64 protein-coding genes (2 of these 64 running past the window's edge) are annotated in these 54,437 nt (G+C 60.0%); 37 read left to right on the plus strand and 27 right to left on the minus strand.

Annotation, left to right across the window (positions count from 1 at the left end; genetic code table 11):
• Together ACR0AP_RS14500 and ACR0AP_RS14505 are read left to right on the plus strand one after the other, a co-directional pair.
• On the plus strand, positions 1–302 hold the 3' portion of the coding sequence (locus tag ACR0AP_RS14500; RefSeq protein WP_480507355.1) for a F0F1 ATP synthase subunit B. The gene continues 259 nt to the left of window position 1, outside the view; 302 of the gene's 561 nt are visible here — the last part of the coding sequence; its start codon lies off the left edge, out of view; the stop codon is at positions 300–302.
• Positions 303–503: 201 nt separating this feature from the next.
• The gene (locus ACR0AP_RS14505) at positions 504–1,337 is read left to right on the plus strand and encodes a hypothetical protein (RefSeq protein ID WP_480507357.1); all 834 of its coding nucleotides are present in this window, start codon (positions 504–506) and stop codon (positions 1,335–1,337) included.
• 23 nt (positions 1,338–1,360) lie between these two features.
• Here the strand turns inward: ACR0AP_RS14505 and ACR0AP_RS14510 are convergent, their stop codons facing one another.
• Positions 1,361–2,131, minus strand: a complete 771-nt coding sequence (locus ACR0AP_RS14510) for an FCD domain-containing protein (RefSeq protein ID WP_480487174.1) — start codon at positions 2,129–2,131, stop codon at positions 1,361–1,363.
• Between the two features lie 150 nt (positions 2,132–2,281).
• On the opposite strand from ACR0AP_RS14510, the gene ACR0AP_RS14515 reads away from it, so the two are divergent.
• The 5 genes from ACR0AP_RS14515 (at position 2,282) to ACR0AP_RS14535 (ending at position 8,999) form a co-directional block, all read left to right on the plus strand.
• Positions 2,282–3,475, plus strand: a complete 1,194-nt coding sequence (locus ACR0AP_RS14515; RefSeq protein WP_480507359.1) for an aminotransferase-like domain-containing protein — start codon at positions 2,282–2,284, stop codon at positions 3,473–3,475.
• Positions 3,476–3,519: 44 nt separating this feature from the next.
• A complete protein-coding gene (locus ACR0AP_RS14520) occupies positions 3,520–3,927 on the plus strand; it encodes a hypothetical protein (RefSeq protein WP_209598790.1) in 408 nt (135 codons plus the stop codon).
• A gap of 140 nt (positions 3,928–4,067) precedes the next feature.
• Positions 4,068–7,523, plus strand: a complete 3,456-nt coding sequence (locus ACR0AP_RS14525) for a chromosome segregation SMC family protein (protein WP_480507361.1) — start codon at positions 4,068–4,070, stop codon at positions 7,521–7,523.
• A gap of 53 nt (positions 7,524–7,576) precedes the next feature.
• Positions 7,577–7,927 carry a hypothetical protein gene (locus tag ACR0AP_RS14530; RefSeq protein ID WP_480507363.1) on the plus strand — a complete coding sequence of 117 codons (351 nt, stop codon included), beginning with the start codon at positions 7,577–7,579 and terminating at the stop codon, positions 7,925–7,927.
• A gap of 271 nt (positions 7,928–8,198) precedes the next feature.
• Positions 8,199–8,999, plus strand: a complete 801-nt coding sequence (locus tag ACR0AP_RS14535; protein WP_480507365.1) for a hypothetical protein — start codon at positions 8,199–8,201, stop codon at positions 8,997–8,999.
• A 75-nt stretch (positions 9,000–9,074) separates the two neighbouring features.
• Here ACR0AP_RS14535 and ACR0AP_RS14540 read toward each other — a convergent pair whose 3' ends face one another.
• Genes ACR0AP_RS14540 through cobD form a run of 3 tightly spaced genes read right to left on the minus strand, consistent with a single transcriptional unit; the run spans position 9,075 to position 12,132 of the window.
• Entirely contained in the window at positions 9,075–10,238 is a 1,164-nt protein-coding gene (locus ACR0AP_RS14540) for a lytic murein transglycosylase (protein ID WP_480507367.1), read from the minus strand.
• 11 nt (positions 10,239–10,249) lie between these two features.
• Entirely contained in the window at positions 10,250–11,170 is a 921-nt protein-coding gene (gene cbiB, locus ACR0AP_RS14545) for an adenosylcobinamide-phosphate synthase CbiB (protein WP_480507369.1), read from the minus strand.
• The gene (gene cobD / locus ACR0AP_RS14550; RefSeq protein WP_480507371.1) at positions 11,167–12,132 is read right to left on the minus strand and encodes a threonine-phosphate decarboxylase CobD; all 966 of its coding nucleotides are present in this window, start codon (positions 12,130–12,132) and stop codon (positions 11,167–11,169) included. The genes cbiB and cobD overlap by 4 nt, the downstream gene beginning before the upstream one ends.
• Positions 12,133–12,317: 185 nt before the next feature.
• Between cobD and ACR0AP_RS14555 the strand changes: the two genes are divergently transcribed.
• Positions 12,318–12,680 carry a response regulator transcription factor gene (locus ACR0AP_RS14555; protein ID WP_209506176.1) on the plus strand — a complete coding sequence of 121 codons (363 nt, stop codon included), beginning with the start codon at positions 12,318–12,320 and terminating at the stop codon, positions 12,678–12,680.
• Here ACR0AP_RS14555 and ACR0AP_RS14560 read toward each other — a convergent pair.
• Positions 12,662–13,651, minus strand: a complete 990-nt coding sequence (locus ACR0AP_RS14560) for a glutathione S-transferase family protein (RefSeq protein ID WP_480507373.1) — start codon at positions 13,649–13,651, stop codon at positions 12,662–12,664. The two genes, ACR0AP_RS14555 and ACR0AP_RS14560, sit on opposite strands and share 19 nt — an antisense overlap.
• Before the next feature lie 212 nt (positions 13,652–13,863).
• Between ACR0AP_RS14560 and ACR0AP_RS14565 the strand changes: the two genes are divergently transcribed.
• Positions 13,864–14,217, plus strand: coding sequence for a hypothetical protein (locus ACR0AP_RS14565; RefSeq protein WP_209506181.1), 354 nt, complete (start codon positions 13,864–13,866; stop codon positions 14,215–14,217).
• A gap of 151 nt (positions 14,218–14,368) precedes the next feature.
• Here the strand turns inward: ACR0AP_RS14565 and ACR0AP_RS14570 are convergent, their stop codons facing one another.
• On the minus strand, positions 14,369–15,541 hold the full coding sequence (locus tag ACR0AP_RS14570; RefSeq protein WP_480507375.1) for a MalY/PatB family protein: 1,173 nt from the start codon (positions 15,539–15,541) through the stop codon (positions 14,369–14,371).
• Positions 15,542–15,635: 94 nt separating this feature from the next.
• On the opposite strand from ACR0AP_RS14570, the gene def (ACR0AP_RS14575) reads away from it, so the two are divergent.
• From def (ACR0AP_RS14575) to ACR0AP_RS14595, 5 genes are read left to right on the plus strand one after another with little or no spacing between them, the layout of a single operon-like run.
• A complete protein-coding gene (gene def / locus ACR0AP_RS14575; RefSeq protein WP_480507377.1) occupies positions 15,636–16,154 on the plus strand; it encodes a peptide deformylase in 519 nt (172 codons plus the stop codon).
• Positions 16,151–16,645: a peptide deformylase gene (gene def / locus ACR0AP_RS14580; protein WP_480507379.1), complete on the plus strand. Its 495-nt coding sequence runs from the start codon at positions 16,151–16,153 to the stop codon at positions 16,643–16,645. The genes def (ACR0AP_RS14575) and def (ACR0AP_RS14580) overlap by 4 nt, the downstream gene beginning before the upstream one ends.
• 53 nt (positions 16,646–16,698) lie before the next feature.
• On the plus strand, positions 16,699–17,607 hold the full coding sequence (fmt, locus tag ACR0AP_RS14585) for a methionyl-tRNA formyltransferase (protein WP_480507381.1): 909 nt from the start codon (positions 16,699–16,701) through the stop codon (positions 17,605–17,607).
• 10 nt (positions 17,608–17,617) lie between these two features.
• Complete coding sequence (locus ACR0AP_RS14590; protein WP_209506192.1) at positions 17,618–17,854, plus strand: hypothetical protein; 237 nt, start codon at positions 17,618–17,620, stop codon at positions 17,852–17,854.
• Position 17,855: 1 nt separating this feature from the next.
• Positions 17,856–18,092, plus strand: coding sequence for a GlsB/YeaQ/YmgE family stress response membrane protein (locus tag ACR0AP_RS14595; protein ID WP_267364067.1), 237 nt, complete (start codon positions 17,856–17,858; stop codon positions 18,090–18,092).
• Between the two features lie 60 nt (positions 18,093–18,152).
• Here the strand turns inward: ACR0AP_RS14595 and ACR0AP_RS14600 are convergent, their stop codons facing one another.
• The 7 genes from ACR0AP_RS14600 to ACR0AP_RS14630 form a co-directional block, all read right to left on the minus strand.
• Entirely contained in the window at positions 18,153–18,755 is a 603-nt protein-coding gene (locus ACR0AP_RS14600; protein ID WP_480507383.1) for a COG3904 family protein, read from the minus strand.
• A gap of 64 nt (positions 18,756–18,819) precedes the next feature.
• The gene (locus tag ACR0AP_RS14605) at positions 18,820–19,443 is read right to left on the minus strand and encodes a trimeric intracellular cation channel family protein (RefSeq protein ID WP_209506199.1); all 624 of its coding nucleotides are present in this window, start codon (positions 19,441–19,443) and stop codon (positions 18,820–18,822) included.
• Positions 19,440–19,907, minus strand: a complete 468-nt coding sequence (rnhA, locus tag ACR0AP_RS14610) for a ribonuclease HI (protein ID WP_480507385.1) — start codon at positions 19,905–19,907, stop codon at positions 19,440–19,442. Before rnhA ends, ACR0AP_RS14605 begins: the two co-directional genes overlap by 4 nt.
• Entirely contained in the window at positions 19,900–20,487 is a 588-nt protein-coding gene (locus ACR0AP_RS14615; protein ID WP_480507387.1) for a class I SAM-dependent methyltransferase, read from the minus strand. Before ACR0AP_RS14615 ends, rnhA begins: the two co-directional genes overlap by 8 nt.
• A complete protein-coding gene (locus ACR0AP_RS14620) occupies positions 20,484–20,936 on the minus strand; it encodes a DUF3429 domain-containing protein (protein WP_480507389.1) in 453 nt (150 codons plus the stop codon). Before ACR0AP_RS14620 ends, ACR0AP_RS14615 begins: the two co-directional genes overlap by 4 nt.
• A complete protein-coding gene (gene ispH, locus ACR0AP_RS14625; RefSeq protein WP_209598781.1) occupies positions 20,933–21,883 on the minus strand; it encodes a 4-hydroxy-3-methylbut-2-enyl diphosphate reductase in 951 nt (316 codons plus the stop codon). The genes ACR0AP_RS14620 and ispH overlap by 4 nt, the downstream gene beginning before the upstream one ends.
• A gap of 188 nt (positions 21,884–22,071) precedes the next feature.
• The gene (locus tag ACR0AP_RS14630; protein ID WP_267364074.1) at positions 22,072–22,647 is read right to left on the minus strand and encodes a LabA-like NYN domain-containing protein; all 576 of its coding nucleotides are present in this window, start codon (positions 22,645–22,647) and stop codon (positions 22,072–22,074) included.
• 145 nt (positions 22,648–22,792) lie between these two features.
• Here ACR0AP_RS14630 and folK point away from each other — a divergent pair, with 145 nt between their 5' ends.
• From folK to ACR0AP_RS14685, 11 genes are all read left to right on the plus strand, one after another.
• Positions 22,793–23,362, plus strand: coding sequence for a 2-amino-4-hydroxy-6-hydroxymethyldihydropteridine diphosphokinase (gene folK, locus ACR0AP_RS14635; RefSeq protein ID WP_480507391.1), 570 nt, complete (start codon positions 22,793–22,795; stop codon positions 23,360–23,362).
• Positions 23,363–23,456: 94 nt separating this feature from the next.
• The gene (rpoZ, locus tag ACR0AP_RS14640) at positions 23,457–23,810 is read left to right on the plus strand and encodes a DNA-directed RNA polymerase subunit omega (RefSeq protein ID WP_480507393.1); all 354 of its coding nucleotides are present in this window, start codon (positions 23,457–23,459) and stop codon (positions 23,808–23,810) included.
• A 26-nt stretch (positions 23,811–23,836) separates the two neighbouring features.
• Positions 23,837–25,969: a RelA/SpoT family protein gene (locus tag ACR0AP_RS14645; protein ID WP_480507395.1), complete on the plus strand. Its 2,133-nt coding sequence runs from the start codon at positions 23,837–23,839 to the stop codon at positions 25,967–25,969.
• Between the two features lie 16 nt (positions 25,970–25,985).
• On the plus strand, positions 25,986–26,678 hold the full coding sequence (locus ACR0AP_RS14650) for a DUF2062 domain-containing protein (protein ID WP_267364078.1): 693 nt from the start codon (positions 25,986–25,988) through the stop codon (positions 26,676–26,678).
• Positions 26,678–27,424, plus strand: a complete 747-nt coding sequence (locus tag ACR0AP_RS14655) for a pyridoxine 5'-phosphate synthase (protein ID WP_480507398.1) — start codon at positions 26,678–26,680, stop codon at positions 27,422–27,424. Before ACR0AP_RS14650 ends, ACR0AP_RS14655 begins: the two co-directional genes overlap by 1 nt.
• On the plus strand, positions 27,421–28,047 hold the full coding sequence (locus tag ACR0AP_RS14660) for a LysE family translocator (RefSeq protein ID WP_480507400.1): 627 nt from the start codon (positions 27,421–27,423) through the stop codon (positions 28,045–28,047). The genes ACR0AP_RS14655 and ACR0AP_RS14660 overlap by 4 nt, the downstream gene beginning before the upstream one ends.
• A 93-nt stretch (positions 28,048–28,140) precedes the next feature.
• The gene (locus ACR0AP_RS14665; protein WP_480507402.1) at positions 28,141–28,533 is read left to right on the plus strand and encodes a hypothetical protein; all 393 of its coding nucleotides are present in this window, start codon (positions 28,141–28,143) and stop codon (positions 28,531–28,533) included.
• On the plus strand, positions 28,530–28,949 hold the full coding sequence (acpS, locus tag ACR0AP_RS14670) for a holo-ACP synthase (RefSeq protein ID WP_209506227.1): 420 nt from the start codon (positions 28,530–28,532) through the stop codon (positions 28,947–28,949). The genes ACR0AP_RS14665 and acpS overlap by 4 nt, the downstream gene beginning before the upstream one ends.
• Before the next feature lie 62 nt (positions 28,950–29,011).
• Positions 29,012–29,851 carry a signal peptidase I gene (lepB, locus tag ACR0AP_RS14675; RefSeq protein ID WP_480487137.1) on the plus strand — a complete coding sequence of 280 codons (840 nt, stop codon included), beginning with the start codon at positions 29,012–29,014 and terminating at the stop codon, positions 29,849–29,851.
• On the plus strand, positions 29,848–30,525 hold the full coding sequence (rnc, locus tag ACR0AP_RS14680; RefSeq protein ID WP_480483758.1) for a ribonuclease III: 678 nt from the start codon (positions 29,848–29,850) through the stop codon (positions 30,523–30,525). The genes lepB and rnc overlap by 4 nt, the downstream gene beginning before the upstream one ends.
• A 154-nt stretch (positions 30,526–30,679) precedes the next feature.
• Positions 30,680–31,156, plus strand: coding sequence for a hypothetical protein (locus ACR0AP_RS14685; RefSeq protein WP_480483757.1), 477 nt, complete (start codon positions 30,680–30,682; stop codon positions 31,154–31,156).
• 51 nt (positions 31,157–31,207) lie between these two features.
• Here the strand turns inward: ACR0AP_RS14685 and ACR0AP_RS14690 are convergent, their stop codons facing one another.
• Entirely contained in the window at positions 31,208–32,590 is a 1,383-nt protein-coding gene (locus ACR0AP_RS14690; protein WP_480507404.1) for a multicopper oxidase family protein, read from the minus strand.
• 160 nt (positions 32,591–32,750) lie between these two features.
• Here ACR0AP_RS14690 and era point away from each other — a divergent pair, with 160 nt between their 5' ends.
• From era to recO, 3 genes are all read left to right on the plus strand, one after another.
• The gene (gene era, locus ACR0AP_RS14695) at positions 32,751–33,659 is read left to right on the plus strand and encodes a GTPase Era (protein ID WP_480473866.1); all 909 of its coding nucleotides are present in this window, start codon (positions 32,751–32,753) and stop codon (positions 33,657–33,659) included.
• Entirely contained in the window at positions 33,656–33,985 is a 330-nt protein-coding gene (locus tag ACR0AP_RS14700) for a DUF1491 family protein (RefSeq protein ID WP_209598772.1), read from the plus strand. The genes era and ACR0AP_RS14700 overlap by 4 nt, the downstream gene beginning before the upstream one ends.
• 1,234 nt (positions 33,986–35,219) lie before the next feature.
• A complete protein-coding gene (gene recO / locus ACR0AP_RS14705; protein WP_480507406.1) occupies positions 35,220–35,945 on the plus strand; it encodes a DNA repair protein RecO in 726 nt (241 codons plus the stop codon).
• Here the strand turns inward: recO and ACR0AP_RS14710 are convergent.
• The 3 genes from ACR0AP_RS14710 to ACR0AP_RS14720 form a co-directional block, all read right to left on the minus strand.
• The gene (locus ACR0AP_RS14710) at positions 35,929–36,321 is read right to left on the minus strand and encodes an META domain-containing protein (RefSeq protein WP_480507408.1); all 393 of its coding nucleotides are present in this window, start codon (positions 36,319–36,321) and stop codon (positions 35,929–35,931) included. The genes recO and ACR0AP_RS14710 overlap by 17 nt on opposite strands.
• 40 nt (positions 36,322–36,361) lie before the next feature.
• Entirely contained in the window at positions 36,362–36,916 is a 555-nt protein-coding gene (locus tag ACR0AP_RS14715) for a hypothetical protein (protein ID WP_480494620.1), read from the minus strand.
• A 252-nt stretch (positions 36,917–37,168) separates the two neighbouring features.
• Positions 37,169–38,860: an acyl-CoA dehydrogenase family protein gene (locus ACR0AP_RS14720; protein ID WP_480507410.1), complete on the minus strand. Its 1,692-nt coding sequence runs from the start codon at positions 38,858–38,860 to the stop codon at positions 37,169–37,171.
• Between the two features lie 144 nt (positions 38,861–39,004).
• On the opposite strand from ACR0AP_RS14720, the gene ACR0AP_RS14725 reads away from it, so the two are divergent.
• Complete coding sequence (locus ACR0AP_RS14725) at positions 39,005–39,769, plus strand: sulfite exporter TauE/SafE family protein (protein ID WP_480507412.1); 765 nt, start codon at positions 39,005–39,007, stop codon at positions 39,767–39,769.
• 4 nt (positions 39,770–39,773) lie between these two features.
• Here the strand turns inward: ACR0AP_RS14725 and ACR0AP_RS14730 are convergent, their stop codons facing one another.
• From ACR0AP_RS14730 to ACR0AP_RS14740, 3 genes are all read right to left on the minus strand, one after another.
• Entirely contained in the window at positions 39,774–40,319 is a 546-nt protein-coding gene (locus ACR0AP_RS14730) for a hypothetical protein (RefSeq protein WP_480507414.1), read from the minus strand.
• Between the two features lie 33 nt (positions 40,320–40,352).
• The gene (locus ACR0AP_RS14735; RefSeq protein ID WP_348540404.1) at positions 40,353–40,739 is read right to left on the minus strand and encodes a hypothetical protein; all 387 of its coding nucleotides are present in this window, start codon (positions 40,737–40,739) and stop codon (positions 40,353–40,355) included.
• A gap of 282 nt (positions 40,740–41,021) precedes the next feature.
• A complete protein-coding gene (locus ACR0AP_RS14740; RefSeq protein WP_480507416.1) occupies positions 41,022–42,620 on the minus strand; it encodes a phosphoenolpyruvate carboxykinase in 1,599 nt (532 codons plus the stop codon).
• A 343-nt stretch (positions 42,621–42,963) separates the two neighbouring features.
• On the opposite strand from ACR0AP_RS14740, the gene ACR0AP_RS14745 reads away from it, so the two are divergent.
• From ACR0AP_RS14745 to ACR0AP_RS14775, 7 genes are read left to right on the plus strand one after another with little or no spacing between them, the layout of a single operon-like run.
• Positions 42,964–43,668 (plus strand): response regulator transcription factor, encoded by a 705-nt coding sequence (locus ACR0AP_RS14745; protein WP_209506312.1) that lies wholly within the window; start codon positions 42,964–42,966, stop codon positions 43,666–43,668.
• A gap of 31 nt (positions 43,669–43,699) precedes the next feature.
• A complete protein-coding gene (locus tag ACR0AP_RS14750; RefSeq protein ID WP_480507418.1) occupies positions 43,700–45,418 on the plus strand; it encodes an ATP-binding protein in 1,719 nt (572 codons plus the stop codon).
• Positions 45,419–45,421: 3 nt separating this feature from the next.
• Positions 45,422–45,892 (plus strand): HPr kinase/phosphorylase, encoded by a 471-nt coding sequence (locus tag ACR0AP_RS14755; RefSeq protein WP_480507420.1) that lies wholly within the window; start codon positions 45,422–45,424, stop codon positions 45,890–45,892.
• Complete coding sequence (gene rapZ / locus ACR0AP_RS14760; RefSeq protein WP_480507422.1) at positions 45,889–46,770, plus strand: RNase adapter RapZ; 882 nt, start codon at positions 45,889–45,891, stop codon at positions 46,768–46,770. The genes ACR0AP_RS14755 and rapZ overlap by 4 nt, the downstream gene beginning before the upstream one ends.
• Positions 46,767–47,159: a PTS sugar transporter subunit IIA gene (locus ACR0AP_RS14765; RefSeq protein WP_267364203.1), complete on the plus strand. Its 393-nt coding sequence runs from the start codon at positions 46,767–46,769 to the stop codon at positions 47,157–47,159. The genes rapZ and ACR0AP_RS14765 overlap by 4 nt, the downstream gene beginning before the upstream one ends.
• 16 nt (positions 47,160–47,175) lie before the next feature.
• Positions 47,176–47,445, plus strand: coding sequence for an HPr family phosphocarrier protein (locus ACR0AP_RS14770; RefSeq protein ID WP_209506323.1), 270 nt, complete (start codon positions 47,176–47,178; stop codon positions 47,443–47,445).
• Between the two features lie 40 nt (positions 47,446–47,485).
• Positions 47,486–48,385 (plus strand): lysophospholipid acyltransferase family protein, encoded by a 900-nt coding sequence (locus ACR0AP_RS14775; protein ID WP_480507424.1) that lies wholly within the window; start codon positions 47,486–47,488, stop codon positions 48,383–48,385.
• Between the two features lie 47 nt (positions 48,386–48,432).
• On the opposite strand, the gene ACR0AP_RS14780 is transcribed toward ACR0AP_RS14775, so the two are convergent.
• The gene (locus ACR0AP_RS14780) at positions 48,433–49,308 is read right to left on the minus strand and encodes a 3-hydroxybutyryl-CoA dehydrogenase (RefSeq protein WP_209506328.1); all 876 of its coding nucleotides are present in this window, start codon (positions 49,306–49,308) and stop codon (positions 48,433–48,435) included.
• 165 nt (positions 49,309–49,473) lie between these two features.
• Between ACR0AP_RS14780 and ACR0AP_RS14785 the strand changes: the two genes are divergently transcribed.
• The gene (locus tag ACR0AP_RS14785; protein ID WP_480494609.1) at positions 49,474–50,277 is read left to right on the plus strand and encodes a DUF6473 family protein; all 804 of its coding nucleotides are present in this window, start codon (positions 49,474–49,476) and stop codon (positions 50,275–50,277) included.
• A 59-nt stretch (positions 50,278–50,336) separates the two neighbouring features.
• Here the strand turns inward: ACR0AP_RS14785 and ACR0AP_RS14790 are convergent, their stop codons facing one another.
• The 6 genes from ACR0AP_RS14790 to ACR0AP_RS14815 form a co-directional block, all read right to left on the minus strand.
• Positions 50,337–51,266, minus strand: a complete 930-nt coding sequence (locus ACR0AP_RS14790) for an electron transfer flavoprotein subunit alpha/FixB family protein (RefSeq protein WP_480494607.1) — start codon at positions 51,264–51,266, stop codon at positions 50,337–50,339.
• A complete protein-coding gene (locus ACR0AP_RS14795; RefSeq protein ID WP_209506332.1) occupies positions 51,266–52,024 on the minus strand; it encodes an electron transfer flavoprotein subunit beta/FixA family protein in 759 nt (252 codons plus the stop codon). Before ACR0AP_RS14795 ends, ACR0AP_RS14790 begins: the two co-directional genes overlap by 1 nt.
• 200 nt (positions 52,025–52,224) lie before the next feature.
• The gene (locus ACR0AP_RS14800) at positions 52,225–52,797 is read right to left on the minus strand and encodes a cob(I)yrinic acid a,c-diamide adenosyltransferase (RefSeq protein WP_267364209.1); all 573 of its coding nucleotides are present in this window, start codon (positions 52,795–52,797) and stop codon (positions 52,225–52,227) included.
• Positions 52,797–53,000, minus strand: coding sequence for a twin transmembrane helix small protein (locus ACR0AP_RS14805; RefSeq protein WP_209506337.1), 204 nt, complete (start codon positions 52,998–53,000; stop codon positions 52,797–52,799). The genes ACR0AP_RS14800 and ACR0AP_RS14805 overlap by 1 nt, the downstream gene beginning before the upstream one ends.
• Positions 53,001–53,076: 76 nt before the next feature.
• Positions 53,077–53,904, minus strand: coding sequence for an SDR family NAD(P)-dependent oxidoreductase (locus tag ACR0AP_RS14810; protein ID WP_480507426.1), 828 nt, complete (start codon positions 53,902–53,904; stop codon positions 53,077–53,079).
• A 69-nt stretch (positions 53,905–53,973) separates the two neighbouring features.
• Positions 53,974–54,437, minus strand: partial view of an SH3 domain-containing protein gene (locus tag ACR0AP_RS14815; protein ID WP_480483740.1) — the 3' portion only. 166 nt of this gene lie beyond the right edge of the window; the window shows 464 of its 630 coding nt (coding positions 167–630); its start codon lies off the right edge, out of view; the stop codon is at positions 53,974–53,976.

Consider the following 54,437-nt stretch of genomic DNA (forward strand, 5'->3'; position numbering starts at 1 on the left):
AGCGCAAGCAGCGTGAAGTGCAGGCACAGGCCGACGCGATAGTCGAGGCGGCCAAACAGGACGCGGCTCTGGCTGCGGACCAGGCGAAGGTCGATCTCGAAAAGTCGATTGAACGCCGTCTGGCTGCTGCGCAGGATCAGATTGCCTCGGCCGAAGCCTCTGCCGTTAAAGACGTGCGCGATCAGGCCGTTTCGGTTGCGATTGCCGCTGCCAGCTCGGTTCTGGCCAAGCAGATGACAGCCGCGCAGGCGAACAAGCTGATCGAGGCCTCGATCGCAGATGTGGGCGCCAAGCTGCACTGACGGGGACACCGACAGGTAAAAAACGCAGATGACCCGAGAGCATTGCGCTGTCGGGTCTTTTGTTTTGGTGACGGGGCTGATTGTATTGACCACAACATCACCCGGATTCTGTACCCTTCTGAGGGTCTGAAGGTCCCCTTCGGGATCCACGGGTGCAAAAAGAACAGGGAAAGACGGGCCGTGGCAGGCGAAGACGTTTCGATGAATATTGTTGGGGTGGTCAGGAACGGCGGGGCCGCGCTGATCGAAAGCATCAACAGGATCGAAGACCTGACCACCCGCTTGCACCGCTATTCCGTGACCATCGCGACAAACGACAATACTGATCGCACAGATCGGGTTCTGTCCGAATTCGCGCGCCGCGACCCGAAAGTGGACCTTGTCCGCATGGATGGTCTGGCGTCCAGACTGCCAGACCGGGTCGAGCGGATCACGGCGGCCAGAAACGCTGTCCTCAACAGGCTGGAAGAACGCGACAGCGGTCACGACCTGACACTGGTGCTGGATCTGAACGGGCCGAATGTCTGTCTGGACGCTCAGACGGTTCTGACGGCTGCACAACGGTCCGTACCACGCTGGGAAGGTGTCTTTGCCAATTCCAAACCGGCCTATTACGATATCTACGCCCTGCGTTGCGCGGGCTGGTGTGACGAAGACGTCTGGCAAAGAATTCAGACAACGCGCAAACCGCTGTTCGGGCGCCGAAAGTGGCGGAAAGTTCTTCTGAAATCAGCGGTTTTCGACCGGCAGTACCACATCCCGTCCGATATGCCCCTGATACCGGTCGACAGCGCCTTCGGCGGTGCAGGAATGTACAAGACCCGCGCCCTGCGTGGCCTGCGCTATTCCTGCCGGGACGAAAAGGGCGACCTCGTGTGCGAGCATGTGATGCTGCATAAACACCTCAGGGACCGGGGCGCGCGGCTGTTCATCGACCCGGCCCTGACAACCATCGCCCCGAATGACGATCTGGGCGAAGGCAGTGGCGCAGCTTTCCCGTCCCATCTGATCCAACCCGAGACCGGCGCCGCCTGATCCCTGAGGGCGCTTGGAAAGCGCTAGGCCTGACGGGTTTCGTGCTGCAACCTTTGCTGCGCAACAGCCTCGTTCCGCTCGGCCTTCTGCTGATCGATCATGCAGCGTTCGACAAAACTCAGATGCGTTTCGACGGCCTGACGTGCGGCTGCTGGATCGCGGGCCTGAAGGGCCGCGTTGATAGTGCTGTGCTGGTCCAGAATGGCCTCGCGGGTCGCGCGCTGCCGGAACATTGTCCGCCGGTTATAGAACACACCCTGTACCAGCAGGTCATACATCGACCGCATCATATGCAGCATCACCACATTGTGGCTGGCTTCGATGATGGCCATATGAAACTCGGCATCCAGCTGCGCCTCTTGGTCCGCAGCGTTCCGGTCATGGGCCGCCCGCATCTTGTCATAGATCGTCTGAACAACCTTCAGGTCGCTTTCTGATCCCAGCCGCGCGGCCCGTTCCGCCGCCAGCCCCTCCATGTCGCGGCGAAAGGACAGGTAATCGAATACGGCCTCGTCATGGCTGCTGAACAACCGGATCAGCGCTGGCGAAAAGGCCGACCCCAAAACCTCGGCCACATAGATCCCGGAGCCGGCTTTTGTTGTCAGCAACCCCTGTTCCTGAAGCTCGGACACCGCATCGCGCAGGGACGGGCGCGACACGCCCATCCGTTCGGCCAACTCACGCTCGGGCGGCAGGCGCTCCCCGGGGCGCAGGATGCCGCGCAGGATCAACAGCTCGATCTGGCGAACGACCGCAAGTGACAGTTTTTCCGTCTGAACTTTCTGAAATGGCATGGTCCGTTCCGAAATTGGTCAACTCATTTGACCATGGACAGGGGGGCTGTTCAAGAATACCCGGTCACATCCGCTGAAATATTAGGTCAGAAGTGTTGACTTTAATTTGAGAAAGCATAGGCTGCGCCGAAATGAGATCGGAGGAGCCTCATGTCCCATCACCCTTTGTTTGCCACCCGGGCTTCCCGGATGAAGGCGTCAGAAATCCGCGAGCTGCTGAAACTGCTCGATCAGCCCGGTATCATTTCCTTTGCAGGTGGCATTCCGGACCCCGCGCTTTTCCCGGCTGAAGCTTTCGCTCAGGCGTTTCAGCAGGCATTGGGGCCGGACATGCAGGCGCAGGCGCTGCAATATTCGGTCAGCGAAGGCTATGCCCCCCTGCGCCGGTGGCTGGTGCAGCACATGCGCGAAATCGGGGTGGAATGTGACATGGACAACGTCCTGATCACCTCGGGCTCGCAGCAGGCGCTGGATTATCTGGGCAAGCTGTTCCTGTCCCCCGGCGACACGGCTTTGGTCGGGTGGCCCACCTATCTGGGCGCGCTTGCCGCGTTCAACGCGTATGAGCCGCGCTTTGACCGGCTCAATGGCAACAAGGGGGCCGATGAATTCAGGGTTGCGGCAGGGGATGGCGCTGTGAAATTCGCCTATCTGTCGCCCGATTTTGCCAATCCGACAGGCGAAACCCTGACCCGCCCGGGTCGTGAGGCATTGCTGGACCTGACCGACGAACTGGACTGCGCGTTGATCGAAGACGGCGCCTATCAGGCACTGCGCTATGACGGCGATCCGATCCCGCCAATCCTGGCTCTGGAACAGGAGCGCAAGGGATCGATCGAAAACTGCCGGACGATCTACTGTGGCAGCTTCTCGAAAACCCTGTCACCGGGTCTGCGCATGGGGTGGGTTGTTGCGGCCAAGCCGATCATCTCGCAGATGGTTCTGCTGAAACAGGCGGCGGATCTGCATTCGGCGACCATCAACCAGATGGCCGTGCATCAGGTGGCGGAAGCGTGCTTTGACACCCATATCCCGAAAGTGCGCGACACTTACCGCGCGCGCCGTGATGCGATGCTGGGTGCGCTGCAACAGCACATGCCCGACGGGGTGGCTTGGACGCGCCCCGAAGGCGGCATGTTCGTCTGGGTGACACTCCCGTCGGGAATCAGCGGGTCTGACCTGCTGGCGCAGGCGCTGGATACGGTGAAAGTGGCCTTTGTGCCGGGGCAGGCGTTTTTCCCCTACGGCAGCGGGGCGAACACGATCCGGCTCAGCTTCTCGAACTCGGACGAGGCGACGATCCGCGAAGGTATCCGCCGGTTGGGCCAAGTTCTGCGCGCCTGACGTCCAGAAAGGTTCTGTTAACCAAATTGCTGCAACTCTGCGGCATGATCCGGTTTCTCGCTCCGCTCCTGCTGGCCGCCTGCGCCGCCGGGACCCCGCATTTCCGCGACGTTCCGGCCACCCGCGTGGCGGTGAACGGTAGTGTGTTCGACGTGCGCGTGCGCGGCGATCTGGCCGAGGCGGTGCGGATCAACGCGCAATACGCCCCGCGGCTTGGCCCTGTTCGGGATCGCGCCGCGCTGGCCATGGCGCAGGTTTCAGGCTGCCCGATCCTCGACGTGCTGGGTGACGCGGCTGTCACGGTTGGTGTACTGGGGTGTGACCGCGAGGCGGGGGAACGGTTGCTGCTGACTGCCGTCTCGACGCCCAGATATGAATGTATCGACTATGGCATCTATGAAAATGTCGGGGGCAGTACCGGGTATCAGGTCTTTGAATGCATCCCATACTGACATACGCGTGTTCCTGCGCATTTCGGCAAGATGTTGTGGATAACTTGCGCTGATATCCCATATCCTGCGCAACTGCGTTGACTCGGACCCCATCCCTTGCGCAGACTTTCAATTCATAGGAATCACGGGACACGCGGCCATTGCGTTTCAGCAAGCTCAAACTGACCGGCTTCAAAAGCTTTGTTGATCCGACCGATCTGATCATCGCGGACGGGTTGACCGGTGTGGTGGGTCCGAATGGCTGTGGCAAGTCCAACCTTCTGGAAGCCTTGCGGTGGGTGATGGGTGAAAACCGCCCCAAATCCATGCGCGGCGGCGCGATGGAGGATGTGATCTTTGCTGGCGCCGCCACACGGCCCGCCCGCAATTTCGCCGAAGTTGTCCTGACCATGGACAATTCCGAACGTCTTGCGCCTGCGGGGTTCAACGACACCGACCAGCTTGAAATCGTGCGCCGGATCACCCGCGATGTCGGCAGCGCCTACAAGACCAACGGCAAGGATGTGCGCGCGCGCGATGTGCAGATGCTGTTTGCGGACGCCTCGACCGGTGCCCATTCCCCCGCGCTTGTGGGGCAGAACCGCATCGCCGAGCTGATCAGCGCCAAACCCCGCGCCCGCCGCCGCATTCTGGAAGAGGCCGCCGGGATCTCGGGACTGTATCAACGTCGGCATGAGGCCGAGCTGAAGCTGAAAGCGACCGAGGCCAACCTGACCCGCGTCGATGACGTGCTCGAGCAGTTGGGCGGGCAGCTTGCGCAACTGGCCCGTCAGGCCCGTCAGGCCGCACGCTATCGCGAAATCGGCGAACAGCTGCGTCAGGCCGAGGGGATGCTGCTCTATCGCCGCTGGAAAGAGGCCGACATGGCCCGCCAGCAGGCCGAAGACAAGCTGAGGGACCGGATTTCCGAGGCCTCCCGCGCCGAGGCCGAAGCCCGCGCCGCCGCAGCAAAAAGGGCCGGGATCGAAGAAACCCTGCCCCCTCTGCGCGAGGAAGAGGCCATCGCCGCCGCTGTCCTGCAACGCCAGCAGGTGCAGCGCGATCAACTGACCGATCAGGAAACCCGCGCGCGCCAGACCATTGAGACGCTGACCAGCCGCATCCATCAGCTCGGCAAGGATATCGAACGGGAAACCGGCCTGAACCGCGATGCGGGCCAGATGATCGAACGGCTGGAATGGGAAGCCCGCGAACTGGCCAAGGCTGCAGAAGGGCATGACGCGAAGGTGGCGGAAGCCGCAGAAATTGCCCGCGAAGCGGCTTCGATCCTTCAGGACCGCGAAGACCACCTGTCGCAGCAGACCGAAGATATGGCGCGTCTTGTCGCCCGTCACCAGTCGGCGCAGCGTCTGGTCGAAGACAGCCGCAAGACGCTGGCCCGCTCTGAGGGGGAGGAGGAAAAAGCCCGGCTGGCGGTGGATGAGGCCAAAACAGCCCTGACCCGTGCCAGCGAGGCGTTCGAAACCGCGCAGGAAAGCGAGGAAGAAGCCCGCGAAGCCGCCGAGGCCGCCGAAGAGGCGCTGGCCGCCGCGGATGAGCTGCGCAATGAAACGCAGGCCCGCGAAGCCGAGGCACGCGCGCAACGGTCCGAGGCCGAAGGCGAATTGGGTGCAATCCGCGCCGAAACCACCGCGCTTGCCAAGCTGGTGGACCGCGACACGGCCGAGGGCGGGCAGGTGATGGACCTGCTGCGCGTGGAACCGGGTTTTGAGAAGGCGCTGGGTGCTGCGCTAGCCGATGACCTCCGTGCGCCGCTGGTCGAAGGTGACGGCCCGTCCGGCTGGGTTCAGGTGGCAGGTTATGACAGCGATCAACCCTTGCCCGATGGGGTCGACCCGCTGGCGCTGCACGTGTCGGGGCCGGACAGGCTCAGCCGTCGCATCGCGCAGATCGGGCTGGTCGATGCGGATCAGGGCGCGCGGTTGCAGGCGTCGCTGAAGCCGGGCCAGCGTCTTGTGTCCCGCTCGGGCGATCTGTGGCGCTGGGACGGGTTCCGTGCCTGGGCCGAGGATGCGCCAAGTGCGGCGGCGCTGCGACTGGAGCAGCTCAACAAGCTTGAGGCGCTGAAACAGGAACTGGCCCGCACCGAGGCGCAGGCCGACGGCGCCCGCGCCGCGCATGAAACCCTGTCGCGGCAACTGGCGGACGTGACCGAGGCCGACCGCCGCGCGCGCGAAGCCCGCCGTGCCGCTGATCAGCGCATGGCCGAAACCGCACGCCAGCTCAGCCGCGCCGAGGCGGATCGCAACCTTGCGCAGGGCAAGCTTGAAACACTGGCCCTTGCCGTGGATCGCCACAAAGAAGATGCCATGTCCGCCCGCGTGCAGCTGCGCGAGGCCGAGGCGGCGCTGAACGATCTGGGTGACCTCGACAGCGCCCGCGCCGAGGTTGAGGACATCAAACAGACGGTCGAGGCGGCGCGGATCACCATGCTGACCCACCGCTCGACACATGATGAGCTGCGCCGTGAAGGCGACGCCCGCACCCGTCGCACGCAGGAGGTCACCAAGGACCTGAGTGGCTGGCGGCACCGTCTGGAAACGGCTGAGAAGCGGATATCGGAACTGGCCGAGCGCAAGGAAAGCTCGGAAGAGGAACTGACCGAGGCCATGGCCGTCCCCGGCGAAATCGCCGAGGCGCGGGAAGAGTTGAACGAGTTGATCGAAGCCGCCGAAGCCCGTCGGGCCGACGCCGCCGACAAGCTGGCCGAAGCAGAAACACAGTTGCGCGACGTGGTGATGGCCGAGCGTGAGGCGGAACGCCTGGCCTCGGAAGCTCGCGAAAACCGCGCCGCAGCCGAGGCGCGCTGTGACGCGGCAAAGGAAAGCGTGCTTGCGGCAGCAGAACGAATTGCCGAAGACCAGCAACTGACCCCGAACCAGTTGCTGAACCAGCTGGACGTAAACCCCGACCAGATGCCCGCTGCGGATGCTCTGGAGGCCGAAGTGAACCGTCACAAACGCCAGCGTGACGCCATGGGCGCGGTGAACCTGCGGGCCGAGGAAGACAGCAAGGACGTTCAGGAAGAATTCGACACGCTCAGCAGTGAAAAGGCCGATCTGGAAGAGGCGATCAAAGCCCTGCGCAGCGGCATCTCCAGCCTCAACCGCGAAGGGCGCGAACGTCTGCTGACCGCTTTTGAACAGGTGAACTCGAACTTTGCCATGCTGTTCAAGCACCTGTTCGGCGGTGGCGAGGCCAATCTCGTCATGGTCGAAAGCGACGACCCGCTGGATGCGGGGCTGGAAATCATGTGCCAGCCGCCGGGCAAGAAACTGTCGACCCTCAGCCTGCTGTCGGGCGGCGAACAGACCCTGACAGCGACCGCGCTGATCTTCGGCGTTTTCCTGGCCAACCCGGCCCCGATCTGTGTGCTGGACGAAGTCGACGCGCCGCTGGACGATGCCAACGTCACCCGTTTTTGTGATCTGTTGGACGAGATGTGCCGCCAGACCGACACCCGTTTCCTGATCATCACTCACCACGCGGTGACCATGGCGCGCATGGATCGTCTGTTCGGCGTCACCATGCAGGAACAGGGCGTCAGCCAGCTGGTTTCGGTCGACCTGAAAAAGGCCGAGCAGATGGTGGCCTGACCGCTCACCGCAACGTTATGATGATTGCAGGCATAACGCGCTACCTTGGCCTCATGACGCGTTTTCTGATCCCCGCCCTCATCGCCGCCACTTCAGTTGTCGCCGCTGAATGGCCCGTCAAATCCGGCGATGTCCCGCTGACAGTGGCCGAGCTTGACGCCCTCGCGGGCCAGACGCTGACCTTCTACGATGATGGTCAGGCCAAGTTTTCGGCGGGGGGTGCTTATTCCTATACCTACGCGGGCGGGGGGTCTGCATTCGGAACCTACTCCATCGCCGATGACGGTTCCGTCTGCATCGCGTATCGCAACGGGTTCAGCCGCTGCGACCTGTATGTCCACAGTGGCGAGCGGCTGATCCTGATCGATCAGAAAGGGGATCGGTACCCGGTGCGGCCCGAATAAGGGAGTCACTGGTTCACGCCGGTCACTTTGGCATGGACCAACCCGCGCAGCGAACTGAACCTGCGGCAAACGTCAAAGGCCATGCCGGGAACACCAGCCCAAATATGCGCGCCCGAAGACGGGCCAGAACCAAACTGTGGGCACCCCGACACAACGCACTGGCGCAAAGCAGGGTAAGTCGCGCCAAAACCGCCGCTGTGGTTGACGAGCCACGCACCGCTTCGTTAGTGCAGCAGCGATCCCGTTTCGGCTTAGGGCAAGAGGTGCTGTTTTGGATTTTCAAGTTGCAAGTTTCTGGTTTGGCTCGCCGTTATCTTGCGTTGAAAGAGTATGCATTCAGTCCTTTCTGGATCATGGCTATGTCTTCCACCTGTACGTGCTGGATCTGAACATAGATGTTCCCGAAGGGGTCGTTGTTCATGATGCCCGCGAAATCTATACAGATGAAACCACCGAAAACCTGACCGGTGGCCGGAGACGGATGGCGGTCTATTCAGACATCTTCCGGATCCACATGCTGCAAAAAACCGACTATGTGTGGGTTGATCTGGATATCTACTGCATCCGGCCGCTGGATGTTCCACCGGACTATCTGTTTGGTGTCGTCTGGCGCAATAAGGCGATGAACAATTGCGTATTGCGTCTTCCCAAAAATTCTCTGGCACTGAAGCTGATCCTGAATTTCCTTGAGTCAGAAGTCCCGATCCCGTTTTGGTTGGGCAGTGATCACATTGAAAAACTGGTCAAACGCTATGAGGCGGGCGAGACACTCACGCTTTACGACCTTCCGTGGACGACAACCGGCCCAAGCGTGACCCGCTGGGCGCTGGGGGTCACTGGTGAAATCGACCGAGGCCAGCATTGGCATTTATATTGGCCGCGTCGCGGGTTTCTGGACCCGGTCGAGAACATTGAAGACTACGAACCCGATTGGGCCCGGTTTCATCACTTCCAGGGCGAAACCCGCAGTGGTATTCGCAGTAAGTTCGGCGGTATTCCTCCAAAGGGAAGTTACATCGATATTGTCTGTCACAGACATGGAATTGACCCCGAAAAATATCCGGTCACATAATCAGCGGTGACGGCGCTGATATCGTCGAATAATCTTCGGGTTTTGCGTCATACCATAGAAGTGCGGGCCGCTGGATCAGAGTTTTCCCAGCAACTCCATCGTTGGCCATGCGTCCGCAGGCAGGCCCAGACGTTTCTGCTCCGCCTGCGTCGCAGCTCGCGTCCCTGACCCCAGGATCCCGTCGATCTTGCCCACATCATATCCTTTGGCCTGAAGCTTGGTCTGCAACTGTTTCATCTGCGCGCCACTCAGGCCCTGCGCGGGATTGCCCGCATCATAGATCTGGCCGCCTTCAAGCCGTGTTCCGAAATAAGCGGCGGTCAGAACATAGACAAAGCTCTGGTTCCATTCGAAATAGACGTCGAAATTGGGGTAGGCCAGAAAGGCAGGCCCGTTGCGCCCCTGTGGCAGGATCAGCGAGGCGGGCAGGTTGGCCAAGGACCCGCCGCGCGCCTGAACGCCCATCGCCTGCCATTCCGCCACCGAACGCGGTTTGCCGGGGCCGGACAGGGACCAGTCCATCTGCGCGGGCACGGTGACCTCCTGCAACCAAGGCTCACCCGCGCGCCATCCCAGATGAGACAGCATTCTGGCCCCCGACATCAGCGCATCAGGGGCCGAGCTTTTCAGGCGGACATGCCCGTCACCGTCACCATCGACGCCGTTTTCCAGTATGTCACGCGGCAGCATCTGCACCATGCCGATCTCTCCGGCCCATGCGCCGGTGGTGCGGGCCGGGTCGAAATCACCGTTCTGATACAGCTCGATGGCGGCGAAGATCTGTGGCCGGAACAGTTCCGGGCGGCGGCAATCATGGGCCAGCGTCACCAAGGCGTTGCGGGTGTTGAAGTCGCCCTGAAACGATCCGTAATCGGTTTCAAATGCCCAGAAGGCCAGCAGCACCCCGCGGGAAATGCCATACTCGCGCTCAATCCGATCAAAGACCGCATCGTACTTACGCGACATCGCTTGCCCGCGCTCGATCCGGTTCTGCGAAATCAGACGACGGGAAAACTCAATAAAGGGCTTCTGAAACACGCCCTGCGCCCGGTCGGCCTTCAGCACGGCGCTGTCCTGCTGCACCCCGTCAAAAAACCCGTTCACCGCTGATTTGTCCAAACCCTGCTGCACGGCTTCGGTCTTCAGCCCTTTGACAAAGGAGTTAAATCCACCTCCACATTGCGCCAGCGCAGGTGAGGTAAACAGGGCGGCGGCGATCAGGCCAGAGAGTATACGCATGAAAGGGTCCGTCAGAATATCAGTTCGGCCCCAACCCACACTGACACGAGCGCAAGCGCAAGCCCCCAAACCCGCCAGAGCATGTCACATGCGCGAAAAACTTCTGATGCACCGATCTCGCGCGGGGCGTCACCATTGACCCAGGCCAGATCGCGCACCTGCCCGTCATAACTGCGCGGCCCTGCCAGCGCGACATTCAGGGCGCGGGCCATGGCGGCTTCGGGCCAGCCAGCATTGGGCGAAATATGGCGTTGCGCATCCCGCATCATCTCAACCCAGCGCGACCATTGGCCGGACAGCGCCACGATCATCACGCAGGTCAGGCGGGCAGGGATCAGGTTCAGCAGGTCGTCGAACCGGGCCGCGGCCCAGCCAAAATCACGGTACGTTTCGGTGCGATAGCCGATCATGCTGTCGGCGGTGTTCACCGCCTTGTACACCAGCAACCCCGGAAGCCCGGCGACCAGAAACCAGAATGCAGGGGCAATGACCCCGTCGCTCAGGTTTTCAGCCGCGCTTTCGATGGCGGAACGCGCCACCTGTGCCCCGGTCATATCCTGCGTGTCGCGCGAGACGATCATAGCCACCTGCGCCCGCCCGTTTTCCAGCGAGGTTTGCAACCCGTCACCAACCGCGCGGACATGGGCAACCAGCGACTTTTGCGCCAGCAGAATCGCGAAGCCAAGAATTTCAACCACCGGCCCCAGTAGGGACAGACCCCACCCAAGGCCCCATGCGCCGCAGATCAGAAGGGCAAGCACCGCCACCCCCTTCAACCGCCGACCGCGCCCGTAATTCAGGCGTTTGTCCAGCCATCCGATCAGGTTGCCGATCATCACCGCCGGGTGTTTGACGCGGGACCAGAGCCAGTCGGGCTCTCCCAGAGTGGCGTCCAGGCACATGGCGCAGACCAGCATCAGGGCAGGGCTCACAGCGCGGCCTCCAGCCTGTCCCACCCCTTTTCCGGTGGCAGACCCAGACGCAGAAAGGTTGTTGAATAAGGAAAGATACGGCTCCAGATATGGGCGCGGGCCAGCCGGTCCTGCCACCCCAAGGCGTCATCAACCCGATACAGACGAAACAGGCTGGTGCCACCGACGATATCTGCGCCCCTGGTCAGCATCAGCGCATCCAGCCGGGCCGCCTCATCCGCCAGTCGCGCGCGCGTGGCATCGGCCCAGTCATCGTCCGACAGGGCTTGCGTTCCAACCCGCAGGGCCGGGCCGGACACAGACCAGGGTCCGGTCAGGTCGTTCAGGCGGTTGATCAACTCAGGCCGCCCGATGGCAAACCCAAGCCGCATCCCGGCCAGCCCCCAGAACTTGCCAAAACTCTTCAGCACGATCACGCCGGGACGTTCCGCCATATGGATCAACGATGCCTTTGGCGTGACATCGCAAAAGCTCTCGTCGATCACGTTCAGCGGGGCCGAGACATCGCTTTCCTGCCAGATGCGCCCGTCCGGGTTATTGGGATGCACGATCACGCGGGCGTCAGCCGCGCCCTCAGGCTGAACACGCCACCCCTGCGCCGAAAAGGCGGCGGCGTGTTCGTTATAGGTGGGCGGCGTGATCTGGACACGCCCTGGCGCGGCCAGCGCCGGAATACGAGAGATGACAGCCGATGCACCGGGCGCCGGTAGGATTGCAGCCCCTTGCGGCACGTTCCAGAACCTGCGGGCCGCATCACTCAGCCGTTCAAAGGCACCGTGATCCGGCAATTCGGCCCAATCCCCGGCGGTCAGGCCCGCAACGGCGTAAGGATGCGGATTGATTCCGGTCGACAGATCGATCCAATCTGCACGCGCTCCGCCATACCTGACAATCGCCCTGTCCAGCCCCCCGCCGTGGTCGCGAACTGCGCGGGGGTCCAAGCCGTGATCAAGTGTACTCATCTGCTCTCTCTGCGGGGATTGACCGGTTTCGGGGTGCTTCAAGCGGATTTTTGCCATTTACACAAGCAAATCCGCCCGAACACGCAAGCGTGCGGCTGCTGTTAACACTTTGTTAAGGAAATAACGAGATCACGGACCACGGGGGTCGGCACCACTCACCATACCAAGTGCCGAGGTTGTTGCAAATGAAAGTTCTGATTGTTGAGAGTAACCCCGACCTTGGTCGGGTCTGGAAAAGACATCTGGAGCGGCAAGACGCCGAAGTCACGCTGGTTGACGCTCAGGAGGCCGCCATTCTGGCGCTCTATGGCACGGATTTTGATATCATCGTGCTGGATCTGGTTCTGGAAACCGGAAGCGCATTGGCTGTGGCCGATTTTGCCAGCTATCGCCGCCCCGAGGCGCGGGTGATTTTTGTCACCAACACCACCTTCTTTTCCGACGGGTCGATATTTGCGCACAGTCCCAATGCCTGTGCCTATGTTCAAAGCGAAACGCCGCCAGAGGATCTGGCGGCGATGGTCGAACATTACGCTGCCGGGCGCTGATCGCGCCCATGCGGCTCCCTGTAATCCAGCACCGGGTTCACCGGAATGATGCGGTGCGGATTGATGCTGTCATGGCTGTAGTGGTAGTGGCGCACGATATGATCCATGTTCACGGTCTCGGCGACACCGGGCCATTGATACAGCTCCCGCGTATAGGCCCATAGGTTCGGATAATCGATCAGGCGCCGCCTGTTGCACTTGAAATGCAGGTGATAGACCGGGTCGAAGCGGATCAGGGTTGTAAACAACCGCCAATCGGCCTCGGTGATCCGGTCCCCCATCAGATACCGGTTCCGGGCCAGACGCCCTTCCAGCCAGTCCAGCGTGTCAAACAACGGGTGTACAGCGGCGTCGTAGGCCGCTTGCGAGGTGGCAAAGCCCGACTTGTAGACGCCGTTGTTGACGTCTGAATAGATGCGCGCATTGACCTCTTCGATCTCGTCCCGCATCGCCTCGGGCCAGTAATCGTCCGTATTGCCAGTAATCCCGTTGAAGGCCGAATTGAACATGCGGATGATTTCCGAACTTTCGTTCGAAACGATGGTCTCCTGCGCCTTGTCCCACAGGATCGGAACCGTGACACGACCGGAATAGGACGGATCCGCCTTGGTATAGATCTGATGTGCATAGCTCAGCCCGTAAAGACGGTCACCCGTGGCACCGTGATCATCCGCCTCAAAGGTCCAGCCGTGACCCAGCATGTCGGGATGCACGACCGAGACCGAAACCAGATCGCTCAGCCCCTTCAACGCGCGAAAGATCAAGGTGCGATGCGCCCAGGGGCAGGCGTGGCTGACATACAGGTGATACCGCCCGGCTTCGGCCCGGAACCCGCTTTTGCCCGACGGTCCCGCGCGGCCATCGGCGGTCAGCCAGTTGCGAAACTGCGCCGCGCTGCGTTTGAATGCGCCACCCGTGGATTTGGTGTCATACCAGGTGTCTTGCCATTTTCCATCGACCAGCAGGCCCATATCTCATCCTCCGCATAGGCGTTTGGCCAAAGATAGGTCCAAGCCCCGCCTGTTCCTATGCATTTGCCCGCGCACAAGACCTGCATGCGCGCACAGGCAATGCTGGGATTTCTGTGCAACAAACCGCAGGCACAGCCCGTTGCGTGAACGCGTTCACTGGATTTTTACAACAGTTCCCGCACAATAGAGGTCATTAGCGGGGGAGTGATTTTATGAGTACTTATGTTTCAAAGGAAATACGCGCCGAGTTGGACGCGGCCCGAATCGCCACATTGAAAAAGGCCAGTCGCCTTCGTGTCCAGATGGGCGACAATACCTACAAAATTCTCAAATTGTGGAAAGATGGTTTCACGGTTGAGGCGGAAACAACACCGCGCCTGCGCGGGTTGGTCGATATTTATGACGGGGCCAATCTTCTGTATCAATGCCTGATCATTGCCGATCAGGATGAAGGCGGCGAGATGCGGTATGAATTCAAACGCAGCACCGCCGCCCATGACAAGGCACCGCTGGATTTCTACCGCGCCCCGGATGCGCCCATCGCGTTGCTGGGCTACGAAGACTAGGATCGGAGTTCTATCGTAGTACCGGGTTAGGTCAGGGTAACGCCCAACAGGCCGTTAGGCTGGCTATCGCTATGGATTTCGCCATTCAGGTCCGCGCCCGGCCAACAGGCGCGGTCCATTGTGAGGCCAGCCAACCCAGCCACCGCTTGGATTATTGCAGGTCACCAAAGGCCCGTTTCAGTCGCACGCAAGCTTCCTCGACCCGCGCCCGTTGTGTGGCCAGGTTGAACCGTTCAAACGTTTCTCCTCCAGTGCCGAAACCCGGCCCGGACGAGGTTGCGATCCGCGCGTCCTCGCGCAATCGGCGGACAAATTCAGCGTGATCCATACCGGTGCCGGAAAAGTCGACCCAGGCCAGATAGGTTGCCTGCAAGGGCATCGACCATAGGCCCGGAATCTCGGCGATGGTCTGGTCGAACAGACGCCTGTTTCCGTCCAGATGCGCGATCTGGGCATCTGCCCATTCCGCGCCAGCCGGGCTGTAGGCGGCGGTGATCATCGCCACACCCAACGCGCTGGGGCCATAATCCAGCGTTGCCAGCCGATGCTTCATCGCCTCGCGCAGTTTGGGGTCGGGAATGATCATGTTGCCGGTGCGCTGCCCGGCGATGTTAAAGGTCTTCGATGCCGCAGTCAGCGTCACCGTCCATGGCCGCGCATCCGGGGCTGCCACATCCATCGGCACAAATTTGGCGCCGGGATAGACCAGATCGTGGTGAATCTCGTCTGACACAAGGATCAGCCCGTTGCTCTCGGCAAATGCGGCCACGGCGCGCAGTTCCTCCGGCGTCCAGACGCGGCCCGACGGGTTCTGCGGCGAACACCACAGCAACATCTTCTCGGACCCGTCCAGCCGCGACTGGGCGTCGTCCAGGTCAAGGCCATAACTTTCCCCGTCCCGCACCAAAGGGCATTCCACGACCCGGCGGCCCGATTTGTTCACCTTGTGGGCAAACTCATGGTAAACGGGGGTAAAGATCACGATGCCATCACCGTGATCGGTCCAGACATCCAGCGACAGGGCGATTGCATTGCCCAAGCCCTGAGTGGTCAGAACCCAGTCCGTGTCGATTTCCCAATCGTGGCGGGTTTTCATCCACCACTGGACCGAGGCCAGATACTCCGGGTGCGCCCAGGAATACCCGAACACGCCGTGATCCGCGGCCTTGCGCACCGCGTCGATCACGCAGGGGGCTGTCGGGTAATCGGAATCGGCCGTCCACATGGCCAGCCCGTCTTCGGGCGAGACGCCGTACAGCATCTCCATCTTGTCCCATTTGGAACTGTTGGTGCCCCGGCGGTCGATCAGGTCGTTGAAAGTCATGTCTGCTCCATTTTCTCGACCGAAAGCTAACCGCAATTCAGGCAGGTGCAAGGGGGGCGTTGCGGCGCGGGTCACGATGCCCTAAATCAGCCTCATGAAACGTAACATCCTGATCTATCCCGACCCCCGTCTCAAGAAGGTCTGCGCCCCCGTGGCCGACCTCACGGACGACCTGCGCGCGCTGGCCGATGACATGCTGGAAACGATGTATGACGCCCCCGGTGTTGGCCTTGCCGCGCCACAGATCGGCGTGCTGGATCGCTTGATCGTGCTGGATTGCGTCAAGGAAGAAGGCGAGGCACCGCGCCCCCTGATCATGTTCAACCCGCAGGTCGTCGCGGCCTCGGAAGAAACCAATGTCTACGAGGAAGGCTGCCTGTCGATCCCCGATCAATACGCCGAGGTGACGCGCCCCAAAGTGGTCGATGTGACTTGGATGGACCGCGACGGAAACCTGCAACAGGAAACCTTTGACGGGCTCTGGGCCACCTGCGTTCAGCACGAGATCGATCATTTGGACGGCAAGCTGTTCATCGACTATCTCAAGCCGCTGAAACGGCAGATGATCACCCGCAAGATGCAAAAGCTCAAACGCGAACGGGCCCGTGCATGACCGTTCGTACCTGCCTGCCATGGCCTGACAAACGCCTGCGCACCAAGGCGGATGATGTGCCCGAGATCACCGATGAGATCCGCGCCATCTGGGACGACATGATCGACACGATGGAGGCGATGCCCGGCGTCGGTCTTGCCGCGCCACAGATCGGGGTGATGCTGCGGCTGGCCGTTGTTGACGGTTCTGCCGAACGGGGCCGGGCCGTGCGTCTGGCAAACCCGGAAATCCTGCACAGCTCGATCGAACTGCGCGAACATGAAGAGGCCAGCCCGAACCTGCCCGGCGTCTCGGCCACAATCAAACGCCCGCGCGCGGTGACCGTGAAGTTCCTGAACGAACATGGCATGCTGGATCGCCGCGATTTCGTCGGGATCGACGCGACCAGCGTACAGCATCAGATCGACCACCTGAACGGGCGGATGTATTTCGACCGGCTCAGCAAGGTCAAACGTGACATGCTGCTGCGCAAGGCGCGCAAACAAACCTGACGTCCGTAGGCCGGGCTTCAGCCCGGCACCTGTCCCAACTGCCGGAGCCAACGATGCGCATCATCTTCATGGGAACCCCCGATTTTTCGGTCCCGGTGCTGGACGCACTCGTCAAGGCCGGGCACGACATCGCCGCCGTCTACTGTCAGCCTCCGCGCCCCGCCGGACGCGGCAAGAAAGACCGCCCGACACCGGTTCATGCCCGGGCCGAGGCGCTGGGCCTGCCCGTTCGCCACCCAACCTCTCTGAAATCTGCTGACGAACAAACCGCATTTGCCGCGCTGAACGCCGATATCGCCGTCGTCGTCGCTTATGGCCTGATCCTGCCGCAACCCATTCTGGACGCGCCGCGACACGGCTGCCTGAACATCCACGCCAGCCTGCTGCCGCGCTGGCGCGGTGCCGCCCCGATCCACCGGGCGATTATGTCCGGCGATGCCGAAACCGGGATCTGCATCATGCAGATGGAGGCCGGTTTGGACACCGGCCCGGTCCTGCTGCGACAGGCAACCGCGATTGAAGCTGAAGAAACCACCGCCCACCTGCATGACCGGCTCTCGGCCATGGGGGCCGCGCTGATCGTCGAGGCGCTGGCCAAACTGCCGGACCTGTTGTCCGAGCCTCAGCCCGAGGATGGCGTGACCTATGCCGCCAAGATCGACAAGTCCGAGGCCCGCATCGACTGGACCCGCCCGGCGGTCGAGGTCGACAGGCAAATCCGCGGGCTGTCACCCTTTCCCGGCGCATGGACCGAAATGAATGGCGAGCGCATCAAGCTGCTGGCATCGCGGCTGGCAGACGGGCAGGGCGCAGCGGGTGAGGTTCTGAACGACGACCTGCACGTGGCCTGCGGTCAGGGCGCGGTCGAACTGCTGCGCTTGCAACGGGCGGGCAAAGGCGCGCAGGATAGGGAAACCTTCCTGCGGGGCTGGCCCATTCCCACCGGCACCCGCCTGACCTAGGAGAAGCCCGATGTTCATGGTGATGATGGGGACCGTCGTGATTGCCGGGATCGTCGGATATCTGTCCGAACAGACCGGGTTCACTCATAACGGCTATCTTCAGTCGATCATCATCTGCGTGGGCGGGGCGTTCCTGTTCTACTTCATCCGCATCATGTTCGGGATCAGCTTTGGCCCTCCCGGTCTGGATGCGGTGATCTCGTCTGTCGGCGCCCTGATCATCGTGCCGACGCATTGGAGGAAGTGACATGCCCATCGTCGCCCTGATCATCATCGGCGCTGCCGCGGGGTTCCTCGCCACCCGCCTGATGCGGATCGAGGCGGACATTCCAACCACCATGCTGATCGGTGTCATAGGCGCCCTGATCGGAGGGTTCGTTCTGCGGTTTCTGATAACCGTCATGGGCTGGATGTCGGGCTTTGTGGGCGCGGTTCTGGGCGCATTGCTGGTGATCTGGATCTGGCAGACCTACCTGCGCCGTTAGCATATTCCTTGGCCGCGCATTCCGTCCCGCAAACCTTCACTCGACCGATAGTGCAGCAGATCAGCGCTCGTCGCACTCCAGCGCTGAACCAAGCGCCGGGGCGGTTTTTGTGGTCATGTCGAACCGGTTCGCCTCGGCGGCGGTCATCCAGTGGATGCTGTCGGCGGGGGCCGCATACAGCGTGTACCAGTAAAACGCCTCATCGACGCCAATGTCCCTGAAATAATCCAGATAGCGGTCATGTTCCGGGTCATCTTTGGGCAACTCCGTGGCCACCAGCCCCGATCCGGCCCAGCTGTGCACGCCCACACAGGCCCCCGGCTGCAAAACACGTCGGTGTCCGGCCAGAAACAGATCGGTGCCGCCGCTGGCAACCAGACCGTCCGAGGGCACAACGGTATCGAACCCGGCCTTGCGCACCTCTCGGCTGAAGATGACATTGGCGTCGTCATCCACCGACCCCTCGATATATTGCAGCACCAGCGTGCGCGCTTTGGGGTTTTCGGCGGTGACGTCTTCGAAAGCGGACAGCGTTGTTTCGTCAATCGTGCCCGAGGCGATGATCCGGTCACCCTCGGCAACAAAGTGGACAGGCGCATAATATGCGCCGCAGGAGGCCAGCAAAGCCAGTGAGACCGCAATCGATGTAAGTCTGAACGGCATTTGGCCTCCGGGCTGCGCGTTCCAAACAGCTATCAGCCCGCCCCGGTCGCGTCCACCGACAGGTTCAGTTGCGGGGCGGGCGGCTTTTGTAGACGGGCAATTGCCAGCCAAACACCAGCGACCCGGCCCGCAAGGCCCAGCACACAAGGGCGCACAGGCCCAGCACAAAGGCGGGCTCCAGCCCCAGCCTGACCGCAAGTACCGCCGTCAACGCCCCCAAAAACGCGCACGAGACGTAAAGCTCGCCCTGTTTCAGGACCAGCGGCACCTCGTTGCAGACCACGTCGCGCATCAGCCCGCCCAGACACCCGGTCGTCACACCCATCAGCACGACGATGATACCGGGCTGATCCAGTGACAGCGCGGCACCGGTTCCGGCGGCAACGGCGACCGACAGTGCGAAACTATCCAGCCAGACCAGCCAGTTATAGCGGCTTTCCACCAGATGCGCGGTAAAGAACACAAACACCGCCGCCGCGACGGCGATCAGGATGTAATCCGGCTGGCCGACCCAGAAGATCGGGTGACGGTCCAGCAGCAGGTCGCGTACCGTGCCGCCGCCAACTGCGGTCAGGCAGGCCATGAAGGCAAAGCCCACCAGATCCAGCTGCGCCCGGCTGGCCACCAGCGCCCCGGTCAGCGCAAAGATCAGAACCGAGGCATAATCCAGCAGCGTCAGCGCGCTCACGCCTGCGCCTTTTTCGGCTTGAACGGCGCCATGCCTGCGCGGGCCAGTTCATCGGCCTTTTCGTTTTCTGGATGGCCCGCATGGCCCTTGACCCATTCCCATGTCACGTCGTGGCGATCCTGCGCCTCGTCCAGTCGCTGCCACAGATCGACATTCTTGACCGGCTTCTTGTTCGAGGTTTTCCAGCCATTCCGCTTCCAGCCGAATATCCAGCCGGTGACGCCGTTCTTCACATAGGCGCTGTCGGTGACAATGGTGATCTTTGACGGGCGCTCCAGCGTCTCCAGCGCACTGATAGCAGCCAGCAACTCCATTCGGTTGTTGGTCGTCTCGGCCTCGCCCCCGTTCAGTTCCCGCTCTTTCAGAACCCTGTCCCCGTTCATCGCGCGCAGCAGCACGCCCCAGCCTCCGGGGCCGGGATTGCCGGAACAGGCGCCATCTGTATAGGCAAACAACTCAGGCATGGGCGAACACCAGTATAAACCCGTCGTACGACCCGGCCAGACCCTTGCCCATTCCTTCGACCGTGCGGTCAACCGTGAACCCGGCCTGGGTCAGCGCCTCTCGGATCTCGGCTTCCGAGTAATAGGTGTAATAGCGGTCCAGATCGTCACGATGCTCGCCCGTGCCCAGCTTCATGCCCAGAAACAGCTGGCCGCCGGGCTTCAGGGCCGTGTGGATCGCTTTCAGGTGACACGGAAAATCCGCACGCGGCGCGTGCAGCAGGGAAAAACTGGCGTAGACACCATCATATTCGGCGGTTTCGGTAACATCGTCGAACGTACCCAGATGCGCGTCCACCCCGTTCCGGCGGGCATGTTCGACAAAGGCGGGGGTGGCATCCAGCGCCCGCACCTTCAGCCCCTGACGCATCAGGAAACCGCTGTCCGATCCGGGGCCTGACCCCAGATCCAGCACATAGCCGCCCGCACCGACCGCATCGACAAAATCCTGACGGGTCTTGAGTTGTTCGGCTGGCAGAGGAATGGCCAGATATTCGTTTACTCTGTTCGTGTAGGCATCAATCGTGCGTTTGTCGCTCACAGGTACACTCCTACGGCTAGGCTGGCCAGAACGACCGCGGTCAGCAGGATACGCAGCTTCATCCACCAGACCGGCGTCAGCCGCCAGTATGAATACAGGGCGTCCAGCAGCAGCAAGCCAGTGAACCCGTAGATCAGATTGGTGCCCGCAGTGACCGGCCCGCCGCCTGTCATGGCAAAGGCCCACAGCGCAGGCAGGACCGACAGCCCATAACACAGCGCCGCCTTGCTGCCCGAGGTCTTGGTGGCAAACCCCCACAGAACACCGGACATAAAGCTCAGGATGACCGAGCCATAGAACAGCTGCACATAAGGGCCAACAAAGCGCTGGCCAAATGTATGCGAACCCCAGTCGTTCAGATCACCGTTCAGATAGGTCAGCGCGCCCCAGACAAACGGGACCAGTCCCGCCAGCCCCAGATAAAGCGGCGCCTTCGGCACGCCGGTCACGCCGGTTGCCTCAACACGCGCGGCACTTTGAATTCGACGTTTTCAGTTGCGGTCTCGACCGGCTCGACAGTGACATCGTAATGATCGCGGAAGGCGTCGATCACCTCGTTCACCAGCAATTCCGGGGCCGATGCGCCTGCGGTCACCGCAACGCTTTTGATGCCCTGCAAAGCGCGCCAGTCGATCTCGGTCGCACGCTGGACCAGCTGTGCATATTTGCACCCCTCGCGTGATGCGACCTCGACCAGACGGCGGGAGTTTGACGAGTTCGGAGCCCCCACAACCAGCAGCGCATCGGCCTTGGGCGCCACGGCCTTCACGGCCTCCTGCCGGTTGGTGGTCGCATAACAGATGTCTTCCTTATGCGGCCCGACAATGGCCGGGAACCGGGCCTGAAGGGCTGCGATGATGTCCTTGGTATCATCCACCGACAGGGTGGTCTGGGTGACAAAGGCCAGCTTGTCGGGGTCGCGCACCTGCACGGTGGCCACATCATCGACCGTTTCGACCAGCAGCACATCACCTTTTGGCAGCTGTCCCATCGTACCAACGGTTTCGGGGTGGCCCTTGTGGCCGATCATGATCATCTGCAATCCCGCATCCGCATGGCGCTGTGCCTCGACATGAACCTTCGACACCAGCGGACATGTGGCATCCACATAGATCATCTCACGCTGCGCGGCTTCGGCGGGTACCGATTTCGGCACACCATGGGCGGAAAAGATCACCGGGCGGTCATCGGGGCATTCATGCAGTTCTTCGACAAACACAGCCCCTTTGGCCCGCAACCCGTCGACCACGAATTTGTTATGCACGATCTCGTGGCGCACATAGACCGGCGGCCCCCATTTTTGCAGGGCCATTTCAACGATCTTGATGGCGCGGTCCACACCGGCGCAGAACCCGCGCGGCGCGGCCAGGTAAAGTGTCAGTGGCGGCTTGGTCATTCGGCTGTCTCCTTAGGGCACAGGTAAGTCTTTTCCCGGCCTTGGTCCAGACAGGACATTGTCATTCATCTGACACGAATCGTTGTTAGTCAGAGGATGTTTCAGCACCAATCCTTAGTTAAAGAAGCGCGGCCAGGACTCCGGTCTTGACCGCGCGAATTTTCCCATCAACAGGCAGTGGTGCCGGATCAGCTGCCGCCTGCAACCGCGACGCTGCGATGCTCTGTCGGCATTTCACGCGGCGGGCGACCGATCACGTCACGCAGATCCTCCAACTCGATGAAGTTGTCGGCCTGACGGCGCAGCTCGTCCGAAATCATCGGCGGCTGGCTGCGGATCGTTGACACGACCGACACGCGAACGCCCTGACGTTGCAGGCTGGCGATCAGCGGGCGGAAATCCCCGTCACCCGAGAACAGCACGATATGATCCACACGCGGTGCCAGTTCCATGGCATCGACCGTCAGCTCGATATCCATGTTTCCTTTGACTTTCCGACGCCCCATGCTGTCGGTGTATTCCTTGGCCGGTTTGGTGACCATGGTGAAGCCATTGTAATGCAGCCAGTCAACCAATGGGCGGATCGGTGAATACTCGTCGTTTTCAAGCAGCGCTGTATAGTAGAAAGCCCGAAGCAACTTGCCACGGCGCATGAATTCCTGCCGCAGAAGTTTGTAGTCTATGTCGAAACCGAGTGCTTTTGCCGCGGCATAAAGATTCGAGCCGTCGATGAACAGCGCTAGCCGTTCGTCCTTATAAAACATAAATAGGTCCTTCCGGTACAATCCAGACTGCGTCGCGTTACGTGAGTGAGTGGGTGTTTTATAAATTGACGCAATCTGGTGGGCTTATAATTAGAACTTTTGGCCGTTATCGCAAGTATGCATTGTGTCGAATATAGGGTAGCATATGTACAATTCTTTGCCAAATGCGGTTGTGGCATTGGGCGCAAATCTCGATCTGAGAGGAAATGGGCCCGCTGAAACGCTACAGCGCGCAATTGACGCACTTTCGCAGCAGGGCGTAGTGATTCGCTCTGTCAGCCGGTTTTTTGCGACACCCTGCTTCCCCGCTGGCGCTGGTCCGGATTACGTGAATGCGGCTGTGCTGATCGAAACCGACAAATCCCCGGCCCAGCTTTTGCGCGTACTGCACGAGGTTGAACACCAGTTCGGTCGTGAACGGGTGCAGCGCTGGGGAATGCGGACGCTGGATCTGGATCTTGTGTGCTATGGCGATCAGATACTGCCCGACCGCACCCTGTTCGACCGCTGGCTGACCCTGCCGCCCGAGGCACAGCGGCAAGAGGCACCGGATCAGCTGATCCTGCCGCATCCGCGCCTTCAGGACCGCGCCTTTGTGCTTGTGCCGATGGCGGATATTGTGCCCGACTGGCGCCACCCCGTGCTTGATCGAACGGTTTCCCAGATGGTCGACGACCTGCCCCCGTCCGAGGTTGCGGCGGTTACGCCGCTGTGATCCCTGCAAATGCAGCATTTCCTGCTTGTCAAGGCGCGGAATCGCGCTTAGATAAACCCCTTCCTGACATGGACTCAGAAACGGAGAGCGCCCAATGGCCCGCGTGACGGTTGAAGATTGCGTAGACAAGGTTCCAAACCGGTTCGAACTGGTGATGCTGGCCGCCCATCGGGCGCGCGAGATTTCTGCCGGTGCCGCGATTACCGTTGACCGTGACAACGACAAGAACCCTGTCGTGTCCCTGCGTGAAATCGCCGACGAAACCCAAGGCGCGGACGCCCTGCGCGAACGCCTGATCGAGGCCAACCAGACCCAGATCGAGGTTGATGAGCCGGAAGAAGATCAGATGGCGCTGCTGATGGGTGCCGAGACGGACAAGCCTGCGATGGACGACATGTCCGAAGAAAAACTCCTGCGCGCCCTGATGGAGGCTCAAGGGCAGGGGTAAGCTCCAAAGACGAAGGTGCGGACCGGATGATTTCTGCTGACGATCTGATTGCGCTGGTCCGCAACTACAATCCCAAGACGAATGCTGAACGTATCGCGCTGGCCTATGAGTTCGGCCAGAAGATGCACGAAGGGCAATTCCGCCACTCTGGCGAGCCCTATTTTACCCACCCTGTTGCCGTTGCCGCCATCCTGACCGAACAGCGTCTGGATGATGCGACGATTATTACGGCTTTGCTGCATGACACGATCGAGGACACCAAGGCCAATTACGGCAAGGTGTCCGATCTGTTCGGGGATGAGGTCGCCAAACTGGTCGATGGCGTCACCAAGCTGACCAACCTGCAACTGTCCAGCCGCGAAACCAAACAGGCCGAGAATTTCCGCAAGCTGTTCATGGCCATGTCCAAGGACCTGCGGGTCATTCTGGTCAAGCTGGCCGACCGTCTGCACAACATGCGCACCATCAAGGCGATGCGGCCCGAAAAGCAGGTTCAGAAAGCGCGCGAGACGATGGATATCTACGCGCCGCTTGCGGGCCGCATGGGGATGCAATGGATGCGCGAGGAGCTCGAAGACCTCGCGTTCCGCGTCCTGAACCCCGAAGGCCGCCAGTCGATCATCCGTCGCTTTATCACGCTGCAACGTGAAACCGGCGATGTGATCCACCGCATCACCGGCGACATGCGCCACGAGCTGGAAAAGGCAGGCATCGAGGCCGAAGTCTTTGGCCGCGCCAAGAAACCCTATTCGATCTGGCGCAAGATGCAGGAAAAGGATCAGGGCTTCTCGCGCCTCTCGGATATCTACGGGTTCCGCATCATCACCCAGACGGAAGAAGACTGCTATCGCACGCTTGGGGCCATCCATCAGCGCTGGCGCGCGGTGCCGGGTCGGTTCAAGGACTATATCAGCCAGCCGAAATCGAATGGCTACCGCTCGATTCACACCACCGTTTCGGGCCGCGATGGCAAACGGGTCGAGGTTCAGATCCGTACCCGCCAGATGCACGACGTGGCCGAAACCGGCGTTGCGGCGCACTGGTCCTACCGGGACGGGGTGCGCACGGAAAACCCCTTTGCCGTCGATCCGGCGAAATGGATATCCAACCTGACCGAGCAATTCGACAACGAGGAAGACCACGAGGATTTCCTCGAAGCCGTCAAGCTCGAGATGTATTCGGACCAGGTCTTCTGCTTCACCCCCAAGGGCGACGTGGTGAAACTGCCGCGGGGCGCGACCCCGATCGATTTCGCCTATGCCATCCACACCCGGATCGGCCATGCCTGCGTGGGGGCCAAGGTCGATGGCATTCGCGTGCCGCTCTGGACGCGGATGAAGAACGGCCAGTCGGTGGATATCATCACCGCTGACGGGCAGACACCGCAGGTCACATGGCTTGAGATCGCCGTCACCGGCAAGGCTCGCACCGCCATCCGCCGCGCCCTGCGCGAGGTGGATCGCGAACGGTTCATCAAGCTGGGCAAGGAACTGGCGCGCTCGGGTTTTGACCATGTGGGGCGCAAGGCCACCGACAAGGCGCTTGATACTGCCGCCAAGCACCTGCGCCTGAAAGACCGGCATGAATTGCTGGCCCGTCTGGGCAGCGCCGAACTGACCGCTCATGAGGTGGTTCAGGCCGTCTATCCCGAACTGGCTCAGGATGACGGCGACGCCATCCCGCTGCGGCGCGCCGTGATCGGTCTTGAACCCGGCCAGAAATTCGACCGCGCGCCCTGCTGCCAGCCGCTGCCGGGCGAACGGATCGTCGGCATCACCTACCGGGGCAAGGGTGTTGTGGTGCACGCCATCGACTGCGACAAGCTCAGCCAATATGAAAGCGAACCGGAGCGCTGGGTCGATCTGCATTGGCATTCTGGCACGCACCCGGCCGTCTATGGGGCGACACTGGATCTGACCATCGGCAACGATGCCGGGGTTCTGGGGCGCATTTGCACATTGATCGGCGAGAAAAAGGCCAATATCTCGAACCTGGAATTTGTGGACCGCAAACCGGATTTTTACCGCCTGCTGATCAATGTCGAACTGCGCGACCTTGAACAGTTGCATTCGCTGATGCTGATGCTTGAGGCTGAAAGCGACGTTGCAGCGGTCGAGCGTTATCGGGACCGGACCAAAACCGCGACCGCGGCTGGCTGAGAAGGGGTGATCACGGGTGGTATTCAAGCGCCGAGACCGACGCTCTCCTGTTCAGGTCGCTTCGGAACTCGTCTATCCGCGTGGCGGATGGACCCGCGCCTTCCACTATGTCAAACACCGTGTCCGCCGCCTGCCGGATTCCCCTGACCGGATTGCTCGCGGCATCGGGGCGGGCGTTTTCGCATCCTTCACGCCGTTTTATGGGCTGCACTTTCTGGTCGCTGCAATTGGTGCGCGGCTGATCAAGGGAAATATTCTGGCCGCGCTCAGCGGTACGTTCTTCGGCAACCCCCTGACCTATGTCCCGATTGGGGTGATCTGCCTGCAAACCGGGCATTTCCTGCTGGGCACCGAATATGAAGAAGGCGACACGCAGGGGCTGATGGGCAAATTTGCCGACGCAATCGGTGACCTCAAGGACAACCTTCTTGCGCTCTTCACCGATCGCGTGGCCGACTGGCACGGGCTGGGGCAGTTCTATCACGACGTTTTCTATCCCTACATGATCGGCGGCATCATTCCCGGTATCGTGGCGGGCATCATCTGCTACTACCTCAGCCTGCCGCTGATCCTGACCTACCAGCAGCGCCGCCGCGCGAAGATCAAGGCAAAGTTTGAAGAAATCAAACGTCTGGCCGGAGAAACATCTGCCAGTCCCGCGCCAAGATCGCTAAGGTCGGGGCGAAAATCTGCAAAAGGAACCAAATGATGTCCGAAAGCCGTCTGCGTCTGGGTGTGAATATCGATCATGTCGCCACCGTGCGCAACGCGCGCGGCGGGGCCTATCCTGACCCGCTGCGCGCCGCCAAGCTGGCAGAGGAGGCCGGCGCCGACGGCATCACCGCGCATCTGCGCGAAGACCGCCGCCATATCTCGGACGCCGATATTGACGGCCTGATGGAGGTTCTGTCGGTGCCTCTGAACTTTGAGATGGCCGCCACCGAAGAAATGCAGAAAATCGCCCTGCGTCACAAGCCGCACGCCGTCTGTATCGTTCCCGAAAAGCGCGAGGAACGCACCACCGAAGGCGGGCTCGAAGTCGCGCGCGAGGAAAACAAGCTGGCCCATTTCATCGCACCCCTGCGCGAGGCCGGATGCCGCGTGTCGATCTTTATCGCCGCGGATCAGCGTCAGATCGAGGCCGCGCACCGCATCGGCGCCGAGGTGATCGAACTGCACACCGGCGCCTATTGCGATGCCCATGCCGAAGGCCGCATGGACGCCGCCGCGCGCGAGCTTGAAGCGCTGCGCCAGATGTCCACCTTTGCCCATTCGCTGGGGCTCGAGGTCCATGCAGGCCATGGCCTGACCTATGACTCCGTAAAGCCGGTTGCCGCCTTCCCCGAGGTCATGGAACTGAACATCGGACATTTCCTGATTGGCGAGGCGATCTTTCTGGGTCTCACCCCCGCCATTCGGGAAATGCGCCGTCTGATGGACGAGGCACGCGCGTGATCACCCCCGGCTTTATCGCCATCTGGTTCGCCTGGCTGATGGCCGGGGGCTCGCCGGGCCCGGCCACGATGGGCATTGCCGGAACCGCCATGAACGAAGGCCGCACCGCCGGGCTGGCCTTTGCCCTTGGCATCTGCGCCGGATCGGCCGCCTGGGGCATTGCCGCAGCACTGGGCCTGTCGGCGGTCATGCTGGCCAATGTCTGGCTGTTCGAGGTGATCCGCTATGTCGGCGTGGCCTATCTGGGCTGGCTGGCGCTGAAGGCCCTGAAACGCGCGATGACCTCGGATGATGAGGTCGCCCTGGGCAAACCGGTCACCGGCACGCTGCCCACGATCTTTGCCAAAGGTGCGGCGATCCACCTGACCAACCCCAAAGCAATCCTCAGCTGGGGGTCGATCTATGCCATCGTCGCGCCAAGCGATGCCAGCCTGCCGATGCTGCTGGGCTATTTCGCCATGCTGTACGCGGGATCACTGATGATCTTCATCGGCTATGCGTTTTTGTTCTCATCCGCCCGCATGGTCCGCACCTACCGCCGCGCCCGCCGCTGGTTCGATTTCGCCTTTGCCGGGTTCTTTGGCGTGGCGAGTTACAAGATCCTGACGGTGCGGTTGGGGTGAGCGATTCAGACTGAGGCCTGTTTGTTGAACTTTTTGTTTTCACAAGATAAAAGGGTTGGGTTGCATCGCCCTTTGTTTCTGAGCATTGTGCTCATGACCTATGTTTTTCTGAGTATGGCAAGGACATTTCTTTGGTTTGAATGGCCGACAAGGTTTTCCCCGCTGACCCTTTCGCTTGTGGTGGCCGCTTTGCTGTACGGTTTTGATACCGGTCGCAGAGGTTACCAATGCGGCCCGTCAGTAAAAAGTTGGATACTCGCGCGAAAAATGGTTCTGACCACTTTTCTTGCTGTGCTTGCTTTCGCTTTGTTTGACATTCTGACAGACCCAACCCGACACTGGCACCGGCCAGAGCAAACTGCACTGATGTGCCTTGAGCTCTTGATCAGTTTGGGTGTTTCCTGGATTTTGTGTCGTTACGCATTTGTCTTTGGTGTTGGCAGAGGGTTCAGCATGCACTTAAGTAAAAACGAGCGAAAAACATGATCCTCGGCATCGGCACAGACCTTGCAAATATCGACCGCATTCAGGGTACGCTTGACCGTTTCGGCGACCGGTTCCGCAACCGTGTCTTTACCGACACCGAACAGCGCAAGGCCGAACGCCGTGCGGATACCGCAGGCACCTATGCCAAGCGCTGGGCCGCGAAAGAGGCATGTTCCAAGGCGCTCGGCACCGGCCTGCGCATGGGCATTTCGTGGAAGGACATGGCCGTCACCAACCTGCGCACCGGGCAGCCGGTGATGCATGTCACCGGCTGGGCCGCCGAACGTCTGAACGAACTGACCCCCGCAGGGCACGAGGCGATCATCCACGTCACCCTGACCGACGACCACCCCTGGGCACAGGCCTTTGTCGTGATCGAGGCGCGTCCTCTGCAAGATCACGTCACACAGCCTTGACTTGACCCCATCCCCCCCGCATGTAGCAGCGAAGCCAAGCACAGAGAACTGGAGAGAGCAGTATGGCCGACGAAGCCAAAACCGGAAGCGGCGTCTGGGAAACGATCAAGACCATCGTCTATGCCCTGCTGATCGCGGGCGTGTTCCGGACACTCTTCTTTCAACCGTTCTGGATTCCCTCCGGTTCGATGAAACAGACGCTGCTGATCGGCGATTTCCTCTTCGTCAACAAGATGGCCTACGGCTATTCCTACGCCTCATGCCCCAGCCTGATCATCCCCAGTGTCGGTCTGAATATCGACGCCGAAGATCTCTGCGGCTGGATGCAGGGCGACGACGGCGGCCGCATCTGGGGCGGCGATCCCGTGCGCGGCGATGTCATCGTCTTCCGCCACCCGGTCAGCGGGCGCGATTATATCAAGCGCCTGATCGGCCTGCCGGGCGACCGCATTCAGGTCCGCGAGGGGCAGATCATCCTCAACGGCACACCGGTTCCGCAACAGCCTGACGGCATATTCACCGAAATCGCCGAACCGCAGGGCCCGCAACGCCTGCGCCCCCGCTGCGAAAACGGCCCCGTCGGTGTTGGCGGCGCCTGTGAAAAGTCGCGCCTGATCGAAACCCTGCCCAACGGCGTCACCTATGACGTGCTGAATATCGGCAATCAGGGCTCGGACAATACCGGCATCTATACCGTGCCCGAGGGCCATTATTTCTTCATGGGCGACAACCGCGACAACTCGGCTGACAGCCGCCTGCCGCAATCCGCTGGCGGGGTTGGCTATGTGCCCTACGAAAACCTGATCGGTCGCGCCGACCGGATCATGTTCTCGTCTGCCGGGCGGTCCATGCTGTTCTTCTGGACCTGGCGTGGGGATCGCTTCTTCAAGGCGGTCAATTGAAGCTCTCAGCCGAGATAAAGGCTTTCCAGCAGCGTTTGGGGTATGAATTTGCCAACCCCGAGCTGCTGGTGCGTGCGCTGACCCACGGCTCGGTCTCATCGTCGACCCGGCCCGACAATCAGCGGCTTGAATTTCTGGGCGACCGGGTGCTGGGTCTTGTCATGGCCACCGCGCTGCTTGAGGCCGACAAGAAAGCCTCCGAAGGCCAGCTTGCGCCCCGGTTCAACGCTCTGGTCCGCAAAGAGGCCTGTGCAGATGTCGCCCGCCAGATCGATCTGGGCGCGGTGCTGAAACTGGGCCGGTCCGAGATGCTCTCGGGGGGGCGCCGCAAACAGGCGCTGCTGGGCGACGCGATGGAGGCGGTGATTGCCGCCATCTACCGCGACGCCGGGTTCGAAGCCGCCCGCGATGTCATCCTCGCCCTCTGGGGCGACCGCATCCACAAGGTCGAGGCCGACGCCCGCGACGCCAAAACCGCGCTTCAGGAATGGGCACAGGCGCGCGGCCAGAAACCGCCCAGCTATGTCGAGGTCAAACGCAGCGGCCCCGACCACGCCCCCGTCTTCACCATCGCCGCCCGCCTTCAGGACGGAACCGAAGCACAAGCCACCGCGGGCTCCAAACGCCAGGCCGAACAAGCGGCTGCCAAGGCGTTGCTGGAGCGGGTCGGCTGATCCCTGTTGAAGCTCGGCCTGTCACAAACTTCAATCTAACTTGAAGACTATAGAAGCCACGACAGACGACCTGTATCTGGGTATCAGTCGTTTTGGCACCCGTCAGACTGCGGCAGGTCAAAGCACTCGGGAAACAACGTATTAAGGCAATCCAATGCAACGTGCAAAACTCTCGCTCGTCAATATCGGCTTCCTGTTCATTGCCGGGTTTGTGGCAACCATGGCCTTCGATTTCTGGGGGCAAGTTGTCAGTCCGGGGATCGGCTGGGCCAACCTGTCACCCGAAGGTCTGGCGCAGAGTTTGCTGTCCAGTCTGGGTTTGCCCAGCAACGCTTTTCTGGGCTTCTTCGTGCATTTCTACATTGTCGGCCTGATTGCCTATCCTTTGGGTTGGTTCCTTATTTTCCAGCCAATCTGGGTCAAGGTACTGGGTCCGGTCCACATGTTGGCAGCCTCGGCAATCTATGGATTCGGTCTGTGGGTGTTTGCAATCGGAGGTGTCACGACCTTTGCCGGTCTGCCGCCGTTCCTGAACTTCGTCGGGATCACATGGGTCGCGCTGATCGGCCACGTTTTGTACGGCATCGTGTTTGTTGCCGTGCTGAACCCCATCCTGCGCCGTCACCCGTGATCTGATCCGTTCTATCCGTCGGTCCGGTGTCGGGCCGACGGCTTTCATTTATCACTCCACCCGGAAAAACCCGGTCAGCCCGGTTTTCTGATGTTCGATCACATGGCAATGAAAGGCCCAGTCGCCGGGGTTGTCCGCCACCAGCGCGATGTCCGCCACCTCATCCTTCAACAGCAGCATCGTGTCGGTCATCAGCGGAGGCAGGGTGCGCAGGTTGGATCGCAGCGGCACGAAGGCCAGCCCGTGCAGGTGGATCGGATGCAGGTTGGGCGACTCGTTGCGCAATCGCAGGACATAACTATTGCCCTGTTCCAGAACCGCCAGCGGCCCGGTGCCCTGCGCTGCATCACCCGGCCAGGGTTTGCGGTTGATCGACCAGAAACTATACCCCAGCGTGCCGCAGAACCCGTCATTCGGGGCACCGCCTTCGGGGGTCCAGCCAAAGACGAACTCATGCAATTCCGCACGGTCCGGATCGGGGCGCGCAACGGGATTTGCACGCAACGGGCGCAGCTCTCTCAGATCACGCGCCGCTGATGTGCCAGTCGCCCGCAAGCGCGCCATGGCGCGGTGCGGCTGGCCGGGAAACTTGGCCATCAGGTCCGCCGACCGCCCTTCGCCCTCGGGCATCCGGACGGCAAAATCCACCCGTTGACCGGGGCCCAGCAACAGCGGTTCATCCGCCGTTGGCACCGGCAGGTCGATCTCGACCGGATGCCCGTCCCAGGCGATGATCCGGGTCTCGGCCCCCTCGGGATGCAGCTTATAGATGCGGGTCGTGTCCGTGTTGACCACCCGCAGCCGTACCAGACTGCCCGCCGCGTGCTCATAAATTGCTGTGCTCTGCCAGTTGGCGGTCTGCACCGTGCCAAACGTGCCCGCCCGCGCCGCACCCCGCGCCGTATAGGCAGGCAGGAACGCGTCATCCTCGTCCAGACGGAAATCCCGCAGATTGATCACCTGTTCGCTGTCGAACCCCGGCTCGTCCGGCTCGGCAATCACCATCACGCCGGTCAGCCCGCGCGCCATCTGCTCCATCGTCATGCAATGGGGGTGATACCAGTAGGTCCCCGCATCCGGTGGCGTGAATTCATAGGTGAAACTTTCGCCCTCGCCGATGGGCATCTGGGTCAGGTAAGGGACCCCGTCCATCTCGTTGCGAATGCGCAGCCCATGCCAGTGCATCGAGGTATAATCCGGCAAGGTGTTGCGCACACTCAGCCGCATAGGTTCGCCCTGCCGCCCAAACAGAACCGGCGGCGGCGCATCGGGCGACAGGCTGACCATCCCCGCGGTAAGCTGTTCTCGCAGCCGGTAACTGGCGGGTTGCAGCACCAGTTCATGTGCTGCATCACCTGCCGCCAGCGACCATCCGCCCAACCCAAACGCACCTGCGGCGGCGCCGCTTCCAAGAAGAAACTCGCGACGTTTCATGACAACCTCATTGAAAGGATTTGCGGCCGGGCTGGAACTGGCTGGGCACCTGCACCTGTCCTGCCACCGCAAACGCAGGGCCGCAATGCGACAAATCCCTCTGGCCCGCCGCCCCTTTCTGCTATAGGGGGGCGCAGTTGCAGACAGGATTGCCAGACACATGACCACACGCGCCGGATTTATCGCCCTGATCGGAGAGCCCAACGCAGGCAAATCCACCCTCCTGAACCGCATGGTCGGGGCAAAGGTCTCGATCGTGACCCATAAGGTGCAGACCACCCGCGCCCGTATCCGCGGCGTTGCGATGGAAGGCGATGCGCAACTGGTCTTTGTGGACACGCCGGGTCTGTTCAAACCGCGCCGCCGTCTGGACCGTGCCATGGTCGCCGCCGCCTGGGGCGGGGCCGCCGATGCCGATATCGTCGTGCTGATGGTCGAGGCGCATCGCGGCATCACCGAAGGGGTCGAACGCATCCTCGAAGGGCTGGCCGAGATCGGGCAGGGCCGCACCATCGCGCTGGCCATCAACAAGATCGACAAGGTGCCGTCCGAGAAACTGCTGGCCCTGACCAGCGACCTGAACGCGCGCTACCCCTTCGCCGAAACCTTCATGATCTCGGCCGAAAAAGGCCACGGCGTCGACGACCTGCGCAAATGGCTGGCGGGCGAATTGCCCGAGGGGCCGTGGCTTTACCCCGAAGACCAGATCGCCGATCTGCCCCTGCGCATGATCGCGGCTGAAATGACGCGCGAGAAGCTGACCCTGCGCCTGCATCAGGAACTGCCCTACCAACTGACGGTCGAGACCGAAAACTGGGAAGAACGCAAGGACGGCTCGGCCAGAATCGATCAGGTCATCTATGTCATGCGCGACGGCCACAAGGGCATCGTTCTGGGCAAGAAGGGCGAGACGATCAAGGCCGTCAGTCAGGCCGCGCGGGCGGAACTGGAAGAGTTCCTCGACCGCAAGATCCACCTGTTCCTGCAAGTGAAAGTCCGGCCCAACTGGCTTGAGGAATCCGAGCGCTATTCGGAAATGGGTCTGGATTTCAAAGACGGCAACGCATGACCCGCCTGACCGCCGATTTCTGGGTTCACGCCTATCTGGCGCGGCTCCGGTTTCAGGAAATCCCCGCCTTTGTCGTGGCCCATGGCGACGACACCGCGGGCGCGGTTCTGGTCAAGCTCAACACGCTCGACGGGCAGGCCACCGCCTTTCAGCGCAGCTTTGATCTGATGAGCGGCGAACGCACATGGGTCGAACTGTCCTCCGGCCCCGAGGGCGACGTGGATCACGCCATCCAGCGCCAGCGCAGCTTTGACCCCGACCTCTGGGTGATTGAGGTCGAAGACCGGCAAGGCCGGCACCTGCTGGGTGAAGAGGGGCTGGAGTAGCGGGCCGGGTGAAAGTCGGTTTTGAGGCCATACCGGCCCCTTATCACACAAAGGCCACCGCATGACAGGGGCGGAGTTGCGGTTCGCTCCGTTGCTGTTGCCGGTACGGTCGATTTTCGGTGATGGCAGTTCCGCTTACTTGCTTCATAGGCTGGCACGTGTTTGGTTTCGCGTATGCGAATACGGTTTAGAGCAACAACTGGCGGCGACAAAAGGAACGAAGCGCAAGCAACGTCTTGGAAGCTCAAACAAACTGCACCATTGCGCTATGATATCGGCGAGTGCATATACTGCTCGTCCGCCCAAGAACTTACTAATGAACACACGCTTCCGTATTCGATTTGGGGCAACGGGGTGCTTGTTGGTGCGAGTTGTAAGCACTGCCAAACGCTCATTCAGCCGCAAGAGCAGTATGTGCTGCGATACCTTTGGAGGAAACCGCGCGAACTTCTAGGTGCACCTACTCGAAAGGCAAAAAAGACTGGCGATTGGACTGGTGACGCAAAGATATACGATGACGAGGGTTGCGAAATTTTGGTGCCGGTGGCCCATGCGCTTCCGCTTCTTTTGACTCCCTACTACGCCGGTATCCCAGTCGGACTAAATCCGAAAGAGGAAAGGCCAGCTTCCAAAGAACTGGCGGTTACGGTCCTCACCAACGCAGGTGCAGAGGTATCCAGATACACAACTGACGACCTATTCATTTCGCACAGACGGTTCGCAAGAGTAGCCGTCAAGATCGCTTACTCGGAGTATATCTTGCGCTTTAACCCAGCTTTCAGGTCGGCGGCGGTAAGCGCGTTCATCTGTCGAGACGAAGGTGACCCCGTGGATTTCTGTAGAGCGGTCCAAGAAGACAAGCCCGATGAGTGTTTGCACTTCGTCGGCTTCAAGGCAATGCGATGTGATGGTGACCCCACAAGCGATAGACTTGCGTGCCGGTTGCGTCTCTTCAGTTTCTTGGGTGTCCCGACGTTCTTTATTGACCTAGGACCAATTGATGTTGCTAGCGAACCGACAGACTTGGCGATTGGTCACGTCTGAGCGACAGCGGAAGCCGCCCTAGATGTTATCGACTCAGAAGGCGGCTTTGTCCGCATAGATGCCCAGCCCCCTCCCGTCGGACCAAGCGATTCACGTATCTTTCCGCGTTTGATGTGTAAAACCATTGCAGAACGGACCCCTTCACGATCTTCTGGGAACACCACAACTTATTCACCGACAGGACCCCGAATTGGACTGGCGCGATCACGGCATCCTACTGACCTCTCGACGCCATGGCGAAACCTCGGCGATTATCGAGGTCTTTACCGAATCCCACGGGCGTCATGCCGGTGTGGTGCGGGGCGGGACCAGCCGCAAGATCGCACCGATCCTGCAACCCGGCGCGCAGCTGGATTTGCTGTGGCGTGCGCGGCTGGAGGAACATATCGGCACCTTTCAGGTCGAACCTCTGCGCTCGCGCGCGGCGGCGGCGTTTTCCGGGCGGCTGGCCCTGTCCGGGCTGAACGCCGTCGTGTCGCTTTTGTCCTTCTGCCTGCCCGAACGAGAGGCGCATCCGGCGCTCTATACCCGGACCGAGCGGTTGATGGACCTGTTGGGACAGGATGAGATCTGGCCGCTGGCCTACCTGCGATGGGAACTGGCGTTGCTGGACGAGCTTGGCTTTGGCCTTGATCTGACCGCCTGCGCCGCGACCGGCACGACTGAGGGGCTGGTCTATGTGTCGCCCAAGACCGGGCGCGCTGTCAGTATCAAAGGGGCGGGGGAATGGGCAGACAAGCTGTTGCCGCTGCCGCCCTGCCTGCGGGGCGAAGGCACCGCGCCGGATGCCGAGATTGCGCAGGCTTTGCGCACAACCGGGTATTTCCTGAACCACCGCGTCGCCCCTGCGCTGGGGCATAACCCACTGCCCGAGGCGCGCGCGCGGTTTGTGGATCAGGTCACTCGGCGGCTGTGAACACCATCTCGTGCCCGTCCTCATTGCGCAGGATCAGCACATCGCCCGACACTTCGGATTGGGTCATGGCCAAAAGGGCGGCGAAATAGACCCCTTCGGCCTCAAGCCCGGCGCAGGCGGCCCGCGTTGCTCTCAGGTCCTGAATTTCGAACCACGGGTAGGGCGCGTTCAGCGTGCCGTCATAACTATTGCAGGGGGCATTTCCGGTGATCCTGCCCTCTTCTGGGAACCGTAGCAAGGCGCTGGCGGCAAAGGGCTGTCCGTCGATCTCCTGCAACGCCCATGTCCGGTCTGCCGCGCCATAAGCGGCAACGGATTCATCCCTGTCGCATTGAAACAGGGCCATCAAAGGCAGGGTCAGGATCAGGCGTGTCATGGCAGGGTTCTAGCGTATCAGCCCTATCGGCGAAACCGGGTCAGTAGGGCAATGACCCGTTCAGAAGCCGCTCGCGCACTTCCAGCCGGGGTGCCCAGTTGTATCGCGTATCCTCGCGCACCGGCGCCCAGAACAAGGCACCGCTGTTGCGCCAGGGGTCGAGGATGATACCGTCATACATCGTGTCCCCCTTGGCGCTGATCGATGCCGAATGGTGGATGATGCGAAACGGGGTCGGAGGCGACGTGGCCCAGTTCAGGTCCAGCGTCCGGAAATTTTCCTGCCGCAAGCGTTTGGTCATCGCTTCGGCCCAGTCATTGCACAGACCCTTTTCGCGGAACCCGTTGATGACCTTGGCATTGTGGATGATCGCCGGGTCGGTGACGTTCCAGTCCTGCTTCAGCTGCTGCGAATAGGCATAGGCAATCGTGGCCGCTTGCTGTGCCTCGGTCGGATCGACATTGGGCCCAAGCGCCTGGATCGACTGCGCCAGCGCGTCCACATCACTCCGGCTCACCGTCGGCTGAGACGTGGTGCAAGCCGCCAGAGCAAGAGCCGCAAGAACGGCCCAAATGGCAAGGAAAGGTCGGGTCATGCGGTATTCCAAAAGTTAATTTCGACGCCTCGTGTCCGGTTGATGCTGTACCGGTGAAAAGGGCGGGATCAAAGGGGGAAGTTTTGAAACACGCAGGTCAGATATGACCGTTACGCGGGCCGCGAGGGGCGATGGTATGTTTTGTACAAAACGTACTCTGCACGGTTCGGACCGCGTACAGATTGTACAAAACAGGAAAAAGACCCGGCGCAAGCGCCGGGCCAGTCGGGGAAACAGGACTGCCGGAATGGGTCACCCGAGCAGACGTCGTGCGATGACCTGTGCCTGAATTTCGGCAGCCCCTTCGAAAATGTTAAGAATACGCGCGTCACACAGAACGCGGCTGATCTTGTATTCCAGCGCGAAGCCGTTACCGCCATGAATCTGCAACCCGTTATCCGCCGCAGCCCAGGCCACACGCGCACCAAGCAGCTTGGCCATACCGGCCTCAAGGTCACAGCGCTGGCCGTGATCTTTTTCCCATGCGCTGAAATAGGTCAGCTGACGCGCGATCATGATTTCGACCGCCATCATCGCCAGTTTGCCAGACACGCGCGGGAAGTTGATCAGGGATTTTCCGAACTGCTTGCGGTCGATCGCATATTGCATGGCGATGTCCAGCGCACACTGTGCGACGCCGATGGCGCGGGCGGCAGTCTGGATGCGCGCACTTTCGAAGGTTTCCATCAACTGTTTGAAACCTTTGCCTTCTTCTCCGCCCAGCAGGTTCTCACCCTTGACGTGGAAGCCGTCAAAACCCAGCTCGTATTCCTTCATACCGCGATAGCCCAGAACCTCGATCTCGCCACCGGTCATGCCGGGGGTTGGGAAGAGGTTCTCGTCTGTGCCCGGTGTCTTTTCCGCCAGGAACATGGACAGGCCGCGGTGGTCGGTGCTGTCGGGGTTGGTCCGCGCCAGCAGGGTCATCACATGGGTTCGCGCGGCGTGGGTGATCCAGGTCTTGTTGCCGGTGATCTTGTAATCGCCATTCTCATCCTTGACCGCGCGCGTGCGCAGGCTGCCAAGGTCTGAACCGGTGTTAGGTTCCGTGAAAACGGCGGTCGGCAGGATCTCGGCACTGGCGATCTTTGGCAACCACTGTGCCTTTTGCGCGTCGGTGCCGCCCGCGATGATCAACTCGGCCGCAATCTCGGATCGGGTACCCAGCGAACCCACGCCGATATAGCCACGCGACAGTTCCTCGGACACCACGCACATCGACGCTTTGGACAGGCCAAACCCACCGAACTCCTCGGGGATGGTCAGACCAAAAACGCCCATTTCCGCCAGTTCTTCAATGATTTCCAGCGGAATCAGTTCATCCTTCAGGTGCCAGTCATGCGCGTTTGGTTCGACCTTTTCCTGCGCGTAGCGGCGGAACTGGTCCCGGATCATCTCAAGCTCTTCATCCAGACCGGACGCGCCGAACATCGTAGCTCCGGCCTGATCCTGCATCAGCGCAACCAGACGGCTACGTGCGGCCTGAGAATTGGCCCGTGCCATCAGGGTCTGTACTTCGGTCGATTGAAAGCCCGACAGCGCGTCCCAGCCAAGACCCATATCCTGAAGACGCACCACCTCGCCCTGGTTCATCGGAATACCGCCCGCGACCTGATGCAGATATTCGCCAAAGGCTATCTGGTGCAGCAACTGCTCGATCTCGCCAAATTTACCATCGGCTTGCAGCGCTTCTGCCCAGCGCTGCATCTGTTGCAGCGACTGCGAATATGTCGCCAGCCAGGCCAGACCATGCGCGGCGGTCTGATTTGCTTCGATCAATGCGCCAGAAACCCGGCCCTCAGCAGTCACCATGCCACGCACGGATGCGCGGGCTTTTTCAAAAACGGCGTCCACAGCAGGCACGGCGGCCCGCGTTAAATCCAGAAGATCGGGCAAAACTGCATCAGTTGTCATTTGGGTCATATCCTGTCCGTCATGGGCCATGAATCGCGTCCTTTCCTCGGTCGTCTGGTCATATCATGCTGCACGTGCAGCGCAACAAAAATACTCAATTTGCTGCTAGAAAGTTCAAAAATTACCTTATCATTTTTGCAATGCAGAAGAAAATCCAGATGATATCTAGAAGGCATGGACCTGTTTTCCCTTCTGTCGCCGCAAGAGCTGTTACTTGCCATCGCCGTCGCCTTTGCCGCCGGATGGGTCAAGGGCATGGTTGGATTTGCCATGCCCATGGTGTTTGTATCTGGCCTGAATTCGTTTCTGCCACCGGATCTGACCCTGGCAGGGCTTATTCTGCCGACCCTTGTCACCAATGGCGTTCAGGCTTTTCGCGGGGGCGCCAGCGCCGCACTCAGCTCTATTCGCCGGTTTCGGGTGTTCCTGGTGGTTGGCGGTATTTTTCTGGTGCTGAGCGCACAGCTGGTCACGCTGGTGCCCGGCTCGGTCTTCCTGCTGCTGATCGGCGCGTTCGTGTCCTTCTTCGCCCTTGTGCAGGTTCTGGGCGTCAGGCTGGTGCTAAATCATCCATCAACCGGTGTTGAGGCCGTTGTTGGCGGTGTCGCCGGGTTCGTGGGTGGCATGTCGGGCATTTGGGGTCCCCCCACAGTTGCATATCTGACGGCCTTGAATACCCCGAAGAAAGAGCAGATCCGAATTCAGGGTGTCATCTATGGATTGGGGGCGGTCATGCTGCTGGCCGCGCATGTCTGGTCCGGTTTTCTGCGCGTGCAAACGGTTCCGTTTTCAGTAATCCTGATCGTTCCTGCCATGCTAGGGATGTGGGTCGGATTGAAACTGCAGGATCGCATCGATCAGGCCAGCTTTCGCAAGGCCACGCTGTTCGTTTTGCTGTTGGCGGGCTTGAACCTGCTGCGGCGTGGCCTGATGGGCTGAAGCTCTAGTCCGGTCGCCTGTCTGCAAACCGGAACGCGAAATACAGACCCAGCATCAGAAAGAACAGGCCCGAAATGTCGCCGATCAGGAACGCGATGTACTCAACCGTTGCACTGCCAAAGACCAGATTGGTCAGGCCAGAGACCAGAAAGGATGTGGCTATGCCCACGCCCATAACGCAAATCCAGCAGGGTTTGCGGTTCGGGTTGGGGAACAGGTCCCATCCGACAGCCTTGAGCAGATAGAAAACCGCAGGTACCGTCAGGACTGCGACAGCAATTGCCAGCAGGCGGGTGGGCAGGAAAACATCCGTTCCCGCCAGATAGGCAAAGACGATGAACACACCCGGCAGCAATGCAAATACTGCGCGCCACCCCAGCAGCCAGGCCGACAGAACCCGGACGCCATGCGGCAAAAACAGCAGGCTCGCCCGGCTTGGGTATTCCGGAAAAAACACGTTCTGCATTGGCATCAGCACAGCGAAGGTCAGTATCGACGCAAGCACGTAAGCCAGTGAAGCCGCAAGGGTGTCAGTCGCCCAGCCGCGCATCGCAATTACCGCATCGTGCGCGCACGGGGCGCATCATCTGGGGGCATGAACGATGTACCGCCCGCGATTGGCGCTGCCGCTTTGCGAAAGATAGCCTTTTTCAACCAGCGATTTCAGCGCGCGGAAAAAAGTTGGGCGCGAAATGCTTTGAACCAAAGTATGCTCGATCAAACCGAACGTACGCACTTCTTGAGTGGATTTTGAAAGCTCTTCCGCGGCGTAGTAGATGTCGCGCTCAACCGGAGATAGTTTTTCCAGCCCAAGCGTCCGCTCCATGCTTTGCATCAGTTTGCGTAGTTCGGTGAGTTTCGAGATTTCCGTCATGGTGTTACCTGTAGTTTTCTGTGCCAACTGCGGCCTGTCCGCGACCATTTGAACCACGCTGATCGCAATACCAATCAGCCAGTCCCATGTTGACACTCATCCCCGTTTACTTAGACTAGAAGCCTGATTAGGTTGCTCAATTCAGCGTTGTGAGTGTGCGCATATGAGCTTCCACAAAGTCCTTTCAGTCAGTGCCCGGCGCGAATGTGCCGGGCTTTTTCGTCTCAACAGTAAATATGCCTAGCGCAGATCGCACTTTGAAACAACGCACTTGTATGTGCATTTAAAGACATACAACTATAAGATGAGTATTTAGTGGGCGGCTAAAGGAGCTGCGGATCGGCAAAAAGAAAGGGGCCCAGCGGCCCCTTTTTTCGTTTATCCGATTGCGACGGCTTTGATGTCGTCATCAATGAATGGCAGATACTGCTCGAAGTTCTCGGCAAACATCTGCACCAGTTTCTCGGCCTGCTTGTCGAAAGCGGCCTGATCATCCCAGGTCCGACGCGGGTCAAGCAGAACTTCGGGGACGCCCGGAACAGAGACGGGAACGTCAAAGCCGAAATTGGCGTCCTTGCGGAACTCGGCGTCGCGCAGCGAACCATCCAGCGCTGCGGTCAGCAGGGCACGGGTGGCCTTGATCGGCATCCGGCTGCCGACACCATAGGCGCCACCGGTCCAGCCTGTGTTGACCAGCCAGCAGGTCGCGCCATGCTGGGCGATCTTGTCACGCAGCAGGTTGCCGTAGACTTCCGGGCGGCGCGGCATGAACGGTGCGCCGAAGCAGGTTGAGAAGGTGGGTTGCGGTTCGGTTACGCCACGCTCGGTCCCGGCTACCTTTGAAGTGAAGCCCGACAGGAAGTGATACATTGCCTGTGCAGGCGTCAGCCGCGCGATCGGCGGTAGAACCCCAAAGGCATCGCAGGTCAGCATGATGATGTTCTTCGGATGACCACCCAGCGCGCTTTTCGAGGCGTTCGAGATATATTCAAGCGGATAGGCGCAACGCATGTTCGCTGTCAGCGAGTCGTCGTCGAAATCCAGTTCCTTGGTCTCGGGGTCAAAGACCATGTTTTCGATCACGGTGCCGAATTTCGAGGTGGTCGCGTAAATCTCCGGTTCGGCCTCGGCGTTCAGGTTTATGGTCTTGGCATAGCAGCCGCCTTCGAAGTTGAAGGTGCCCCGATCCGACCAGCCGTGCTCGTCATCTCCGATCAGCGTGCGCGAAGGATCGGCGGACAGGGTTGTCTTGCCAGTGCCGGACAAGCCAAAGAAAACGGCGGTGTCGACCGCGTTGCCGACTGCATGATTGGCCGAGCAGTGCATCGGCATCACGCCTTTTTCTGGCAGCATGTAGTTCAGTAGGGTGAATACGGATTTTTTGTTCTCGCCCGCATATTCGGTGCCGCCGATCAGGATCAGCTTGCGGTCGAAGTTCAATGCGATCACTGTTTCGCTGCGGCAGTTATGCTTGGCCGGGTCAGCCTTGAAGCTGGGGCAGTTGATGATGGTGAAGTCAGCCGTGAAATCATCCAGATCTTCGCGGTCGGGGCGGCGCAGCAGGTGACGGATGAACAGGTTGTGCCAGGCAAGCTCGGTCACCATGCGCACGTTAATCGCGTAGGTCGGGTCGGCACCACCGACGAGGTCCTGCACGAAATAGTCGCGGCCTTTCATATGGGCCAGCATGTCTTGGTAGAGGGCGTCAAATCCCTCGGAGCTCATCTCGGCATTGTTTTCCCACCAGATAGTGTCAGCCACGCTGCTGGTTTTGACGACATGCTTGTCCTTGGGCGAGCGACCGGTGAACTTGCCAGTGGTGACCAGAAAGGCACCGCCATTTCCAAGTGTACCTTCGCCGCGCTTCAGCGCTTCTTCGATCAGCGCCGGTTCCATGAAGTTATAATAGACATTGCCCAGACCCTCGATGCCCTGATCCTCGAGGCGGAATTGCGGGTTAACCCGTCCAGATGTCATGTGTGTCTTCTCCTGTGGCGGCGCGGGGCTTTGGGCCTGAGGCGCCTTTGGGGCAGTGTACCGGGAAAACCGGCGGTTGGGCGCGTCTTACCACGGTCGTTCAGGACATGAACAGGCGGGTTTGACGCAGTTAGCGCAACCAAGTTCGGGTTTAGCGCCATCACAATTTCAATGACCGAGAACCGGGCATATTTTTGCGGCCAAAAAGGCAAATTTGCCGCAGACCTGCCGCAACAAAGGCACGATTCGCAGTTACGGATTGATTCGGCGTCTTAAAACCGCCAACAATGCCTTACAAATAAGCGAATTATTGCGCGAGTGAGCAGGAATAGGGGTGAGCCCGATGTCAAAGATTGCACTTGTGGATGACGATAGAAACATTCTGACGTCTGTATCCATGACACTCGAAGCCGAAGGTTTCGAGGTTGAAACTTATAATGATGGCCAGGCCGCGTTGGATGCGTTCAACAAAAAGCTGCCTGATATGGCCGTACTCGATATAAAGATGCCGCGAATGGATGGCATGGATCTGCTGCAGCGGCTGCGTCAGAAAACGCAGATGCCGGTGATCTTTCTGACCTCGAAAGATGATGAAATCGACGAGGTTCTGGGTCTGCGCATGGGCGCGGATGACTATGTAAAAAAGCCCTTTTCGCAACGGTTGCTGGTTGAGCGCATCCGCGCCCTGCTGCGCCGGCAAGAGGCAACAAGCGGCGACGCGATTACGGCCAATAGCAACGACACAAAGGTTATGGAACGCGGCGACTTGCGGATGGACCCGCTGCGCCATGCGGTCAGCTGGAAAGGGAATGATGTATCCCTGACCGTGACCGAATTTCTGCTTCTTCAGGCACTGGCCCAGCGTCCGGGTTTCGTCAAAAGCCGCGATCAGCTGATGGATGTGGCCTATGATGATCAGGTTTATGTGGATGACCGGACGATCGACAGCCACATCAAGCGTCTGCGCAAGAAGATGCGCGCGGCTGATCCCGAGTTTTCGGCGATCGAAACCCTTTATGGTATCGGTTATCGGTACAACGAAGAATAGGCGCGACGCCAACAAGGGGTAATGGGCTCTCGTGCGCGACACCGAAGCAGCCAGCGAACTACGTGACGGTGACGTCGTTCTAGGGGATGACTGGGTCATTCCCGACGATTCCGAGTCAGCGGAACTGAGGGAAAAGCGGTCCCAGAGAAACCTGTTTTCTCTGCGAGGCTCGCCTTTGGCGCGCAAGATCATCACCTTTAACCTGATCGCACTGGTGATCCTGGTTACGGGGTTGCTGTATCTGGACGATTCGCGGAAAGAGACGGTTCAGCAAACGGCGCGCAATCTGCTTGGCGATGCGCAGCTGGTCAGCAACGTCTTTGAAACCCAACTGCGGCAGGGTGCGGCGCACAAGGCGCAGGATGCCGGTAACCTCGACGTCAGAGATACGCTGTCTGGATTGACACTTCCTGAAGGCGGGGAAGTCTTTGTTTATGACGCCAGTGGCACCCTGATTGGCTGGACACGTGGCGCCCCCCAGGCATCGGCCATGCCGGTTCTTCTGCAAACCAATTCCGAGCTGCAAACCGGCAGCACAGTGATCAGCGACACGCTGAACGCGGTGTGGATCGGTGTGTCGAACCTGCTCAACTGGTCGACCGAGGTCGAGGCGCCGACGCTGGCGCAGAGGGTACAGGGAATTATCCCGCAGGCGCTTGCAGGCCGTAGGCAGGTTCAGGCAGTTCAGGACGCCGCAGGTGAGACCGTTATTGTTGCGGCTGCGCCGATCCTTTACGAGGATACCCCTGCCGGAGCAGTTGCCATCACAGGCCCCGCCGGTGAGATCGACGCACTGGCCCGCCGCGAGCAGGAGCGCATTCTGCAAATGTTCGTGGTGGCTTTGCTGGTTTCGGTGGGCCTGAGCCTTGTGCTGGCTTCGACCATCGCCAACCCATTGGCGGACCTGGCCGCAGCGGCCGAAATGGGTAAGGATCGGGGCACAGGGGTCAATCCGGGGCGCATTCGCATACCTGATCTTAGCGCCCGTCCGGATGAAATCGGTCGCCTCAGCCGCGCTCTGCGGGGCATGGTGACTGCTCTGTATAATCGGATTGACGCAAACGAACAGTTCGCCGCTGATGTCGCCCATGAAATCAAGAACCCCCTGGCCAGCCTGCAATCTGCTGTTGGCACACTTCGTATGGTCAAGCGCGATGATCAGCGCGACAAGCTGCTGGGTGTAATCGAACATGACGTTCGGCGCCTGGACCGGCTGGTCAGCGACATCTCGAACGCGTCACGTCTTGATGCGGAACTGGTTAAGGAAGAAGAACAACCCTTTGATCTGCTCAAGCTGATTGGCAATATCGGTCAATATCTGGGAGAGGACGCGCGGTCCAAGGGGATCGACTATATCACCGATCTGCCATCCGAACCGATTGTCATCAACGGGCTTGAGGCACGGCTGGCGCAGGTGTTCGTCAATCTGATCACCAATGCCATTTCCTTCTGTGAAGAAAGTGATGCCATCCGCGTCTGGGTACGTCAGCGAGACAACCGTGTTCTTGTCGTGGTCGAAGACACCGGGCCGGGTATCCCGGAACAGGCCTTGACCAAAGTGTTCAAGCGTTTCTATTCGCAACGCCCGGCAGAGCATTTCGGCAACAATTCGGGGCTTGGTCTGGCCATCTCGAAACAGATTGTCGAAGCCCATGGCGGTGTAATCTGGGCTGAGAATATCCGCCCGACCGAAGCGGATATTACATCAGACCCGCTAGGGGCACGCTTTGTAGTGGGGTTACCTGTTTAACTCATGCAAGCAGGTTCTCTGTCAGACGCCAAAGACCGGGACAGCGCTTGTGTTCACGCTTCATGCGTAACAGTGGCCGGGCGCGGGCTTTTGATTGTCGGCGCTTCGGGCGCGGGAAAATCGGCTCTAGCACTGCAGATGATGGCCTATGGGGCGGGTCTGGTCGCGGATGATCGGGTCGACCTGTCAAGGCGGGACCATCAGGTCATTGCCGCCGCCGTGCCGCAGATACAGGGTTTGATCGAGGCCCGTCACATTGGTTTGATCAAAGCGGATGTATTCGGACCGGTCTCCTTGGACTATGTTGTGGATCTGGATCAAAATGAGCCACAGAGGTTACCTGCCGAGGCGACAATCGTGCTGCTGGGGCAAGCTGTTCCCTTGCTTCGCGGGGCGGGCGTGCCCAACTTGGCCGCAGCGTTGATGCAGCTTCTGAAGAATGGGCGTGTACACCCGGAATGGCCGAACAAATGACAGAGCAACGGCGGATCGTGCTGGTAACAGGCCCATCAGGGGCCGGAAGATCCACAGCCATTCATGTACTGGAAGACCTGGGTTTTGAGGCCATCGACAATCTGCCGATGGGCCTGCTGCTGCGCCTGCTGGACAGCGCGGACAGCGACCGCCCAATGGCGCTTGGCATTGACGCCCGCAATCGCGATTTCTCGACAATTGGGTTTATCGAACTGGCCGAAAGCCTGGGCCGCATGGCGCGGGTGGATTTGACCGTTTTGTATCTGGATTGCAGTGATGACGTATTGGTGCGCCGGTTTTCGGAAACCCGCAGGCGGCACCCTGTTGCCAAGAATGCCAGCCCTGAGACCGGTGTTCAGCGTGAAAAAGAGCTGCTGGCCCCCATACGCGAGATTGCAGATACCCTGATCGATACAAGCCAACTGAACGTGCACCAGTTACGGGAAGAAGTTGAAAACTGGTTTGCGCCCCAGGGGGGGCGACATCTGGCAGTTTCAATCGAGTCGTTTTCGTACAAGCGGGGCCTTCCGCGTGGGCTGGACATGGTCTTTGATTGCCGGTTTCTGGCGAACCCCTATTGGCGCCCCGAGTTGCGGGCGGCGGATGGGCGACACTCGGACGTTGCGCGCTATGTCCAATCGGATAAGAATTACGAACCCTTTCTTGGACGGGTGATGGATTTGCTTACCTTGTTGCTGCCGGCCTTTCGGGCCGAAGGAAAAGCACATCTGTCGGTGGCTTTCGGATGCACGGGTGGGCAACACAGATCCGTCGCAATGGCAGAAGCCGTTGCAAAGGCCCTTGCAGAGGATGGGCAGCAGGTGGCAATTAGGCATCGCGAGATGGAACGTCGGTCGTTGAATGTGAGGTCGGATTGATCGGAATTGTGATCGTTGCGCATGGCGGTTTGGCCCAGGAATACCTGGCCGCCACACAGCATGTGGTCGGGCCGCAGCCCGGCCTTGTGGCCATTGCGATCGAACCTGACCACGACAGGGATGAAAAACAGGCGGAAATCTGTCGTGCGGCTGACGCAGTGGATATGGGCGACGGTGTTGTCGTTGTAACCGACCTGTTCGGCGGCAGCCCTTCAAATCTCAGCCTGCGGGCCTGCGCCCCTCAGGATCGGCGGATATTGTATGGGGCAAACCTGCCAATGCTCATTAAATTGGCCAAAAGCCGCCACTTACCCGTTGGTGATGCTGTCCGTCAGGCAATGGAAGCTGGACGGAAATACATCAATGCGCAAAATGTGACATTGGACTAAAACCGGATTGATGAATATGACCACCCGAAGCCTGAAAATAATAAATGAAAAAGGTCTGCATGCCCGCGCTTCGGCGAAGCTGGTTGAGGTTGTGGAAGGTTTCGATGCGCATGCCGAGGTGTCGAAGGACGGGATTTCTGCGTCAGGCGACAGTATTATGGGCCTTTTGATGTTGGCAGCATCACGCGGAACAACTATTGACGTCGAGACCTCCGGACCGGATGCTGAAGCATTGGCAGAAGCTCTGGAAGCGCTTGTGAACGACAAGTTCGGAGAGGGGTTCTAAGCCGCCCTCGCCAGGACAGAAAGAACGGGAAGGCCAGGAATTGGCGGAAACGACGCACGAGACCAAGACAAGCCCGGTGGTGGATGGGACCGCAGATCAGGGCGAGATCTACGATCGTAGAACTCTGACCTATGCGAACTCTTTCGACGATGCCTGGACTTCGACGGCCATTCGCGCAATCGAATGGTGTACGGGCAAGCTGACCATTCTGCGGATGGTTAATAAATTCGAGAAAAAGAACGAACTTTACCGGGGGCAGCGGTTCTGGGGTGGCGCGCTTGAGGTAATGGGGATTGACCTGACCACACCGCAAGAACAGATCGCCCGTATCCCAAAAACCGGCCCCGTGGTTGTCGTTGCCAACCACCCTCACGGGATGGTGGACGGTATGATTCTGGCCGAGTTGATCGGGCGGGTCCGCAGTGATTATCGCATTCTGACCCGCTCGGTCCTGACGGGTCTTGATGAGGCCGCGACGTCTTTCATGATCCCGGTTCCGTTTCCGCATGACCCCGAGGCGCAGGCCAAGATGCTGGAAATGCGTGGCAAGGCGATGGACCATCTGAAAGACGGCGGTGTCGTGGCGCTGTTCCCGTCCGGTGTCGTCATGTCTTCGGATGACTGGTTTGGCCCTGCGGTCGAGCGCGAGTGGAATGTGTTCACCGCAAAAATGATCCGCCGTTCAGGCGCGCGTGTGGTGCCGATTTTCTTTCCCGGCAGCAACTCGCGCTGGTACCAGATCGCCAACAAGCTGTCGCCGATCCTGCGGCAAGGCTTGTTGCTGCATGAAATCGTCCGCTCGTGCAAAAAACCGCAATCGCCGGTCATTGGCGATCCGATCTCGGATCAGGACATGGAACAGTTGGAGAAAGACCCGCGTGGTTTCATGACCTGGCTCAGAAACCATACATTGTCGCTGGGCAAGTCAGGCAAGTCCTGACCCGTGTTTTCATCTAACCGATACCGTACCGGGCACGGGCGGTTTACTTAACGTGTCGGAACCGGCACCTCGCCGCGATAGTCATAGAAACCGCGCTGCGTCTTGCGCCCCAGCCATCCGGCCTCTACGTATTTGGTCAAAAGCGGGCAGGGACGATACTTGGTATCAGCCAGACCATCATGCAAGACGTTCATGATGGCAAGACATGTGTCCAGCCCGATGAAATCCGCCAGTTCCAGCGGCCCCATTGGATGATTCGCGCCCAGCTTCATCGATTGATCAATGGATTGGACGCTTCCGACACCTTCATACAGCGTATAAACGGCTTCGTTGATCATCGGCATCAGGATACGGTTAACGATGAAAGCCGGGAAATCTTCGGCGCTGGCAGCTGTTTTGCCCAACCGGTCCACGACCGCCTTGCAGGCTTTGAAGGTTTCCTCATCCGTTGCGATACCGCGGATCAGTTCCACCAGTTGCATGATCGGAACCGGGTTCATGAAGTGAAAACCCATGAAACGTTCAGGCCGGTCCGTACGGCTGGCCAAACGCGTGATGGAAATGGACGACGTATTCGACGTCAGGATCGTATGCGGCAGGAGGTGCGGTTGCAGATCTTCGAAAATGGCCTGTTTGACCGTTTCCCGCTCGGTCGCGGCCTCGATCACCAGATCGGTCTGTCCCAGCTGCGGCAATTCAAGGGTGGTTGTAATACGCTTCAGGGCCGCCTGCATCGCATCGTCAGTGATCTTGCCACGTGATGCCTGACGCGCCATGTTGCCTTCGATCGTGGCCATTGCGCTGTTCAACGCATCCTGACTGACATCATTCAGCAAGACATCGTATTCCGCCAAAGCCAGAACATGGGCAATGCCGTTGCCCATCTGACCCGCGCCAATCACCCCGACCGATTTAACTTCCATGTTCAGCTGCCTTTGCCCTGGAGGATACCGGGACAGTATCGGCAGACCGGGGCGGGCGGCAAGGGGATCGAACCGGTCAATTTTGCTTCAAATGCGCGCATTAGGAGATTCTCAATACCTAAGGCGGCAAATTGGCAATTGGGTGAAAAATTTGGGGGGCTTAATATGAGCTTTCATCGTGTAAGCAACGGCACAGAGGCCGCGTGCCAATATGCAGGATCAAATCTGTGGTTTCGGTCGCCGCCCGGAAATCTTGATACGCCTTATGTGGCCTGCCTGGGTGGAGAAGAGACGTTTGGCCGGTTCGTGGAATATCCGTACCCGGCATTGCTTGCAAAAAGGTTGCCGAAACCTTGTATCAATTTTGGTAACCTTTTTTGCGGGGCTGACGCGTTGCTTGCCGACCCGGGGGTATTAAACCTTGTCAACGGATCGGACCGTTGTGTGCTGCAAGTGCTGGACGTGCCCTGCCAGTCGAACAGGTTCTATCGCGTGCATCCGCGTCGGAATGATCGGTTTCTTGAACCTTCGCGCGATCTGCTGGATCTTTATCCCGAGGTCGATTTCACGGAAATCCACTTTGTCAGGCATTTGCTGGAACGGTTGCGGGCCACAAAGGACGCGCGCTTTGAGGTTGTGGCACAGGAGTTGCGAGAGACTTGGTTGCGCAACACATCCGAGCTGATACGCCGGATCAAGCCGGAGGTTGTTCTTCTCTGGCTGCATATACAGCGACAGGAGGACCGGCATCGCGACCTTGTCCTGCCCGACGCTGACATGATCGAACAGGTTCGACCGCAATGTGCCAGTGTCGTGGAATGCTCGGTCAGAGTGTCCTCCTTGTCAGACGAGATCGAGGACGTGTTGTTCGGGACGCTGCAACAGCCTGTGGCCGAGCATATGCTTGGCCCTTCAGCGCATAGGGAGATTGCTTTGAAGCTTGAGGTGGCTTTGAGGGGATTGAATTGAAAAAGGCCCGCTTGGTGGCGGGCCTTTGGTGGTTGAGGGGCTCAGATCCCGGGCTGTGGTCAGCCGAGCTTTTCGGTCAGTTCCGGGACCGCCTGGAACAGGTCGGCAACCAGTCCGAAGTCGGCGACCTGGAAGATCGGCGCTTCTTCGTCCTTGTTGATCGCAACGATGACCTTTGAATCCTTCATGCCCGCAAGGTGCTGGATTGCGCCCGAGATGCCGACGGCGACATAAAGATCGGGGGCAACAACCTTGCCGGTCTGACCCACTTGCCAGTCGTTCGGGGCATAGCCCGAGTCCACAGCGGCGCGCGACGCGCCAACCGCAGCACCCAGCTTGTCAGCCAGAGCTTCAATCAGCTTGAAGTCTTCTTCCGAGCCGACACCACGGCCGCCCGAGACAACAACGCCAGCCGAGGTCAGTTCCGGACGGTCACTTGCGGCCACCTTGTCTTCGACCCACGACGAAAGGCCGGGATTGTCGCCGACCGAGACGGTCTCGACCGCAGCCGAGCCGCCGGTCCCCGCCGCGTCGAAGGACGCTGTGCGGATGGTGACGACCTTCTTGGCGTCGTTCGACTTCACGGTCTGGATCGCGTTGCCCGCATAGATCGGGCGCTCAAACGTCGAGCCATCGACCACGCCCGAGGCATCCGAGATCACCATCACGTCCAGCAGGGCTGCGACGCGCGGCATTACGTTCTTGGCGTCGGTGGTCGCGGGGGCCACGATATGCTCGTACCCATCGGCCAGACCCACGATCAGCGCGGCGGTCGATTCCGCCAGGCGATGACCCAGCGATGCGTCTTCGGCAACCAGCACCTTGGACACGCCGTCGATCTTAGCGGCAGCCTCGCCGGCAGCGGCGGCCGAGCCACCTGCGGCCAGAACGGTCACGTCACCCAGCACCTTGGCAGCGTTTACTGCCTTGGCAGTGGCGTCCAGCGCCAGTTCGCCATTGTTGACTTCGGCAAGCAGAAGTACAGCCATTACACAGCCCCCACTTCTTTGAGTTTCGAAACCAGCTCATCCACCGAGCCAACGATGATACCTGCGGCACGTGCCGGCGGTTCTTCGGTCTTGACGATTTCCAGGCGCGGCGTGACGTCGACGCCGTAATCGGCGGCGGTTTTCTCATCCAGCGGCTTTTTCTTCGCCTTCATAATGTTGGGCAGCGACGCGTAGCGCGGCTCGTTCAGGCGCAGGTCAACGGTCACGATGGTCGGCATCTTGACGCTGATGGTCTGCAACCCGCCATCCACCTCGCGGGTGATCTTGGCACTGTCGCCTTCGATATCCAGTTCCGAGGCAAAGGTGCCCTGCGACCAGCCCAACAGGGCCGACAGCATCTGACCGGTGGCGTTCATGTCGTTGTCGATCGCCTGCTTGCCCGCCAGAACGATGCCGGGCTGCTCTTCCTCGACCACCTTGGCCAGGATCTTGGCAACTGCCAGCGGCTCGATATCGGTGTGCACATCATCCGTCGCAACAACAAGGATCGCGCGGTCGGCACCCATGGCCAGCGCGGTCCGCAGCGTCTCTTGCGCCTGCTTCACACCAATCGAAACGGCAACAACTTCGTCTGCCTTGCCAGCCTCTTTCAGGCGAATGGCCTCTTCAACCGCAATCTCGTCGAACGGGTTCATCGACATTTTGACATTGGCGAGATCAACACCGCTACCGTCCGCTTTCACGCGGACCTTCACATTGTAGTCAATCACGCGTTTGACAGGTACCAGTACCTTCATTGTAGCGCTTTCTCCTCAAAAAAACGGCAAGCCGCGAAGGCGACTCCACCAATGCTCTCGTCGGACTTGATAACGTCTGCTGCACCCGCAAAACAGAGCAAAATCGTCACGTCGTCGCGTCGGGACGTCGCGTTTTGCAGTTTTTTACCTTGAGGCACGCAAGATTGTTGCCCGAACTGGGCCTGTTTTCAGTGAAATATTCAGCGGTTTGCGCCGGGAACCCACAGCACGTCGTCCTTGCCATCGTTATTTGCGCACCGGGCCGCGACGAAAAACCAGTCACTTAGCCGGTTGAGGTATTTGACGGCCACATCGTTAACCGGTTCCATATTCGTCAACTCGACCGCCAACCGCTCGGCGCGACGCGATACGGTGCGGCACACGTGCAAATGCGCGGCCAGCCGCGAACCGCCCGGCAGGATGAAGCTGCGCAGCGGTTCCAGTGTTTCGTTCATGATGTCAATTTCGGCTTCCAGCCGGTCGATCTGAGCGGATACGATTCGCAGCGGTGGATAGTCCGCTTCGGCATCCTTCTCCATTTCAGGGCGGCAGAAATCAGCGCCAAGATCAAACAGGTCGTTCTGAATCCGCGACAAGGCGGCATCGACTTCGCCTTCGGCCTCGGTGCGGGCCACGCCAACAAAAGAGTTCAGCTCGTCCACTGTTCCGTAGGCGGCAACGCGGCCCGAATACTTTGCCACACGCTCGCCATTGCCCAGAGCGGTTTTGCCGTCGTCGCCGGTGCGCGTGTAGATTTTGTTGAGCACAACCATTACTGCACCCCTTGCCCGCGTAGATAGACGTATAGCACGATCAAAATAACGGCGATGAACTGAAAGAGGATACGCAGGCGCATCATCTTGTTGCTTTTCTTAGCTGCTTCCATGCCGCTTTTGCCGAAATTCGCGATTCCCAGGGCTAACACAACGACAACCGCCGCCATGGCCAGAAGCAGAATGACCATTAAAGGGTCCATTTAAAGTCACCGTCCGGTTTTTTCGATTATCCCCATCTAGCGTCAAGGTGACGAAAAGCGAACGGGAAATAACGTCTCAGATATCCGAAAGGATGCGATCCGTGGCTTTTGTGGGCAGAATCCGGCGCAGAACCCCTGCGACATATGTCGGGGTGGTCACATAGTAGCGTGGTTTGGGGCGGCGCGCCTCGACCGCATGGGCCAGCTTGTCGGTGACAGCAGAGGCGGGCAGTTCGAACCGGTCGGGCGCACTGTTTTCGTATAGTCGCTTCAGCAGCGAACCTTCGTATTTTTCCCGCAGGGCCGAGTTCTCCCAGTCGATGTATTTTTCGAACACCGGGATTGCCTTTTCCCTGAGCTTTGAGGTGATCGGGCCGGGCTCGATCAAAACGACCTGAATGTCTGTATCCCGCAGCTCCAGCCGCAAGGTGTCGGTCAGTCCTTCGATGGCGTATTTTGTGGCGACATATGCGCCGCGCCAGGGGAATGCGACAAGACCAAGTACCGAGGAACATTGCACGATCCGGCCGTGACCCTGTTCCCGCATGACGGGAATAACCTGTCGGGTCAGTTCGTGCCATCCAAAGACATTGGTTTCAAAGATATGACGCAGAGCGTCTGTCGGGACGTCTTCAACCGCACCGGGCAGCCCGTGCGCGCCGTTGTTGAACAGCGCGCCCAGTGTTCCGCCCGTTGCCTCAAGTACATATGACAATCCCGAGGAAATGCTGTCGGGTTCGGTATAGTCGATTCTGGGGCTTTCAAACCCTTGCGCGCGCAGGCGGTCACAGTCGCGCTGCTGTCGGCAGGATGCAAACACACGCCAGCCTCGCGCACGCATTCCGTGTGCTGCGTCCAGCCCAATGCCCGACGAGCATCCCGTAATAAGAATCGATTTCTGCATGTGCCTTCCGAAGCTGAACCCCGCCAAAAGCTAGGGCGGGGTTTGCAGCAGGGCAATGACGTCCGGGCGTCAGTTTGATGTTTTCCGGACAAGTGATGCTGAAATCCACCCAACCTGTTGCGCGGGCAACACGCGCAGGCGCAGCCAGCCGGTGCCGGAATCGCTCAGGACCTCGACCCTTTGGCCAAGCGCGGCCTTGCCGATGATGGGATAGATCGTGCCGGGGCCATCGCGCAGATTGACCCGGGTGCCCGAAATCTCGCGGATGTCGGTCTGGGCCTCGGCAGGCGTGGGCAGTTCGACTGTGGGCAACTCGGCGTCGGTGACCACCTGCTCCAGTGCGGTCACACCCTGTTCCAGTGATGCCAGGGTCAGGGTCACGCTTTCGTCTTGAAACAGCGAGGGATTGGCTTTCAGGCCAGCCGCGACCTGCGAGAGGAGGGCCTTTGTTTCGGTCTCACCCAATTGGGTTACCGCCTCGGCAACAGGTGGAACCACCAGAGCGGGTTTGACTGCGGCACGGGTGACCAAAT

It is taken from the genome of Ruegeria sp. AF7 (genome assembly GCF_056541885.1).

What these genes read in the sequence shown, in the direction of transcription:
- ACR0AP_RS14795 (WP_209506332.1), bottom strand. Translation starts at nt 52,024, where the DNA reads ATGAAGGTACTGGTACCTGTCAAACGCGTGATTGACTACAATGTGAAG.
- ACR0AP_RS14785 (WP_480494609.1), top strand. Translation starts at nt 49,474, where the DNA reads ATGAGCTTTCATCGTGTAAGCAACGGCACAGAGGCCGCGTGCCAATAT.
- ACR0AP_RS14515 (WP_480507359.1), top strand. Translation starts at nt 2,282, where the DNA reads ATGTCCCATCACCCTTTGTTTGCCACCCGGGCTTCCCGGATGAAGGCG.
- folK (WP_480507391.1), top strand. Translation starts at nt 22,793, where the DNA reads ATGTACAATTCTTTGCCAAATGCGGTTGTGGCATTGGGCGCAAATCTC.
- ACR0AP_RS14720 (WP_480507410.1), bottom strand. Translation starts at nt 38,860, where the DNA reads ATGGCCCATGACGGACAGGATATGACCCAAATGACAACTGATGCAGTT.
- ACR0AP_RS14740 (WP_480507416.1), bottom strand. Translation starts at nt 42,620, where the DNA reads ATGACATCTGGACGGGTTAACCCGCAATTCCGCCTCGAGGATCAGGGC.
- ACR0AP_RS14590 (WP_209506192.1), top strand. Translation starts at nt 17,618, where the DNA reads ATGTTCATGGTGATGATGGGGACCGTCGTGATTGCCGGGATCGTCGGA.
- ACR0AP_RS14505 (WP_480507357.1), top strand. Translation starts at nt 504, where the DNA reads ATGAATATTGTTGGGGTGGTCAGGAACGGCGGGGCCGCGCTGATCGAA.
- ACR0AP_RS14810 (WP_480507426.1), bottom strand. Translation starts at nt 53,904, where the DNA reads ATGCAGAAATCGATTCTTATTACGGGATGCTCGTCGGGCATTGGGCTG.
- ACR0AP_RS14770 (WP_209506323.1), top strand. Translation starts at nt 47,176, where the DNA reads ATGACCACCCGAAGCCTGAAAATAATAAATGAAAAAGGTCTGCATGCC.
- ACR0AP_RS14665 (WP_480507402.1), top strand. Translation starts at nt 28,141, where the DNA reads ATGACCTATGTTTTTCTGAGTATGGCAAGGACATTTCTTTGGTTTGAA.
- ACR0AP_RS14725 (WP_480507412.1), top strand. Translation starts at nt 39,005, where the DNA reads ATGGACCTGTTTTCCCTTCTGTCGCCGCAAGAGCTGTTACTTGCCATC.
- lepB (WP_480487137.1), top strand. Translation starts at nt 29,012, where the DNA reads ATGGCCGACGAAGCCAAAACCGGAAGCGGCGTCTGGGAAACGATCAAG.
- ACR0AP_RS14530 (WP_480507363.1), top strand. Translation starts at nt 7,577, where the DNA reads ATGACGCGTTTTCTGATCCCCGCCCTCATCGCCGCCACTTCAGTTGTC.
- ACR0AP_RS14600 (WP_480507383.1), bottom strand. Translation starts at nt 18,755, where the DNA reads ATGCCGTTCAGACTTACATCGATTGCGGTCTCACTGGCTTTGCTGGCC.
- def (WP_480507377.1), top strand. Translation starts at nt 15,636, where the DNA reads ATGAAACGTAACATCCTGATCTATCCCGACCCCCGTCTCAAGAAGGTC.
- fmt (WP_480507381.1), top strand. Translation starts at nt 16,699, where the DNA reads ATGCGCATCATCTTCATGGGAACCCCCGATTTTTCGGTCCCGGTGCTG.
- ACR0AP_RS14540 (WP_480507367.1), bottom strand. Translation starts at nt 10,238, where the DNA reads ATGCGTATACTCTCTGGCCTGATCGCCGCCGCCCTGTTTACCTCACCT.
- ACR0AP_RS14570 (WP_480507375.1), bottom strand. Translation starts at nt 15,541, where the DNA reads ATGACTTTCAACGACCTGATCGACCGCCGGGGCACCAACAGTTCCAAA.
- ACR0AP_RS14510 (WP_480487174.1), bottom strand. Translation starts at nt 2,131, where the DNA reads ATGCCATTTCAGAAAGTTCAGACGGAAAAACTGTCACTTGCGGTCGTT.
- ACR0AP_RS14800 (WP_267364209.1), bottom strand. Translation starts at nt 52,797, where the DNA reads ATGGTTGTGCTCAACAAAATCTACACGCGCACCGGCGACGACGGCAAA.
- rapZ (WP_480507422.1), top strand. Translation starts at nt 45,889, where the DNA reads ATGACAGAGCAACGGCGGATCGTGCTGGTAACAGGCCCATCAGGGGCC.
- ACR0AP_RS14565 (WP_209506181.1), top strand. Translation starts at nt 13,864, where the DNA reads ATGAGTACTTATGTTTCAAAGGAAATACGCGCCGAGTTGGACGCGGCC.
- ACR0AP_RS14805 (WP_209506337.1), bottom strand. Translation starts at nt 53,000, where the DNA reads ATGGACCCTTTAATGGTCATTCTGCTTCTGGCCATGGCGGCGGTTGTC.
- ACR0AP_RS14730 (WP_480507414.1), bottom strand. Translation starts at nt 40,319, where the DNA reads ATGCGCGGCTGGGCGACTGACACCCTTGCGGCTTCACTGGCTTACGTG.
- ispH (WP_209598781.1), bottom strand. Translation starts at nt 21,883, where the DNA reads ATGACCAAGCCGCCACTGACACTTTACCTGGCCGCGCCGCGCGGGTTC.
- cobD (WP_480507371.1), bottom strand. Translation starts at nt 12,132, where the DNA reads ATGAGTACACTTGATCACGGCTTGGACCCCCGCGCAGTTCGCGACCAC.
- ACR0AP_RS14645 (WP_480507395.1), top strand. Translation starts at nt 23,837, where the DNA reads ATGATTTCTGCTGACGATCTGATTGCGCTGGTCCGCAACTACAATCCC.
- ACR0AP_RS14690 (WP_480507404.1), bottom strand. Translation starts at nt 32,590, where the DNA reads ATGAAACGTCGCGAGTTTCTTCTTGGAAGCGGCGCCGCCGCAGGTGCG.
- ACR0AP_RS14560 (WP_480507373.1), bottom strand. Translation starts at nt 13,651, where the DNA reads ATGGGCCTGCTGGTCGATGGAAAATGGCAAGACACCTGGTATGACACC.
- def (WP_480507379.1), top strand. Translation starts at nt 16,151, where the DNA reads ATGACCGTTCGTACCTGCCTGCCATGGCCTGACAAACGCCTGCGCACC.
- ACR0AP_RS14520 (WP_209598790.1), top strand. Translation starts at nt 3,520, where the DNA reads ATGATCCGGTTTCTCGCTCCGCTCCTGCTGGCCGCCTGCGCCGCCGGG.
- rpoZ (WP_480507393.1), top strand. Translation starts at nt 23,457, where the DNA reads ATGGCCCGCGTGACGGTTGAAGATTGCGTAGACAAGGTTCCAAACCGG.
- rnhA (WP_480507385.1), bottom strand. Translation starts at nt 19,907, where the DNA reads ATGCCTGAGTTGTTTGCCTATACAGATGGCGCCTGTTCCGGCAATCCC.
- ACR0AP_RS14630 (WP_267364074.1), bottom strand. Translation starts at nt 22,647, where the DNA reads ATGTTTTATAAGGACGAACGGCTAGCGCTGTTCATCGACGGCTCGAAT.
- ACR0AP_RS14715 (WP_480494620.1), bottom strand. Translation starts at nt 36,916, where the DNA reads ATGACCCGACCTTTCCTTGCCATTTGGGCCGTTCTTGCGGCTCTTGCT.
- ACR0AP_RS14595 (WP_267364067.1), top strand. Translation starts at nt 17,856, where the DNA reads ATGCCCATCGTCGCCCTGATCATCATCGGCGCTGCCGCGGGGTTCCTC.
- ACR0AP_RS14555 (WP_209506176.1), top strand. Translation starts at nt 12,318, where the DNA reads ATGAAAGTTCTGATTGTTGAGAGTAACCCCGACCTTGGTCGGGTCTGG.
- ACR0AP_RS14780 (WP_209506328.1), bottom strand. Translation starts at nt 49,308, where the DNA reads ATGGAAGTTAAATCGGTCGGGGTGATTGGCGCGGGTCAGATGGGCAAC.
- acpS (WP_209506227.1), top strand. Translation starts at nt 28,530, where the DNA reads ATGATCCTCGGCATCGGCACAGACCTTGCAAATATCGACCGCATTCAG.
- ACR0AP_RS14700 (WP_209598772.1), top strand. Translation starts at nt 33,656, where the DNA reads ATGACCCGCCTGACCGCCGATTTCTGGGTTCACGCCTATCTGGCGCGG.
- ACR0AP_RS14790 (WP_480494607.1), bottom strand. Translation starts at nt 51,266, where the DNA reads ATGGCTGTACTTCTGCTTGCCGAAGTCAACAATGGCGAACTGGCGCTG.
- ACR0AP_RS14745 (WP_209506312.1), top strand. Translation starts at nt 42,964, where the DNA reads ATGTCAAAGATTGCACTTGTGGATGACGATAGAAACATTCTGACGTCT.
- ACR0AP_RS14755 (WP_480507420.1), top strand. Translation starts at nt 45,422, where the DNA reads ATGCAAGCAGGTTCTCTGTCAGACGCCAAAGACCGGGACAGCGCTTGT.
- ACR0AP_RS14685 (WP_480483757.1), top strand. Translation starts at nt 30,680, where the DNA reads ATGCAACGTGCAAAACTCTCGCTCGTCAATATCGGCTTCCTGTTCATT.
- ACR0AP_RS14710 (WP_480507408.1), bottom strand. Translation starts at nt 36,321, where the DNA reads ATGACACGCCTGATCCTGACCCTGCCTTTGATGGCCCTGTTTCAATGC.
- era (WP_480473866.1), top strand. Translation starts at nt 32,751, where the DNA reads ATGACCACACGCGCCGGATTTATCGCCCTGATCGGAGAGCCCAACGCA.
- ACR0AP_RS14655 (WP_480507398.1), top strand. Translation starts at nt 26,678, where the DNA reads ATGTCCGAAAGCCGTCTGCGTCTGGGTGTGAATATCGATCATGTCGCC.